General features: G+C 64.9%; 53 protein-coding genes (1 of these 53 cut by a window edge). 23 read left to right on the plus strand and 30 right to left on the minus strand.

What is annotated here, in order from left to right; all coding sequences use genetic code 11:
- The 5 genes from ACM9LZ_RS19205 to ACM9LZ_RS19225 all read right to left on the minus strand — a co-directional run.
- The coding region (locus ACM9LZ_RS19205; RefSeq protein WP_416621127.1) for a hypothetical protein at window positions 1–960 on the minus strand (960 nt) is incomplete at its 3' end.
- 66 nt (window positions 961–1,026) lie between these two features.
- On the minus strand, window positions 1,027–2,364 hold the full coding sequence (locus ACM9LZ_RS19210; RefSeq protein WP_416621128.1) for an HlyD family type I secretion periplasmic adaptor subunit: 1,338 nt from the start codon (window positions 2,362–2,364) through the stop codon (window positions 1,027–1,029).
- The gene (locus ACM9LZ_RS19215; RefSeq protein WP_416621129.1) at window positions 2,364–4,103 is read right to left on the minus strand and encodes a peptidase domain-containing ABC transporter; all 1,740 of its coding nucleotides are present in this window, start codon (window positions 4,101–4,103) and stop codon (window positions 2,364–2,366) included. Before ACM9LZ_RS19215 ends, ACM9LZ_RS19210 begins: the two co-directional genes overlap by 1 nt.
- 62 nt (window positions 4,104–4,165) lie before the next feature.
- Window positions 4,166–4,552 (minus strand): hypothetical protein, encoded by a 387-nt coding sequence (locus ACM9LZ_RS19220; RefSeq protein WP_416621130.1) that lies wholly within the window; start codon window positions 4,550–4,552, stop codon window positions 4,166–4,168.
- Window positions 4,549–6,075 (minus strand): peptidase domain-containing ABC transporter, encoded by a 1,527-nt coding sequence (locus tag ACM9LZ_RS19225; RefSeq protein ID WP_416621131.1) that lies wholly within the window; start codon window positions 6,073–6,075, stop codon window positions 4,549–4,551. The genes ACM9LZ_RS19220 and ACM9LZ_RS19225 overlap by 4 nt, the downstream gene beginning before the upstream one ends.
- Before the next feature lie 1,024 nt (window positions 6,076–7,099).
- On the opposite strand from ACM9LZ_RS19225, the gene ACM9LZ_RS19230 reads away from it, so the two are divergent.
- The 6 genes from ACM9LZ_RS19230 (at window position 7,100) to aptA (ending at window position 11,818) form a co-directional block, all read left to right on the plus strand.
- Entirely contained in the window at window positions 7,100–7,348 is a 249-nt protein-coding gene (locus tag ACM9LZ_RS19230) for a DUF3649 domain-containing protein (protein WP_416621132.1), read from the plus strand.
- On the plus strand, window positions 7,345–8,946 hold the full coding sequence (locus tag ACM9LZ_RS19235; RefSeq protein ID WP_416621133.1) for a PepSY-associated TM helix domain-containing protein: 1,602 nt from the start codon (window positions 7,345–7,347) through the stop codon (window positions 8,944–8,946). The genes ACM9LZ_RS19230 and ACM9LZ_RS19235 overlap by 4 nt, the downstream gene beginning before the upstream one ends.
- Complete coding sequence (locus ACM9LZ_RS19240; RefSeq protein WP_416621134.1) at window positions 8,943–9,218, plus strand: DUF3325 domain-containing protein; 276 nt, start codon at window positions 8,943–8,945, stop codon at window positions 9,216–9,218. Before ACM9LZ_RS19235 ends, ACM9LZ_RS19240 begins: the two co-directional genes overlap by 4 nt.
- A gap of 89 nt (window positions 9,219–9,307) precedes the next feature.
- Window positions 9,308–9,769: a MarR family winged helix-turn-helix transcriptional regulator gene (locus ACM9LZ_RS19245; protein ID WP_416621135.1), complete on the plus strand. Its 462-nt coding sequence runs from the start codon at window positions 9,308–9,310 to the stop codon at window positions 9,767–9,769.
- 51 nt (window positions 9,770–9,820) lie between these two features.
- On the plus strand, window positions 9,821–10,222 hold the full coding sequence (locus ACM9LZ_RS19250; protein WP_416621136.1) for a DUF1398 domain-containing protein: 402 nt from the start codon (window positions 9,821–9,823) through the stop codon (window positions 10,220–10,222).
- A gap of 276 nt (window positions 10,223–10,498) precedes the next feature.
- A complete protein-coding gene (gene aptA / locus ACM9LZ_RS19255) occupies window positions 10,499–11,818 on the plus strand; it encodes an omega-aminotransferase AptA (RefSeq protein ID WP_416621137.1) in 1,320 nt (439 codons plus the stop codon).
- A gap of 191 nt (window positions 11,819–12,009) precedes the next feature.
- Here aptA and ACM9LZ_RS19260 read toward each other — a convergent pair whose 3' ends face one another.
- Entirely contained in the window at window positions 12,010–12,714 is a 705-nt protein-coding gene (locus ACM9LZ_RS19260) for a Crp/Fnr family transcriptional regulator (protein ID WP_416621138.1), read from the minus strand.
- A 206-nt stretch (window positions 12,715–12,920) separates the two neighbouring features.
- On the opposite strand from ACM9LZ_RS19260, the gene msrB reads away from it, so the two are divergent.
- From msrB to ACM9LZ_RS19285, 5 genes are all read left to right on the plus strand, one after another.
- Window positions 12,921–13,322 (plus strand): peptide-methionine (R)-S-oxide reductase MsrB, encoded by a 402-nt coding sequence (msrB, locus tag ACM9LZ_RS19265; RefSeq protein ID WP_416621139.1) that lies wholly within the window; start codon window positions 12,921–12,923, stop codon window positions 13,320–13,322.
- An 89-nt stretch (window positions 13,323–13,411) separates the two neighbouring features.
- Window positions 13,412–13,906 carry a GAF domain-containing protein gene (locus tag ACM9LZ_RS19270; RefSeq protein WP_416621140.1) on the plus strand — a complete coding sequence of 165 codons (495 nt, stop codon included), beginning with the start codon at window positions 13,412–13,414 and terminating at the stop codon, window positions 13,904–13,906.
- A gap of 457 nt (window positions 13,907–14,363) precedes the next feature.
- On the plus strand, window positions 14,364–16,646 hold the full coding sequence (locus tag ACM9LZ_RS19275; RefSeq protein ID WP_416621141.1) for an FdhF/YdeP family oxidoreductase: 2,283 nt from the start codon (window positions 14,364–14,366) through the stop codon (window positions 16,644–16,646).
- A gap of 46 nt (window positions 16,647–16,692) precedes the next feature.
- Window positions 16,693–17,541 carry a TIGR02587 family membrane protein gene (locus ACM9LZ_RS19280; protein WP_416621142.1) on the plus strand — a complete coding sequence of 283 codons (849 nt, stop codon included), beginning with the start codon at window positions 16,693–16,695 and terminating at the stop codon, window positions 17,539–17,541.
- A gap of 11 nt (window positions 17,542–17,552) precedes the next feature.
- On the plus strand, window positions 17,553–17,960 hold the full coding sequence (locus ACM9LZ_RS19285) for a hypothetical protein (protein WP_416621143.1): 408 nt from the start codon (window positions 17,553–17,555) through the stop codon (window positions 17,958–17,960).
- 106 nt (window positions 17,961–18,066) lie between these two features.
- On the opposite strand, the gene ACM9LZ_RS19290 is transcribed toward ACM9LZ_RS19285, so the two are convergent.
- Together ACM9LZ_RS19290 and ACM9LZ_RS19295 are read right to left on the minus strand one after the other, a co-directional pair.
- Window positions 18,067–19,080 (minus strand): aldo/keto reductase, encoded by a 1,014-nt coding sequence (locus tag ACM9LZ_RS19290; RefSeq protein WP_416621144.1) that lies wholly within the window; start codon window positions 19,078–19,080, stop codon window positions 18,067–18,069.
- Between the two features lie 40 nt (window positions 19,081–19,120).
- Window positions 19,121–19,777: a type 1 glutamine amidotransferase domain-containing protein gene (locus tag ACM9LZ_RS19295; protein ID WP_416621145.1), complete on the minus strand. Its 657-nt coding sequence runs from the start codon at window positions 19,775–19,777 to the stop codon at window positions 19,121–19,123.
- Between the two features lie 102 nt (window positions 19,778–19,879).
- Here ACM9LZ_RS19295 and ACM9LZ_RS19300 point away from each other — a divergent pair, with 102 nt between their 5' ends.
- The gene (locus tag ACM9LZ_RS19300) at window positions 19,880–20,797 is read left to right on the plus strand and encodes a LysR family transcriptional regulator (protein WP_416621146.1); all 918 of its coding nucleotides are present in this window, start codon (window positions 19,880–19,882) and stop codon (window positions 20,795–20,797) included.
- A gap of 51 nt (window positions 20,798–20,848) precedes the next feature.
- Here ACM9LZ_RS19300 and ACM9LZ_RS19305 read toward each other — a convergent pair whose 3' ends face one another.
- The 9 genes from ACM9LZ_RS19305 to ACM9LZ_RS19345 form a co-directional block, all read right to left on the minus strand.
- Complete coding sequence (locus tag ACM9LZ_RS19305) at window positions 20,849–21,961, minus strand: CaiB/BaiF CoA transferase family protein (RefSeq protein WP_416621191.1); 1,113 nt, start codon at window positions 21,959–21,961, stop codon at window positions 20,849–20,851.
- Window positions 21,961–23,088, minus strand: coding sequence for a CaiB/BaiF CoA transferase family protein (locus ACM9LZ_RS19310; RefSeq protein ID WP_416621147.1), 1,128 nt, complete (start codon window positions 23,086–23,088; stop codon window positions 21,961–21,963). The genes ACM9LZ_RS19305 and ACM9LZ_RS19310 overlap by 1 nt, the downstream gene beginning before the upstream one ends.
- Window positions 23,089–23,357: 269 nt before the next feature.
- Window positions 23,358–24,554, minus strand: coding sequence for an acyl-CoA dehydrogenase family protein (locus tag ACM9LZ_RS19315; RefSeq protein ID WP_416621148.1), 1,197 nt, complete (start codon window positions 24,552–24,554; stop codon window positions 23,358–23,360).
- Window positions 24,555–24,575: 21 nt separating this feature from the next.
- Window positions 24,576–25,109, minus strand: coding sequence for a MaoC family dehydratase (locus tag ACM9LZ_RS19320; RefSeq protein ID WP_416621149.1), 534 nt, complete (start codon window positions 25,107–25,109; stop codon window positions 24,576–24,578).
- A gap of 7 nt (window positions 25,110–25,116) precedes the next feature.
- On the minus strand, window positions 25,117–25,932 hold the full coding sequence (locus ACM9LZ_RS19325; protein ID WP_416621150.1) for an HpcH/HpaI aldolase/citrate lyase family protein: 816 nt from the start codon (window positions 25,930–25,932) through the stop codon (window positions 25,117–25,119).
- 116 nt (window positions 25,933–26,048) lie between these two features.
- Window positions 26,049–27,023, minus strand: a complete 975-nt coding sequence (locus tag ACM9LZ_RS19330) for an alpha/beta hydrolase fold domain-containing protein (RefSeq protein WP_416621151.1) — start codon at window positions 27,021–27,023, stop codon at window positions 26,049–26,051.
- 153 nt (window positions 27,024–27,176) lie between these two features.
- The gene (locus tag ACM9LZ_RS19335; RefSeq protein WP_416621152.1) at window positions 27,177–28,064 is read right to left on the minus strand and encodes a polysaccharide deacetylase family protein; all 888 of its coding nucleotides are present in this window, start codon (window positions 28,062–28,064) and stop codon (window positions 27,177–27,179) included.
- 205 nt (window positions 28,065–28,269) lie between these two features.
- A complete protein-coding gene (locus ACM9LZ_RS19340; RefSeq protein WP_416621153.1) occupies window positions 28,270–29,115 on the minus strand; it encodes an SDR family NAD(P)-dependent oxidoreductase in 846 nt (281 codons plus the stop codon).
- 12 nt (window positions 29,116–29,127) lie between these two features.
- Complete coding sequence (locus tag ACM9LZ_RS19345; protein WP_416621154.1) at window positions 29,128–29,439, minus strand: hypothetical protein; 312 nt, start codon at window positions 29,437–29,439, stop codon at window positions 29,128–29,130.
- Between the two features lie 113 nt (window positions 29,440–29,552).
- Here ACM9LZ_RS19345 and ACM9LZ_RS19350 point away from each other — a divergent pair, with 113 nt between their 5' ends.
- Together ACM9LZ_RS19350 and ACM9LZ_RS19355 are read left to right on the plus strand one after the other, a co-directional pair.
- Complete coding sequence (locus ACM9LZ_RS19350; protein ID WP_416621155.1) at window positions 29,553–30,575, plus strand: NADP-dependent oxidoreductase; 1,023 nt, start codon at window positions 29,553–29,555, stop codon at window positions 30,573–30,575.
- Window positions 30,576–30,583: 8 nt separating this feature from the next.
- Window positions 30,584–30,985, plus strand: a complete 402-nt coding sequence (locus tag ACM9LZ_RS19355; RefSeq protein WP_416621156.1) for a YciI family protein — start codon at window positions 30,584–30,586, stop codon at window positions 30,983–30,985.
- Between the two features lie 69 nt (window positions 30,986–31,054).
- On the opposite strand, the gene ACM9LZ_RS19360 is transcribed toward ACM9LZ_RS19355, so the two are convergent.
- Together ACM9LZ_RS19360 and ACM9LZ_RS19365 are read right to left on the minus strand one after the other, a co-directional pair.
- Window positions 31,055–31,951 carry a LysR family transcriptional regulator gene (locus ACM9LZ_RS19360; protein WP_416621157.1) on the minus strand — a complete coding sequence of 299 codons (897 nt, stop codon included), beginning with the start codon at window positions 31,949–31,951 and terminating at the stop codon, window positions 31,055–31,057.
- A gap of 45 nt (window positions 31,952–31,996) precedes the next feature.
- Window positions 31,997–32,683, minus strand: coding sequence for a hypothetical protein (locus ACM9LZ_RS19365; protein WP_416621158.1), 687 nt, complete (start codon window positions 32,681–32,683; stop codon window positions 31,997–31,999).
- A gap of 263 nt (window positions 32,684–32,946) precedes the next feature.
- On the opposite strand from ACM9LZ_RS19365, the gene ACM9LZ_RS19370 reads away from it, so the two are divergent.
- The 4 genes from ACM9LZ_RS19370 to ACM9LZ_RS19385 all read left to right on the plus strand — a co-directional run bounded on the left by ACM9LZ_RS19370 (window position 32,947) and on the right by ACM9LZ_RS19385 (window position 36,423).
- Entirely contained in the window at window positions 32,947–34,176 is a 1,230-nt protein-coding gene (locus ACM9LZ_RS19370) for a class I SAM-dependent methyltransferase (RefSeq protein WP_416621159.1), read from the plus strand.
- Window positions 34,176–34,529, plus strand: coding sequence for a hypothetical protein (locus ACM9LZ_RS19375; protein WP_416621160.1), 354 nt, complete (start codon window positions 34,176–34,178; stop codon window positions 34,527–34,529). The genes ACM9LZ_RS19370 and ACM9LZ_RS19375 overlap by 1 nt, the downstream gene beginning before the upstream one ends.
- 161 nt (window positions 34,530–34,690) lie before the next feature.
- Window positions 34,691–35,566, plus strand: coding sequence for an HTD2 family dehydratase (locus ACM9LZ_RS19380; RefSeq protein WP_416621161.1), 876 nt, complete (start codon window positions 34,691–34,693; stop codon window positions 35,564–35,566).
- On the plus strand, window positions 35,563–36,423 hold the full coding sequence (locus tag ACM9LZ_RS19385) for an HpcH/HpaI aldolase/citrate lyase family protein (protein WP_416621162.1): 861 nt from the start codon (window positions 35,563–35,565) through the stop codon (window positions 36,421–36,423). Before ACM9LZ_RS19380 ends, ACM9LZ_RS19385 begins: the two co-directional genes overlap by 4 nt.
- A 25-nt stretch (window positions 36,424–36,448) precedes the next feature.
- On the opposite strand, the gene ACM9LZ_RS19390 is transcribed toward ACM9LZ_RS19385, so the two are convergent.
- From ACM9LZ_RS19390 to ACM9LZ_RS19425, 8 genes are all read right to left on the minus strand, one after another.
- Entirely contained in the window at window positions 36,449–38,557 is a 2,109-nt protein-coding gene (locus tag ACM9LZ_RS19390; protein ID WP_416621163.1) for an amidohydrolase family protein, read from the minus strand.
- Complete coding sequence (locus ACM9LZ_RS19395; protein WP_416621164.1) at window positions 38,554–39,516, minus strand: ornithine cyclodeaminase family protein; 963 nt, start codon at window positions 39,514–39,516, stop codon at window positions 38,554–38,556. The genes ACM9LZ_RS19390 and ACM9LZ_RS19395 overlap by 4 nt, the downstream gene beginning before the upstream one ends.
- 62 nt (window positions 39,517–39,578) lie before the next feature.
- Window positions 39,579–42,548: a TonB-dependent receptor domain-containing protein gene (locus ACM9LZ_RS19400; protein ID WP_416621165.1), complete on the minus strand. Its 2,970-nt coding sequence runs from the start codon at window positions 42,546–42,548 to the stop codon at window positions 39,579–39,581.
- A 199-nt stretch (window positions 42,549–42,747) separates the two neighbouring features.
- A complete protein-coding gene (locus ACM9LZ_RS19405) occupies window positions 42,748–43,893 on the minus strand; it encodes a pyridoxal phosphate-dependent aminotransferase (RefSeq protein ID WP_416621166.1) in 1,146 nt (381 codons plus the stop codon).
- A gap of 280 nt (window positions 43,894–44,173) precedes the next feature.
- On the minus strand, window positions 44,174–45,082 hold the full coding sequence (locus ACM9LZ_RS19410) for a polysaccharide deacetylase family protein (protein ID WP_416621167.1): 909 nt from the start codon (window positions 45,080–45,082) through the stop codon (window positions 44,174–44,176).
- Between the two features lie 3 nt (window positions 45,083–45,085).
- Window positions 45,086–45,844 carry a maleate cis-trans isomerase family protein gene (locus ACM9LZ_RS19415; protein WP_416621168.1) on the minus strand — a complete coding sequence of 253 codons (759 nt, stop codon included), beginning with the start codon at window positions 45,842–45,844 and terminating at the stop codon, window positions 45,086–45,088.
- Between the two features lie 33 nt (window positions 45,845–45,877).
- Window positions 45,878–47,071, minus strand: a complete 1,194-nt coding sequence (locus ACM9LZ_RS19420) for an FAD-dependent oxidoreductase (RefSeq protein WP_416621169.1) — start codon at window positions 47,069–47,071, stop codon at window positions 45,878–45,880.
- 33 nt (window positions 47,072–47,104) lie between these two features.
- Window positions 47,105–47,524 carry a c-type cytochrome gene (locus ACM9LZ_RS19425; RefSeq protein ID WP_416621170.1) on the minus strand — a complete coding sequence of 140 codons (420 nt, stop codon included), beginning with the start codon at window positions 47,522–47,524 and terminating at the stop codon, window positions 47,105–47,107.
- A 345-nt stretch (window positions 47,525–47,869) separates the two neighbouring features.
- Here ACM9LZ_RS19425 and ACM9LZ_RS19430 point away from each other — a divergent pair, with 345 nt between their 5' ends.
- A complete protein-coding gene (locus tag ACM9LZ_RS19430) occupies window positions 47,870–49,096 on the plus strand; it encodes a serine hydrolase domain-containing protein (RefSeq protein ID WP_416621171.1) in 1,227 nt (408 codons plus the stop codon).
- A gap of 38 nt (window positions 49,097–49,134) precedes the next feature.
- On the opposite strand, the gene ACM9LZ_RS19435 is transcribed toward ACM9LZ_RS19430, so the two are convergent.
- Together ACM9LZ_RS19435 and gcvA are read right to left on the minus strand one after the other, a co-directional pair.
- On the minus strand, window positions 49,135–49,917 hold the full coding sequence (locus ACM9LZ_RS19435) for a helix-turn-helix domain-containing protein (protein WP_416621172.1): 783 nt from the start codon (window positions 49,915–49,917) through the stop codon (window positions 49,135–49,137).
- Window positions 49,918–50,042: 125 nt separating this feature from the next.
- Window positions 50,043–51,074 (minus strand): transcriptional regulator GcvA, encoded by a 1,032-nt coding sequence (gene gcvA / locus ACM9LZ_RS19440; protein WP_416621173.1) that lies wholly within the window; start codon window positions 51,072–51,074, stop codon window positions 50,043–50,045.
- Between the two features lie 273 nt (window positions 51,075–51,347).
- Between gcvA and ACM9LZ_RS19445 the strand changes: the two genes are divergently transcribed.
- The 4 genes from ACM9LZ_RS19445 to ACM9LZ_RS19460 all read left to right on the plus strand — a co-directional run bounded on the left by ACM9LZ_RS19445 (window position 51,348) and on the right by ACM9LZ_RS19460 (window position 55,464).
- Window positions 51,348–52,556, plus strand: a complete 1,209-nt coding sequence (locus ACM9LZ_RS19445) for an acetyl-CoA C-acetyltransferase (RefSeq protein ID WP_416621174.1) — start codon at window positions 51,348–51,350, stop codon at window positions 52,554–52,556.
- Window positions 52,557–52,682: 126 nt separating this feature from the next.
- Window positions 52,683–53,363, plus strand: a complete 681-nt coding sequence (gene ribB, locus ACM9LZ_RS19450; protein WP_416621175.1) for a 3,4-dihydroxy-2-butanone-4-phosphate synthase — start codon at window positions 52,683–52,685, stop codon at window positions 53,361–53,363.
- A gap of 46 nt (window positions 53,364–53,409) precedes the next feature.
- Entirely contained in the window at window positions 53,410–54,213 is an 804-nt protein-coding gene (locus ACM9LZ_RS19455; RefSeq protein ID WP_416621176.1) for an alpha/beta fold hydrolase, read from the plus strand.
- Between the two features lie 75 nt (window positions 54,214–54,288).
- Window positions 54,289–55,464, plus strand: a complete 1,176-nt coding sequence (locus ACM9LZ_RS19460) for an LLM class flavin-dependent oxidoreductase (protein ID WP_416621177.1) — start codon at window positions 54,289–54,291, stop codon at window positions 55,462–55,464.
- Between the two features lie 97 nt (window positions 55,465–55,561).
- Here the strand turns inward: ACM9LZ_RS19460 and ACM9LZ_RS19465 are convergent, their stop codons facing one another.
- Window positions 55,562–57,025 carry the 3' portion of a methyl-accepting chemotaxis protein gene (locus tag ACM9LZ_RS19465; protein WP_416621178.1) on the minus strand. 18 nt of this gene lie beyond the right edge of the window, so only the last 1,464 of its 1,482 coding nucleotides appear in the window; the start codon falls outside the window, past its right edge; it ends in the stop codon at window positions 55,562–55,564.

The following is a 57,025-nucleotide window of genomic DNA, read 5'->3' on the forward strand; positions in this document are numbered from 1 at the left end:
ACCCGTGCCCGTGCTCGGGTCCGTCGGGGTCGTGCCGGTACCGCCCGTGCCGCCCGTGCCCGTGCTCGGGTCCGTCGGGGTTGTGCCGGTACCGCCCGTGTCACCTGTGCCGGTGCTCGGGTCGGTCGGAGACGTGCCGGTACCACCCGTGTCACCCGTGCCGGTGCTCGGGTCCGTCGGAGACGTGCCGGTACCGCCCGTGTCACCCGTGCCCGCGCTCGGGTCGGTCGGCGTCGTGCCGGTACCACCCGTGCCACCCGTACCCGTGCTCGGGTCCGTCGGAGACGTGCCAGTGCCGCCCGTGTCACCTGTGCCCGTGCTCGGGTCCGTCGGGGTTGTGCCGGTACCGCCCGTGCCACCCGTGCCGGTGCTCGGATCCGTCGGCGTCGTGCCGGTACCGCCCGTGTCACCTGTGCCGGTGCTCGGATCGGAGATGTCGGCGTTGGAGCGGGCGGTGGGGTTGGGGGCGCTGGCAGGAGAGATGCCGGGGGCGGCGTAGGCCGTGGCGGGGCTGGTCGCGGCGGAGGCGATCTGGGTCGGGTCGGGCGCCGCCATGATCCCTGCCGTATCGCCGGCAACCATTTCCGTACCCGAAACAGCGATGCCCGAACCAGTGGCTGTGCCCTGTATCTCCTGCGCAGGCACGATCTGGCCCGCACCGTCGATTTCCCGATCAAGGGCGCGGACCGGGCCGGCCGGTGTCTGGTGGGCGGGCAAGGGGAGCCCGTTGTCGCCTGTTCCGCCGGTGGCCGTGGTGAAGGTCTCGCCCGTACCGCCTTCCTGCTGGCTGCCGTAATGAACGGTGCCCAGATAGGCGTTGCCCGGTTCGTTGGGACGCACGGCCTCGGCCGCGGGACGTTCCAGGGCCTTCAGCGGCCGGTCGGGCGCATCGGCGACGCTGTCGCGGATGACGGGGGCCTTAGCGATGGGAGCGGTCTTGTCACCGATGGGAGCGGCCATGGCGGTTCTCCAGCCAAATGGATGGTGGGCGGAAGCTGGTTTTGGTTTTTAAAAAAGGAAGGCGGATCAGCGTTCGCGGAACGCACCATCAACCGTCGTGTAAATCGGCTTCAGCAGATATTGGATCAGTGATTTCTCGCCCGTCGTGATATCGGCTTGCACCGTCATGCCGGGGACCAGGACGTGATGCATCTCCTGGCTTCCGACATGGTTGGCGGCCAGTTTCACCCTGGCCTGGTAATAAGGTTGCTTCTGTTCATCAAGAAAGGTCGTGGGCGACACGCTTTCCAGCGTCCCGTCCACGCGGCCGAACCGGGTATAGTCGAAAGCCTGGATCTTGACCTTCACCGTCTGGCCCACCTTCACGAAGCCGATATCGCGCGGAGAGACGCGGACCTCGGCCACCAGTTCGTCATCAACGGGGACGAGCCGGGCAACCACGCCGCCGGGCGAGATGACACCGCCAATGGTCTTCACGGGCATCTCCTGCACGATGCCGCGCATCGGCGCGGTGGAGACCAGGCGTTCCACCCGATCTTCCTGCCCGTCCAACGCCTTGGCCAGTTCCGCCAGCTCGGCGTTCACCACGCCCAGCTTATCGAGCGTTTCCTGCCGCAGCCGGGTGTCCAGTTCGGCCAGGCGCGAGGCATTACCGTTCAGGTTGCTGCGCGTGGAAGCGATGACGCCTTCCAGCCGCTGGCGTTCGGACATGGCCGCCGCCCGCTCGCGCTCTGCTTCGATCAGCATCAGGCGGGAATTCAGGCCCTTCTCCACAAGGTCGGCCCGCATGGCCACCTTGCTGTCGATAAAGCCCAGATTGGTATTGATGCTGGCAAGCTGGGCCTGGCTCGATTGCAGCACGGAACGCAGTTCCTGCGCCTGATCGGCCAGGACCTGGCGCTGGCTCTCCCGCGCCTCCAACTGGCTGCCCAACAGCCGCTCATTTTCCACAACCAGTTCGGGCTGCCCGGCAAAGGCGGAAAAATCGGCCGCGCGACCATCGGCAAAGGCGGCAAGCCGTTCGGCCTGGGCTCGCAGGGCAAGCTGGCGGACCAGCATCTGGTCACGGCTGGACTGGGTGGCGGCCCCTTCGAACCGCACCAGCGGCTGGCCGGCCTCGACCAGTTCGCCGGGCTTGACCAGCATCTCGGCCACGATGCCGCCCTCCAGGTGCTGCACCGTCTGGACGGCGCCGGCCGGCACGATCTCCCCGAAGGAGACTGCCACTTCCTGCACAGGCGTGAAGGCCGCCCAGGCGATGAAGGCTGCCACACTGGCACCGGCCAGCAGGATGGCGGCGCGCGTCAGCGGGCGCACGCCGGGATCCTCCACCAGTTCGTCGGTGGCGAAGGAGGGCTGGGCGGAAAAGCCCGGGGGCGAGGAAAAGGACAGGGCGGAACGCATCAGATCATCCCCTTCGGAATACGGTCCCGGACCTTGTCCGCGGTGCCGAAATAGCGGGTGGTGCCGTTCTCCAGGATGAGCACCTTGTCGGCGATCCCGAGATGGCTGCGGCGATGGGTGGCGAAGAAGACGGTCGCCTGCTGGCGCAGCGCCTCGATCGCGGACATGAAGGCGAACTCGCCCTCGAAATCGAAGCCGCTGATCGGTTCATCCAGCAACACCAGCGGGGCATTGCGCAGATAGGCGCGCGCCAGGGCAAGGCGGGCCAGGACGGCCGTCGGCAACGGCTTCTCATGCAGGTCGAAGCGGGTTTCCAGCCCGTCCTTCAGCCGACGCACGGCATCGATGGCACCGGCACGGTCCAGCGCGTCGATCAGTTCATTGTCGCTGGCCGTGGGCGCAGTCAGACGCAGATTGTCGGCCAGCGTGCCCTGGAAGAACTGCGGCACCTGGGTGACGAAAGCGATGGAGCGGCGAAGCTGTACCGGATCGAACTGGCGGATATCCCGCCCGTCGATACGCACCGAACCACCCTGGGCCGCGTAAAGACCGCTAATCAGCTTCAGCACGGTGGACTTACCCCCGCCGCACCGGCCGACCAGGGCCACCACTTCACGCGGGGCGACCTCGAAGGAGAGATTGGCCAGCACCGGCTCGCTCTCCCGGCCATAGCGGAAGGTGACGCGGCTGAAGGTCACCCGGCCCTGGATCTCTCCGGCGCGATTGGGGCGGGCGGCCTCCGACCGCTCCGGCGGCGTGGCCATCAGGGATTCGATCTGCTTCATGGAGGAGCGGAGCTGCGTCACCCGCGCGCTGGCCGTAAAGGCCGCCTGCAAAGGACCAAGCATGCGCCAGACCAGCATCATGGACGCGATCAGGCCGCCGGTGGTCAGCACCCCCGTCAGCACCTGATGGATGCCGGTCAGCAGGGTGGCCAATGCTGTCAGGGTGCCCAGCGCCACGCTGATCGTGCCGACCGTGGCCGATGCCTGGGAATAACGAAGGTTGGCGCGCGCGGCATCGCGGACCACATTCTCGTACCGGTGGCGCCAGATATCCAGGTCGCCTAGGATACGGATGGCACGCATCCTTTCGATGATCTCCAGCGCCAGTTCCTGACGGCGGGCATTGGCATGGGCCGACCGGGTGACACGGCGCTGGATCACGGCATTCGCCACAATGCCCACCAGCGCATAGACGCCCACGCCCAGCAACGGCACCAGCCCCAGCCATCCACCCATCACGAAGATGGCACCGATGAACAGCAGCATGAAAGGCAGGTCCAGACAGGCCTGGGCCAGCGGACCGGTCAGCAGGTCGCGCACCCGGTCGATGTCACGCACCCGGGCAAGCTGGGCCGCGATGCTGACCCGTTCCGTCATGGCACTGGGCAGGTTCAGCAACCGGCCCAGGACAGCGTTGCCGACCAGATATCCCAGCCGGGCGCCGGCATGGGCCATGGTGCGGGTGCGCGCACGGCGGATGGCCAGTTCCAGCAGGCAGGCGCCGATGGCGCCAACCCCCAGCATGATCAGCAGGTCAGGCTGGTTGGCGGCGATCACCTTGTCATAGACGGCCATCACGAACAGCGGATTGGCGAGCGCCAGCATATTGGCGAGCAGGGTCAGCAGCAGCGAGACCAGCACCAGCGGCGCCCCTTCCGCCAGCCGCCCCCGCAACCAGGGCTGTTTCTCCCCACCCGATGACTGGGAGGCGGCCGGGGTGATCGAGATGGCCACGCCGGGGCCAAGCCCCTCACCCTGTTCGGAGCGATAGGCAACACCACCGGGCTGGGGCCTGATTATGTCAGACGGCTGCCCTTGGGTTCCACCAGCAGGGGCGCGCCCTGTGCCGGCAGGTAAAGCAGCGGCAGGCGACGCTCACGCCCGGCATCGTAAAGCCGGCGCAGCGCCGGGACGGAAAAGGCGTCCTGCGCCTGCACCGACGCGGCAAAACCAAGGCGGCCCAGCAGGTCGCGCAGATCGGCGACCGGATCGGGCCCGCACGCGGCAGGCATGGCTTCCAGCATCTGACGCTGCGTCATCGGCCAGCCGAGTTGCCGCAGCAGCAGGCCCAGCGGCTCCAGCTTCGCATTTATGTCGTTGCCGGCCGCATCCGTCGACCGTGCGGGGTTATTAACGGAAATGTCTTGCGACCGGGCAACCCCGGCCTCCAGGGACAGGGTCATGCCAGGAACTCCTGCGTCAGGTCGAGCTTGCCGTCGGCAAGGCTGTAGATGCGATCGGCCAGTTTCAAGGACGCGGGCCGGTGGCTGACCAGGATGATGATGCAGTCGCCGCGCACCTCGTTCAGCAGGGTGAACAGGCAGCGGTCACCCTCGTCATCCACGGCGGAACTGGCATCGTCGAACAGGACGATGCGCGGCCGGTTCATCAGGGCGCGGGCCACGGCGATACGCTGGGCCAGCCCGCGGGGCAGCGGCTCGGTGGCACCGTCACCGACAAAGGTGGAGAAGCCGTGCGGCAGGGCGTGGATCAGTTCGGATATGCCCACCCGCTCCGCGGCGGCCAGGGCTGCATCTTCCATTTCCGGCCGGAACATGGTGATGTTCTCGGTAATCGTGCCGCGAAACAGGATTTCATGCTGGGGCAGCAGGGCGATGGCCTGACGCAGACTGTCCGGCGTATAGGCCGACAATTCGCGTCCATCCAGAAGCACCCGCCCCTGCGTCGGCTGGTAGAAGCCCGCAGCGATGGACAACAAGGTGCTCTTGCCGCTGCCGTTGGCGCCCACCAGGGCAATGATCTCTCCCCGGCGGATATCCAGATCGATCCCGGCCAGAAGATCATCATCGGACTTGAAACCGAAATGCACGTTTTCCAGGACCAGGTGCGGTTCGGTCAGGGTTGCATCCTCCACACCGCCTGCCATCTCCGCCTTGGGCATGGCATAGATCTGGTTCAACTGATCGCGGGCGATGGAAGCCGATTGCAGGCGCGACCAGAACTGCATGATGCTCTGCATCGGGGCCAGCGAACGCCCGACCAGCAACATGCAGGCAGATAAAGCACCAACGGATAGGTTGCCGTTCAGCACCAGCAGACTGCCGAACCCAACCGTCAGCAGGCTGGCGAACTGCACGGTGAACTGGCCCTGTTCGGCCAGGTGCTGCGCCGACAGCTCAGCGGCACGGTGTTCTTCAAGCCGGCTCTCCTGCAGGTTCTCGTACCGGCGCAGCAGGGGTTGTTCCAGTGCCATGGCCTTGACCGACTGGATGCCCGTCAACAGGCTGATCACGAAACTCAGCCGCCTGTCCTCCACCTTCGTGATGCGCGACAGGGCATCACGGGCATGACGCAGCGCAGGCACAGCCGTGATGCACAGGAATGCCACCCCCACGATGGGGATCAGGACCAGCGGCCCCCCGATATAGAATATCAGCGCCAGATATATCGCGATGAACGGAATATCATACAGGCTGATCATGATCTGCCCGGAGGCGAAATCACGCAAAGTGGCAATGGAGCCGAGAAACTCCATATGGGCGCCCGATGAATGTGATTGGAACGTCCGGAGATCCGCATCCATCATATGAGAGACGGCGCGTATATTCTCCCCGGCTTCGAATTTTGCCCCAAGAGCGCCGAAAATACGCTGACGTAACAGCCGCAAGCAAAAGTCTAGAATCAGTGCAACAACGACACCGATTGCAAGAACAGACATCGTGTCAGCCGCATGATTGGGAATCACGCGATCATATACCTACAATATCGCAACCGGCATGGACAAGGACAGCAGATTTATGGTGATGCTAGACAAAAGTATGTATGGATTTACACGCCACGCCCGGGATGAAGGGCGCATATCCGATTTCGCCACATGAGTCATGGCCAGCCCCAGCCGAATGATTTCTGCGAAAAACTACTGACTCCATTCCACCGGACTGACCAGTGGGCAATTTGTATCTTTCGTATAATAAATATATACTTATATATTCCGATAATAACCGGAAGTTTATTGAATAAATAAAATTATTAACTTAGGTTTTTTAAAAAAATTTTCCTCCTTAATTAAATAAATCACCTCGGTCTTCGGAATATGGCTAAATTATGCAAACGGGCCGAACCAAGAACCAAATCCGACAGAAACTTGCGTCCACGCCTTTTGATACAGGGTGGCAGAGAGCTTGTGGAGAATGCATCATACGGAGAGACAAGGCGTTTTCATCCATATCAGTATATTCGACAGTACTGATATTCACCCTCCGCAGCCATCCGGAGCGCGTCTGCCATAGGGAGCAATCTGTCAGCTAATTTTTCAAATGTGGACCAAGAGGCGGCCTAGACTTTGACGGGACGATCACAGGATGCGGCGGTATGTCGCAGTCGCGTCCGGCGCGTAACTTGACAGTGGTAACTCGACTGGATAAGGCTGCTTGGTCGATCATCCGGATAGTTTCTCCAGGGGATGAAATTCGACGGGTCCAGCGCCTCTCCCGCTGTTTCCAATATCGAATGTTTCCAATATCGAAATCCATGACGGATCAGGTCATTGATCAGGCTGTTCCGGCCCAATCGAATAATCCCGCAGCCTGTGGCATCAGTCCACCACTCCATCCACGCAGGTGCTTGACAGCGTACACTCAATTGCATATGCGAGTTATTCTCATCCTCTCCCATTGATGGTCAAAGTTCCCGTGTCAAGAATAGCCACACCGCCGCCCCGTCGGGCCTTTGCACCAAGGCGGCCCGCCTGGGACGTGCCGGTCCGCATCGTGACGGCCACAGTCGGCGGCTATGGGCTGGCCAGCACGGTCACGGCACTGCTGGCGCGGCTGCTGCCAGTTCCCCCCGTGGAGGCCACCTTCATGGCGACCACCCTGTCCTTCGCCGTGATGACGGCGATCGTGGTCTGGGTGTTTGCCGCCCGCAACGCCCTGGCCGCCATGGGCTGGGTCGTGGGGCTGGCGCTGTCCACGGGCATGGCGGCATGGCTCTCCATCCGGTTCGGATGGCCCGCATGAAGGGTTTCCGCCAGACTCAATCATCGCTGCACACCTGGACCGGGCTGGTGGTCGGCTGGGTGCTGTTCCTGATCTTCATCAACGGTACCGCTGCCTTCTGGCGCGAGGAGATCAGTCACTGGATGCGCCCCGAACTGCCGGCTGCCGCCACGATCATCACCCCGGCCGACGAGACGCGAATGATGGAAAGTGCCCTGGCCGCGCTGTCGGCCAAGGCACCGGATGCCGCAAGCTGGACCATCATTCCTCCCGGTTCGCGCGGCAGCGGCACACAGCTCGTCTGGGCGGAAAGGGCCAAGCCGGGGGAGCGCATCCGCTTTCGCTGGCCCGACGCCACGAACAGCCTGTGGCTGGGCAATGATGGCAGGCCGGTTGAGGTGCGGGAAACGCGCGGCGGCGACTTCTTCTACCGCCTGCATTTCGATCTGCACTACATGCCTGTGCTGTGGGCACGCTGGTTTGTGGGCTTCTGCTCCATGTTCATGCTGGTGGCCATCGTCACGGGCATCATCACGCACAAGAAAATCTTCCGCGATTTCTTCACCTTCCGCCCCGGCAAGGGTCAGCGCAGTTGGCTGGACGGGCACAATGCGACGGCCGTGCTGGCTCTGCCCTTCCACCTGATGATCACCTATACGGGGCTGGTCACGCTGATGGCGCTGTACATGCCCTGGGGCATGCTGGCCAATTTCAACGACAGCGCTGAATTCTTCGCAGCAACGCAGCCGCAATTGCCACCGGCGAGCTATGCCGCGACACCGACCCCGCAGGCCCCCATCGCCCCCATGCTGGAACAGGCCCGCGCCCTGTGGCAGGGCGGAACCGTCGGCGGCGTCCGCATCAGCAACCCCGGCGACGCCGCGGCCCGCGTGCAGATCAGCCGGCATCTGGGTGACAGGGTCCTGGACCGTTCACAGACCATCACTTTCGACGGCGTGACGGGTCAGATGCTGGCCAGGCCGCCGCACAGCGGTGCCGGCATCGCCACCCGCGACGCCATGGTCGGGCTGCATGCCGGCCGCTTCGCCCCCACGACCGTCCGCTGGCTCTATTTCCTGTCGGGCCTGGCCGGCACCGCCATGGTTGCCACAGGCCTGGTGATGTGGACCGCCAAGCGGCGGGAAAAACTGCCCGACCCCGGCCGGCCCCACTTCGGCTTCCGGCTGGTGGAACGGCTGAATGTCGCCACGGTTGCCGGCCTGCCCGTGGGCATGGTGGCCATGTTCTGGGCCAACCGCCTGCTGCCGGTGGGCCTGGAAGGCCGCTGGCACGCAGAGGTGAACGCGATGTTCATCGCCTGGGGACTATGCATCGTCCATGCCTTCATGCGGCCGCCCAAGCGGGGCTGGGTCGAACAGTTCACCCTGTGCGCCGTCATGCTGCTGGGCCTGCCGCTTTACGACCAGATAACCGGCAACGGCCTGTGGCAGCATGTGCTGCACGGAGACACAACGCGATTCTGGACCGACGTCACGCTGTGGGGCCTGGCCCTGTCGCTGGCCGCCATCGCCTGGAAAGTGTACTGCCATAAACCACGCGCCACGGCCCGCACGCCGCGCGCATCGAAAGGGACGGCCTTGGCCGTGGCCGGAGAATGAGCCTTCTATCCTGGTTGCTGGCACTGGCCGGATTCGCCGCCCTGGCGCTGGCCATGCCGGATCATCACCATTGGCTGCGGGGCCGTGATCCCACGCCATCCGCGCGGCGCCGGCTGCAACTGGCCGGCACCCTGCTTCTGGTCGGCTCCTGGATCGCTGCCGCGGTCGCGTGGGGGGCCGCAACCGGCAGCGTCGCCTGGTGCGGGCTTTTGACCGTCTCCGCGGCGCCCCTGGTCCTGGCCCGCACCTATCTGACGCCGCGACGGCGCTGACACATTTCCAAGACGGACAAGCCCCGGATATATAATTGACTAGGAAACTAAATTCACATAGTTTCCTAGTCAACAAATGGAGCGCCCCCATGTCCCGTCCCCAACAGGTCGCAGAGCTGACGGATCATCTCGGCTTCTGGCTGCGCATGGTGTCCAACCATGTTTCCCACAGCTTCTCCCGCCGGCTGGAGGGGGAAGGCGTGACGGTGGCCGAATGGGTCGTGCTGCGTGAATTGTACGGAACCGACCCGTTGGCGCCCAGCCGGCTGGCCGAACGGTTGGGCATGACGCGGGGCGCCATCAGCAAGCTGGCAGACCGGCTGATGGCCAAGGGTCTGGTTGCACGGGCGGACGACCCGCGTGACGGCCGTGCGCACAGCCTGTCCCTGTCATCGGCCGGCCTGGGGCTCGTTCCCATGCTGGCCCGGCTGGCGGATGAAAATGAGGCCGCGATTTTCGGCTGCCTCTGCGCCGAAGACCGCAGCCGGCTGGAACAGGCGCTGAAGAAGATTGCACAGGCGCGGGGCCTGAACGACCCGCCCTTGACCTGACCCTTCCCTTCCCCCCGACCTCGACCCACCCTTCGGATAAGGAGAACCGCGATGGACGCGGAACGGATTGATATTGCCCGCCGGTGCCTTGCAGCAGCCCATGACGGCACGATGGATTTTCCCGGCATTGTCGGCATGCTGATGGATGCCGGCTTTGAAGGCTACCATGTCGATTACCGGTGCGGGACCAGCACCTATCACCTGCCGTGCGGCAACCATATCGTGCTGCCGTCCGGCCAGGGCCGGACCGATATCGCCCCACTTTTCCGGGCCGACAAGGTGGAAGCAGCCGTGCAGGAAGCGCAGGCGGGCGGGCCCGGCTACACCTACCACGGGTTCTGCGACAAGGTTGCAGCCGCGGGCTGCGCCGGTTACATGGTGTCCTTCTGTGGCCGGCGCGTCGTCTATTACGGCCGCACGGCCGAAACCCATGTCGAACATTTCCCGCAATGACGGGCATGGCGGAAACAGGGCCGGACGATCGCACGACGGCCCTTCCCCACCTTTATCCGTATCTGCATTGATCAGCACCTATGGTCCTGATCAATGCAGCCCGATCCGTCGGGCGTCGCCATCCGGCGGCTTTGCCCACGCGCGCATGGGCGCGTGAGCGGTAAACACGCCAACCGATTTGCGATGAGTTCAACTCACCGCAAATCGGTATTACATCTTGTCGGCGGGATGCCGGTCCATTCTACTGTCGTGGAACCATTGCCAAGGTACGGTCCCATGCAATCTCCGGCCAATACGCTGTCGCTCGATGAATACTGGATGCCCTTCACGGCCAACCGTCAGTTCAAGGCGGCCCCCCGCCTGCTGACCAGGGCGGAAGGCATGTACTATACCAGCGACGATGGAAGGCAGGTGCTGGACGGCACGGCCGGGCTCTGGTGCGTCAATGCCGGGCATGGACGCCGGGAGATCGCAACCGCCGTGGCCGACCAGTTGCGGGATATGGATTACGCGCCATCCTTCCAGATGGGCCATCCGCTGGCCTTTCAGTTTGCCGAACGGCTGGGAAGGATCGCCCCGCCGGGGCTGGACCGGATATTCTTCACCGGTTCGGGCTCGGAATCGGTGGACACCGCGCTGAAGATCGCCCTGGCCTATCAACGCGCCATCGGCCAGGGCACCCGCACCCGCCTTATCGGGCGTGAACGCGGCTATCACGGTGTCGGATTCGGCGGGGTGTCGGTAGGCGGCATCCTCAACAACCGCCGCACCTTCATCGGCCTGCCCGGCAGCGACCATCTGCGCCACACCCACGACCCCGCCCGCAACCGGTTCTGTCAGGGCCTGCCTGAACATGGGGCGGAACTGGCCGACGATCTGGAACGGCTGGTGCAGTTGCACGGGGCGGAAACCATCGCCGCCGTGATCGTGGAGCCCGTGGCGGGATCGACAGGCGTGCTGCTGCCGCCCCGGGGCTATCTGGAACGGCTGCGGGAGATTGCGACCCGTCACGGCATCCTGCTGATCTTCGACGAGGTGATCACCGGCTTTGGCCGGCTGGGCACCCCGTTCGCCGCCGGCTATTTCGGCGTCACGCCCGACCTGATCACGACAGCCAAGGGGCTGACCAACGGTGCCATCCCCATGGGGGCCGTTTTCTGCGCCCGGCACGTCCAGGATGCGCTGATGACAGGCCCGGAGAACCTGATCGAGCTGTTCCACGGCTACACTTATTCCGGCCATCCGGCGGCCTGTGCCGCCGGCATGGCGGTGCTGGACATCTATGAGCGTGAAGGGCTGCTGGTCCGTGGTGGCGAACTGGAAACGGAATGGCGCCAGGCCATGCTGTCGCTGCGCGATGCGGCCCATGTGACCGACATCCGAACCATCGGCCTGGTCGCCGGCATCGAACTGGCATCCCGCGACGGGGCGCCGGCGGCCCGCGCCTATGACGTGTTCGTTGATTGCTTCCAGCAAGGCCTGCTGATCCGCGTGACCGGTGACATCATCGCCCTTTCTCCGCCCCTGATCGTGGAGCGCGCACAGATCGGCACGATTGTCGCCACCATCCGCGACGCGCTGAACCGGGTGCGATAGGCAGGGCACCCGACAAGGGCAGGCGCGGGACGATCAACCTCCCATGCAGAGGATTGCAGGGCCAGCATCGATCCGGAAACGTGCCAGACGACTTCGATATCATGCATGTCTTTCATCATCACCCCGATCTTCACCGGGGTGATGGAATGAAAAGCACCAGTGAGCGAACGGAAGACTTCTCCGACGGCCCCTCAGGCCGCAGCGATGCGCGTCAGCTTTTCCCGGTCGCAGAGCATGCGGTTCGGCGCGGCCTCCCGCAGGGCACCCGCTTTCTTGAATTCGGAAATGGTGCGGCTGGCCGTTTCCAGTGTCACGGCCAGGATGGAGCCCAGATCCTCCCGCGTGAACAGGCGCACAGGCTCTTCCGGCCTTTCTTCCGACAACAGCAGCAGCAGCCGCGCCATGCGCTGACGGGCGCTGCCCGTGGACAAGCCGGTCAGGAAACCATCGGCCGTGGTCAGCGCCTCGTGCCATTTCTCCATCAGCCGCGTGTGCAGCCGGGTGCTGTTGGCCTGCAGGCGATGGATCGTCGCGACGGGAATCCGGCAGACCTCCAGCGGCTGCAAGGCAATGGCCATATGTGCATATGTCGGCTGCAACAGCGCCTCCAGACCGGCAACCCCGCCCATACGAACCAGCCGCACGATGCGCTGCGAGCCGTCCGGCTGAAACTGCACGAGCTTCAGCAGCCCGTCGCGGACGGTGAATATGGCCGCCGCCGGATCATCCAGCCCATAAAGCTGGGCACCCGCTTCCAGCCTCATCTCCTCGATCGGGGCGTGGATATGGTCGAAATCCTCCTCCCGCAGGTCGGCGAACAATACCAGATGCCGGATGCCGCACCTTTGGCAGGCCGCAATCCCTCTCCAGGCGGCGTCGATCTGCGACTGTTTCACGGTCCTGCCCCGCTCCTGTGCAGCCCTTGTTACAATTCCCACCAAAATCTGTGGAAAATGGGGTTTGTCAAGGCGGCGCCCCCAGGACAAAAGGTCCCGTGCGGGCGCAAGGACCGGACACAAGCCGAAAGCGTCGGGTGGAAAGTCCGGCGGCGAGCGCCTAAATTCCTCCGAGGGCACAGCCCGGAACCCGCAGGATCGAGGATATGATGGACAGCAGCTTTCCCTTCACCCGCAGCGACGAGGAATGGCGCCGCCTGCTGACGCCCGAGCAATACAGGATCATGCGGGCCCATGGGACGGAGGCGCCGGGAAGCTGTGCGTTGTTGCGGGAAAAGCGGCCGGGCCGCTTCTGCTGCGCCGGCTGCGGCCAACCCCTGTTCCAGTCGGGTGGCAAGTTTGAAAGCGGCACCGGCTGGCCCAGCTTCAACGATCCCCTGCCCGGATCGGTGGGGACCAGCGTTGATCGCCAATATGGCATGGTGCGAACCGAGGTGCATTGCGCCAATTGCGGCAGCCATCTGGGGCATGTGTTCGAGGATGGGCCGCCGCCAACCTATCTGCGCTATTGCATCAACGGCGTCGCGCTGGATTTCGAGTCGGACTGACCGGCCACCCTCGCCATCACGCTTGCAGCCGGGCAGCCGCCGGTATAACGAACGGGCTCCCGCCCTGCCGCCCGTCCGAAGGATTAGACATGTTCCAGGCCGCCCCGCTGACGATGACCGACAAGCCCAGCCTTTACCGGGACCTGGCGGGTATGGCGCGCGGTTTGCTGGATGGGGAACGGGACCTCGTGGCCAATGCGGCCAACCTGTCCGCCCTCCTCTTCACCTCGCTGCCCGACGTGAACTGGGCGGGTTTCTATTTCGTGCGCGAAGGGGACGAACTGGTGCTGGGTCCGTTCCAGGGCCGGCCGGCCTGCGTGCGCATCGCGCGGGGCCGCGGGGTCTGCGGCACGGCGGTGGCCACGGCCCGGACACAGCTTGTCCCCGATGTTTATGCCTTTCCGGGCCATATCGCCTGTGATGCGGCATCGCGGTCCGAACTGGTCGTGCCGCTTGTCCGTGACGGGCGCGTGCTGGGCGTCATCGACCTGGACAGCCCGTCCCCGGCCCGCTTCGATGCCGACGATCAGGCCGGGATCGAAGCGCTGGCTGCCCTGTTCATCAGCGGTTGCGACTGGCCCTGATCCAACAGGCGGGGCGGAACCGCACCGTTATCCCCGCCCCTCCCGCAGCACGGCATCGCGCACGCGGAAGCGATTTTCCACCGAGACGGGTGGCAGGTCATTGCCCCACGCCCGTGCGGACAAAGGTCAGCAGGCGAGCCATCCGCTCATCCGTCGGCCGCCCGCCGAAGGACCGTGCCCGCCAGCCCCGGCCGGGCCAGGGAAGCCGGACTGCCGACCAGCAGTCGGGATGATGACCGTGACGATGGCCCCACAGATGGCCCACCCCGTTTCGTATCGAGAAACAGAAACCGCCATAGTCGCGGACAGCAGATGAAAAGGCCCGACGGCAAGCCCACCGAACGCGGGGGCATATGCCCTCGATGCGGGCCGCCGCCCCGCGCGCCGTAATCCGTCCGCCAGGGGAACATGCGGCCGCCATCAGCATTATCAAGGCAAGCATCTTGAGGAGAGTGTCATGCCGGGACGGGCCCGCTATCAACGCTACGGCCAGCCGACGGGCGGCTGGGGTTCCGTGAAGTCCCTGGTCAAGCAGGCCGTCAAACAGCAGGCGGTTTCCACTTCTGTCAGCCTTGTGCGCGACCATAACAAGACCGGCGGCTACATGTGTACAAGCTGTGCCTGGACCAAGCCGGCCGAACCGCACCTGGCGGAGTTTTGCGAAAACGGTGCCAAGGCCACGTTCTGGGACCTGACGGCCAGACGGGTGACACCGGCCTTCTTCGATCAGCATCGTGTCTCGGAATTGCTGGAATGGTCCGACCATGACCTGGAAAATGCGGGCCGGCTGACACAGCCGATGCGCTATGACCCGGCAAGCGACAGATACCGGCCCGTCAGCTGGGAAGAAGCGTTCGCCGATATCGGCGCCAGACTGCGCGACTGCGCGCCGGAAGGCGTGATCTTCTATGCCTCGGGCCGGGCCAGCCTGGAGACTTCCTTCATGTACCAGCTTCTGGCCCGGCTCTATGGCAACAACAACCTGCCCGACAGTTCCAACATGTGCCATGAGACCACGTCAGTGGCCCTGCCGGAGAGCATAGGCACCCCGGTCGGCACGGTCTTGCTGGAGGATTTCACCCGGACCGACTGCATCCTTTCCTTCGGACAGAATGTCGGCACGAACGCTCCCCGCCTGCTGCACACGCTGCAACAGGTGCGCAGCCGCGACGTGCCCATCATCGTGTTCAACCCGCTGCGGGAGCGCGGGTGGGAGGAATTCGTCAATCCGCAGCATCCCGGACAGATGCTGACCAACAGCCCCACCCGAATTGCCACCCAATATCATCAGCCCCGGGCCGGCGGCGATATCGCGGCCATGACAGGCATGGCCAAGGCGCTGCTGGCCCTGGACGACGATGCCGTCATGACAGGCGGCCGCCGCGTGCTGGACATGGATTTCATCAATCGGCATACGCAGGGCTTCGCGTCGTTCGAAGCGATGGTCCGACGGACCGGGTGGCAGCAGATCGTCGCAGAATCAGGCCTTTCGCAGACCATGCTGGAGGAAGCAGCCCGGACCTATGCCCAGGCGCAGGCCGTCATTGCCATCTATGGCATGGGCCTGACCCAGCACAAGCTGGGGGTGGACAATGTCCAGATGCTGGTCAACCTGCTGCTGATGCGCGGCCAGATCGGCAAGCCGGGCGCCGGGATATGCCCCGTCCGGGGCCATTCCAACGTACAGGGCCAGCGCACCGTGGGTATCGCGGAGAAGACAGCGCTCGTCCCGCTGGACAGGATGGCCGACCTCTACGGTTTCGCCCCACCGCGTGAGGATGGCATGAACACGGTGGAGGCCTGCGAAGGCATCCTTGCCGGCACGGTCAGCGCCTTTGTCGGCCTGGGAGGGAACTTCCTGCGTGCGATCCCCGACCATGACCTGATGGAAAAGGCCTGGCGCACGCTGGACCTCAGCGTACAGGTAGCCACGAAGCTGAACCGGACCCATCTGGTCACAGCCGGCACCACCTACCTGCTGCCGACACTCGTCCGGTCGGAGATCGACGAGCAGGCATCGGGTCCCCAGATCGTGACGATGGAAGATTCCACGACCCGTATCCACGCCTCCCGCGGGAAGCACAAGCCCGCAAGCCCTCATCTTCTGTCGGAACCGGCGATCGTCGCCGGATTGGCCAAAGCCGTCCTGCCCGCCAACCCGAACGTACCCTGGGACCAGTGGGTGGCCGATTACGCCCTGGTCCGCGATGAGATCGAAAAATGCTTTCCGGAGGATTTCCACAGCTTCAACAGGCGGCTGGACATCCCCGGCGGGTTCGCCAGACCCGTGCCGGCCCGTGAGCGCGTCTGGGAAACCGACACGGGCAAAGCCAATTTCAAGCTTCCCCGCGCACTGTCGGCGAGTTTCGACGACGGCACGGACACCGGCATAATGCGGCTGGTGACCTTGCGCTCCAACGACCAGTTCAACACGACCATCTATGATTACGACGACCGGCTGCGGGGCATCCATGGTTCGCGGATGGTGATCCTGATCAACCGGGAGGACCGAATGCGCCTGGGCCTGCCCGACGGGGCAACCGCGCGGCTGACCACGGCGGCCGATGACGGGGTAAGGCGCAGCATGGGGGGCTTCCAGCTCATCGACTATGACATCCCGCGCGGCACGCTCGCCGGCTACTATCCGGAATGCAATCCCCTGATCCCGCTCTGGCAACATGCCGAAGAGAGCAAGACCCCGGCGGCGAAATCGGTGCCGGTCCGGCTGACGGCGGAATGAATCCCACCTCGAAACGGCAGCGGTTGGAAAGGCCGCAAGGACAGGAATGACGCCACCCGCATCATCGCGCACCAGGAAGGGCAGGACAACCACCCGGCAGGCCGCCCGGGATTTCGGACGGGCTGCCGGCGGCGCGCTCATCTTCTCGCTACCGATGCTGATGACCATGGAATTATGGTCGCTCGGCCTGTCCATGGACCGGTTGCGCCTGCTCGTGCTGTTCTGCACCTCGCTGCCATTGCTGGTCCAACTGTCGCATTATATCGGTTTTGAACATACGGAAGGCTATTGCGACGACATCGCCGATGCCCTGATGGCGATCGGCGTGTCGGCCATCATCTGCGCCGGATTGCTGGTCCTGTTCGGAACGATCACGCGCGACAGCGCCCCGGATGAGATCATCGGCAAAATCACGGTGCAGATGATCCCCGCCGCCATCGGCGCGCTGCTGGCCAAGAGCGAGTTCGCGGCGAAGGATGAGGATGAAGGACCCGATTGCCGGGAGACCTATGGCGGCGAACTGTTCCTGATGGGGGTGGGGGCGCTTTTCCTGGGTTTCAACCTGGCCCCGACGGAAGAGATGGTGCTGATCTCCTACCAGATGACGGAATGGCATGCCCTGCTGCTCGTGCTGCTGTCACTGGCCCTGATGCATGGCTTCGTCTTCGCGGTCGGCTTTGCCGGCGGCTCGACGATATCCGCCGACGAGCCGTGGTGGAGCGCGTTCGTCCGCTTCACCCTGCCCGGCTACGCCATCGCCATGCTGATCAGCCTCTACCTCTTGTGGATTTTCGGACGGGTGGACGGGCTTGACCATGAAAGCGTGGTGATGGCGATGGTGGTTCTGGCCTTTCCGTCGGCAATCGGCGCGGCGGCGGCCAGGTTGATCCTGTGAGGATGGCGGGCATGGACGGGAAGATGGATACGGATGCGCAACAGATGGGCCGGCCGGTCAGCGAATGGGTGTTCAGCGGCATTTCCGGCGTGATGGTGGCCGGCCTGATCCTTTTCCTGGGATACCAGGCCCTGTTCGGGGCGGACACACCCGCCGAACTGGAGGTCACCATAGAGCGGATGCGCACGGTGGATAATGGCACGATGGTCATGGTGGCCCTCGTCAACCGCGGGGATGAGGCGGCGGCGGCCGTCACCGTGAACGCGACCGCCGACGGGCGGACCGGCAATGCCGCTGCCAAGCAGATCGAATTCGACTATATCGCGGCCCATGCCATCCGGCGGGGCGCGTTCCTGTTTCCGCCCGGCACCACGCCGGACATGCTTACGATCGAGATCGGCGGCTACGCCGCCCCCTGACCGGAAATGGGTGGCGCAATGCCCGTCTCCCCCTTCCGGTCCCATCGCAAGATGATACGCACCGGCAATGATGCCGGTGACCGGTCCCGATCACCGGGACAGGGTGTCAGCCATCGACGGGCAGCGGCGCCGCCGGATCGACCAGTCCGCCGGCACGCAGTTCACGCCAGAAATCGGCGGGCACCACCTCCCTCAGCGCGCGACCATCCTCCGCGATGCGCCCGGGGCGGCTGGCACCGGGGATCACGGCGACAACGGCGGGATTGGCCAGGGCGAACTGCAAGCCGGCCGCCTTCATGCTGATGCCATGGCGGTCAGCCAGCGCCCTGATGCGGGCCACCTTCTCCAGGATGACCGGCGGAGCCGGCGCATATTCGAAATGCGGCCCACCGACCAGGGCACCGGAACTGTAGGGGCCGCCGACAACGATGCCCAACCCCCGCTCGGCCACCTTGGGCATCACCCGCTGCAGGGCCCTTCCATGGTCCAGCAGCGTGTAGCGCCCGGCCAGCAGGAACCCGTCGGGCTTCGGTCCTTCAAGGTCCAGCAGCAGTTCGATGGGCTCCACCTTGTTCACACCCAGGCCCCAGGCCTTGATCACCCCCTCGTCGCGCAGACGGTCCAGGGCCCTGAAGGCTCCCTTGCGGGCGCTTTCGAACATGGCCAGCCATTCATCTCCATAGAAATCCTGGGCCACGTCATGAACCCAGACGATGTCGATCCGGTCGGTCTTCAGCCGCTTCAGGCTGTCCTCGATCGACCGCAGGGTGGCATCGGCCGAATAATCGTTGATGACCCTGTTGGGCAGCCCGTCCCTGAACACGCCCCCCTTCTCACCCTGGTCGCGGGCGGCGACATCCTCCACCTCGTCCAGAACCAGGCGCCCCACCTTGGTGGAGATGACGTAATCCTCCCGCCGCCGCCCCGTCAGCGCCCGGCCCATACGGATTTCCGCCAGACCGGCGCCATAGAAGGGGGCGTTGTCGAAATAGCGGATGCCGTCATTCCAGGCGGCATCCACCGTGGCCAGCGCCTCCTCCTCCGGAATGGCGCGGAACATGTTGCCCAATGGTGCCGCACCGAAACCAAGGCGGCCGGGCAGGATATCCTTCAGTGCCATGATCATGTCCTCGACAAGTGGAAGTGCAGGGGGACGGCTCTCAGAGCAGGCCCAGGACCAGTTCCGCCGCGGCAGCGGAGGATTGCGGGTTCTGCCCCGTCACCAGGCGCCCGTCCCGGATCGCGTTGGACGCCCAGTCGGCGGCGGGATGGTGGATGGCGCCCAGTTCCGTTAGCCGGCTTTCCAGCAGGAACGGCACCTTCGACACGCCGTCCACGGCCCGTTCCTCCGCATCGGTGAACCCGGCAATGTTGCGGCCGGCGATGAAGGGAGAGCCGTCGGGGCGACGCATCCCGGCGAAGACGGCGGGGGCGTGGCACAGCGCCGCGATCACCCGGCCCGTCGCGTCGAACCGGAACAGCAGATCGTGCAGCTTCTTGTTATACGGCATGTCGAACACCGTGCCATGGCCGCCCGGCAGATAGACGACATCATATGCGCCGGCGTCCAGCGTGTCGAAGGCCGGCGTATCGGCCAGAAGTGCCGCCGGTTCCTTCCAGGCGTCGGCCTGTTCGGGCGTCGGCGCGCTTTTCGGATCGACCGGGACCCGGCCACCGGCGACGGAGGCGACGGTCACCTTGTGGCCGGCGCGGGTGAAGGCCAGATAGGGAACGGCATGTTCCTCCAGCCACAGGCCGGTCGGCTCCCCGTTCAGCATGTGGCCGTGATTGGTCAGGATGAAAAGAATGTTGGACATTGGTTCGGCTCCTTGGCTTTGCATGGTCCGATCATGTCTCCCCCTGACTTATTTTGGAAATTTATCTTTCCTATTCAAGATATTCAGATGACAATATAACTCATGCGCTACGACCTCAACCTGCTGCCGACCTTCATCGCCCTGATGGAAGAACGCAACGTGACCCGTGCCGCGGAAAGGCTGGGCATCACACAGCCCGCCCTGTCCAATGCCCTGACCCGGCTGCGCGCCATGCTGCACGACCCGTTATTCATCCGCGAACGCTATGGCATGCAGCCCACGGAAAAGGCGCTGGAACTGGCGCCCGTGATCGCGGCGGCTCTGGCCAGACTGGATGATGTCATCCTGGGACAACAGGAATTCGCCCCGGCACGGGCGGAAAGGCTGTTCACGCTGGCCCCGAACAGCTTTGTGGAATTCGTTCTGATGCCGGCCGTCGTGGCACGGCTGCGCGATCTCGCACCGGGCATCAGGCTGCGCATGGTGCCGTTCGGCACGGACCTGGCGGAAACGGGGGTGGTATCGGGCGGCACGGCCATGGTGCTGGGCCGCATCGTCGATCCCCCTGACAATCTGGTGGTGCAGCACATCATGGATGACGGGTTCGCCTGTATCGTGCGGGCTGGCCATCCGGAGATCGGCGACAGCATGACACGCGCGCAGTATGAGGCGTTGAAGCATGTCAACATGCTGCCGCCGGGCCGGTTGCGCGCGGGCCTGTTCCAGGCACTGCACAAGCAATCCCTGCGGCGCGACGTGGCCGTGTCGGTCACGCACTTCCTGGCCGTGCCGGAACTGGTCGCGGTGACCGACTATTGTTCCACCCTGCCGCGCCTGATCTGCCGACATCTGGCCCGCGACCCGCGGTTGAAGATCGTCCCCGCCCCCGTCGATCTCGGTACCTTCCCCGTGGAGATGGCGTGGCATGTCCGCTACCGGCACGACGCGGCCCACCGTTGGTTGCGGTCCCTGATCACCGATGTCGCGCGGACAATCCAGGCAGTGGGCGGGGCTGCATGACAGGGCCGCCCTCAGCAGCCCAGCAGATGCCACCCCGCGGAACCGGCCGCTTTATCGGAACCGGGCCGACTTATCCCCGAAGGCGGGCAGCTGGAACCGGGGCTGGGCCGGCTCCTCCTGAAAGCGGATCGGCACGCCGATATGGCGATAGCCGTCCTTGTCGGTCAGCACCATGCCGCGTTCGGCCACGAACGGATCGTCGAATGCATCCTTCAGGCTGCGCACCGGCGCCCAGCAGCAATCAACCCCGCGCAAAAAATCCTGCCATTCGGCCAAGGTCCGGGTGGGGAAGGTTTCCTTGAAGAAAGCGCGCAGCGGTTCCTGCTCGGGTCCCGGCTGCTGCTTGGCAAACGGCAACAGGTCCGGACGGTCCAGGGCAGTCAGCAGGTTTTCCGCAAACTTGATCTCCGACCCGCCCAGCACGATGAAACGGCCATCAGCCGTTTCATAGATATGGTACATGGCGGAGCCGCCGAAGCTGCGCATCTCCTTTACCGGCGGGTGGCGGTCTTCCGCGAAGACCGGGCCGGTGACATTGGGGGTCCAGGCCAGGGCGGCATCGAACATGGACAGGTCGATATAATCCCCCTGCCCCGTCTGTCCCCGGCGCAGCAGCGCCATCAGCACCGCCGACAACGCCATCAGGCTGGCGGCCATGTCGGCAACCGGCATATTGGGGCTGGCGGGCTTATTGTCGGTCAGGCCCCGGTTCAAGTCCACCAGACCGGCCAGCGCCTGCACCGTCATGTCATGGGCAGGCTTTTGCGCATAGGCCCCCTCCTGCCCGAAGGCGGAGATGGAGCAATAGACAACCCCCGGATTGACGGCGCGGATCGCGGCATAATCCACGCCCAGCCGCTTCACCACGCCGGGACGGAACGCCTCCACCACCACGTCGGCGGAGGCGGCCAGTTCCATGAAAAGGGCGTGATCCGCCGCATCCTTCAGGTTCAGCGTCACCGACCGCTTGCCGCGCCCGATATTGCGGAACCAGACGGTGGTGCCATCGGCCGTCTTCTGCCCGATGGCGCGGGTCGGCTCCCCCTGGCCGTTGGCGGGTTCCACCATGATGACGTCGGCGCCATGGTCGGCCATCATCATGGTCATGTGCGGACCGGGCAGGAAGGCCGACAGGTCCAGTACCTTGATCCCTTCCAGCTTCATCACGCACCCTCCCCCAGCTTGGGCGCGCGCACGCCCTTGGGCCGCTGCCCGTTGATACGGATGGGCGAAGACAGAAGCCGCAAGCCCCCCCCGTCGGCATCCGGATGATCGACAGTTTCCACCATCCCCACCTCGGCCACGAAAGGATTATCCAGCGCCTGATCCAGCGTTGTAATGGGGGCGAACGGCACATGCCCGCCCAGCAGCGCCAGCCATTCCGCCGTCGTCCGCTCCGACAGAACCGCGTCCAGCGTGTCGGACAGCAATTGCCGATTTACGCGGCGGGCGGGAATGTCCTTGAATTCCGGCCGTTCCAGCAGGTCTGGTCGTTCTGCCCGGCGGCAAAATTCTTCCCAGAATTTCGGCGTCTGGCACATCAGCATCGCCCAGCCATCCTTGGTCTTGAAAGACTGGCTGGGGGCAATGGAAGGATGGGCACCGCGCGGCAGGCGCGTGATCTGATCGCCGGCATTCAGATACCAGGTGGCGGGGTAGGAGAGCTGGTGCAAGGCCGTGTCGAACAGCGACACATCCACATCACAGCCCACCCCCGACGCCTTGGCACCCAGAATGGCCGATACGGTGCCGAATGCCATCATGGTGCCGGTCATGAAATCGACCATGGAGACGCCCAGCCGGGTCGGCGGTGCATCCGGTTCCCCGGAAAGGGCCATGAAACCGGCTTCCGCCTGCATCAGATAATCATAGCCGGGCCAGGCCTGCCGGCTGTTGCCCCGCCCATAGGCCGACAGATGGGCGCAGACCAGACGCGGGTTGATCGCCTTCACCGCCTCATAGGTCAGGCCCAGCTTGGCCGGCTGGTCACCGCGCAGATTGTTGATCAGCGCATCGGCCCCTTCCAGCAGTTGGTTGAAGGCCGCCCGCCCTTCCGGGCTTTTCAGGTCAATATTGGCCGATTGCTTGCCCTTGGAGAAGGTCTGGAAGAACTGGCTGTCCTGGTCGCCCAGGAAATGCGGCCCCGTGGAACGGGAGACATCCCCCCCCGTGGCGGCATTCTCCACCTTGATCACCGTGGCGCCCAGATCGGCCAGCAGCATGCTGCCATAGGGCCCGGCGCCATACTGCTCCACCGCAATAACGCGGATGCCGGAAAGGGGTCGGGTCATGGACAATCCTTCTCAAGGCGGGCGCGATGCTCCCATTCTCCCACCGTCACCCCGGCGAAGACCGGGATCCAGGGTCACAGGCGTCTCGCTTTACGAACTGGACCCCGGCCTTCGCCGGGGTGACGGTGTTAAAGGAGGGGGAAAAATCCCACCCCTTATACCCTGTGCCTTTGATCTCGACGCCATCGAGATCAAAGGCTTCGGCGGCACGAGCCGCCGCTGCGCCGGTCGGCGCGGATACCAAGGGGCATTGTCCATGCCCCTTGGTATTACACCGGATTGCGCGCAATCATCTGCTTGGCGATGATGATACGCTGCATCTCGTTGGTGCCTTCGCCGATGCACATCAGGGGCGCGTCGCGATACAGGCGCTCAATCGGATATTCCTTGGAATAGCCGTAACCGCCAAAGATGCGCATCGCTTCCAAGGTCACTTCCACGCCCGTCTCAGACGCGAAATACTTGGCCATGCCGGCTTCCATATCGCAGCGGTCGCCACGGTCATAGGCAGCAGCGGCATCCTGGACCAGCAGTTCGGCAGCGCGGACCTTGGTGGCCATCTCACCCAGCTTCAACTGGATGGCCTGATGCTCCCCGATCGGCTTGCCGAAAGTCTTGCGCGTCTGGGCATAGGCCACGCTTTCCTTCAACGCACGACGGGCAATGCCAACGGCGCGCGACGCGACATTGATGCGGCCCAGTTCCAGGCCGCCGACGGCCATCAGGAAGCCCTTGCCCTCAATCCCGCCCACCAGATGGCGTTCGGCATCCAGCTCGTAATCCTCGAAGATCAGCTCGGCACTGTCGATGCCCTTATAGCCCAGCTTCTCCAGCTTCTTGCCGGTGCGGAAGCCTTCATAGCGCTTGCCATTGTCCGGGTCGATCTTGGGCGCGATCATCATGGACATGCCGCGATGGCGCGGCTGGGCATCTGGGTCTGTCTTGACCAGCAGCGCCACGGCCCCACCCTCGATCCCGTTGGAAATCCAGGTCTTGGTGCCGTTGATGACATAGGTGCCGCGATCGGTGCGGGTGGCGCGGGTGCGGATGGCCTGCAGGTCGGTGCCGGCATCGGCTTCCGTCAGGCCCAGACCGCCCCGGATTTCACCGGCGCAGAATTTCGGCAGCCAATATTCCTTCTGGGCCTCGGTGCCGAACTTCTCCACCACCGTCGCCATCATGATATGGCTGTTGAAGATGCCGGTCAGCGACATCCAGGTTTCAGAGATCAGGGCCACGATGCGGGTATATGTCGATGCCGGCAGCCCCAGCCCGCCATATTCCGGGCTGATGGTGGCACCGAACAGGCCCAGTTCCTTCATCTGCTCGACCAGCTGGATCGGGTAGATGTCGTCATGTTCCAGCTTTTCCGCCACGGGGCGGACTTCGCGGGCCAGCCAGCGCTCGACGCTGTCCAGGATGGCGGCTTCATCATCGGGATGGATGCCGGGATGGGGCGTGGTCATGGTTCTAATCCCCTTGCTGGATCAGTAATTTTCAACCCGGTCTTCCACGGCGTGGCCGCGGAACGGGATCAGCATGTTGCGCTTGAACGAGCAGACGGTAACGCCGTTCTGGTTCTTGCCAATGGTGCGGATGGTGACGATGCCCTGGTTGGGCCGCTTTTCCGACGCGCGCTTGGCCAGCACTTCGCTTTCGCCATACAGCGTGTCGCCGGCAAAGACAGGGGCGGTGAACTTCACCTCATCCATGCCCAGATTGGCAATCGCCTTCTGGGACACGTCCGTCACGCTCATGCCGATCAGCAGCGCCAGCGTATAGGGGCTGACCACCAGATTCTGCTTGAACTCGGATGCCTTGGCGAACTCCGCATCGAAATGCATCGGGTGCGTGTTCAGCGTCAGCAGCGTGAACAGGTGGTTGTCATATTCGGTGACGGTCTTGGCCGGGCGATGCTCATAGATGTCGCCGACATTGAAATCTTCGAAATAGCGGCCGAACGTCTCGCGATAGCGGTTCGGGCCGACTTCCTTCCAGTTCTGCACCATTTTCTCTTCCATCCCTTCATCAACCCGCTGCAACGCCCAGCACGCGCCGGGCCGCCCGCACCACGGGAATTTCGATCAGTTTTCCATCCAGCAGGGCGACCCCCCCACCGGCTTGCTCAAAGGCTTCCAGCACGCGACGGGCGCGGGCGATCTCCGCCTCCGTCGGCGTGAAAACAGTGTTCACCGCATCGACCTGCGCCGGGTGGATGCAGGCGCGGCCCGTGAAGCCCAAGGCCTTGGCCCGGAGTGTACCAGCCCGCAAACCATCGGCGTCCGCCACATCGATATGCGGCACGTCGAAAAGCCCGACACCGCCCTCGGCAGCGGCAGCCACAAGCGTGGCACGTGCATGCAGCAGCGGTTCCCAATCCAGGGTGCAGCCCAGTTCCGCCGACAGATCGACAGCACCGAACAGCAGGGCACGAACGCGGCGGGCCGTGGCGATGGCGGCGGCATTGCGCAGGCCGGCCGCCGTTTCGATCAGCGGAACCAGCGTGATGTCACGGTCGCCGATCACCTCATCCAGCAACGCCAGATCGGCAGCGTCGGTCAGCTTGGGGAGCATCAGTGTGGCGGGCGCCACGGAACTGTCCAGCACGGCCAGCAGATCGGCCAGGCCCACCTTGCTGCGGACCGGATTGATACGCAGCCAAAGGCCGGACGGCGCGCCCTGTTCGGCGATGAAGGCGATGGCCGCCGCACGCGCCGCCGCCTTGCCTTCGGGCGCCACCGAATCCTCAAGATCGATACAGACGATGTCGGCGCCGGCCGCCAACGCCTTGCCGAACCGTTCCGGACGCGATCCCGGCACAAACAACAACGACCGCTCCGCCATGCTCATCCCCACCTCTATTTGTCCGGACATAATAGGGCAAAAAGTCCCCCGGTCAAGAGCCCTGCATCTCGGCAGAGGGATCAGGAAGGGGGCCGGGCGCCCCCACCTCTTCCCCGTCACCGGTCACCCAGCACCTCGTCGAAGAAACCCACCGTCGCCTGCAGCGCCTTCAGATGGGTGTCGCGGGTTGCCTCCGGCGTGGCCGACATCCAGCCATGATTGGCGCCGGGATATTCGATCAGCCGACCGTCAACCCCGGCATCCTTCAGCTTCTTCAGCATCACCTGCGCCTGGATCAGGGGGACGGCCTGATCCACCTCGCCATGCAGCAACAGGATGGGTGGGGTCTGGGCGTCCACATAGTTGATCGGGCTGACAGCGTGGATTTCCTCCACGCAATCCCCGGCATCCTTGCAGCCCAGGAAATCATAGATCGGCTTGAAATCCTCTGGCGGGCGGGGCCGGTCGGTCACGGTGAAATCATAGATGCCATACCAGGGCACGGCGGCCTGCACGCAGTCGCCCTTCTCCAACGGCACGCTCCGGTCGCAATCCACGGCGGCCATGGCCGCCAGATGGCCGCCGGCGCTGTCACCGAACACGCCGACGCGGGCGGGATCGATGCCATACTGTCCGGCATTGTCACGCAGCCAGCGGATAGCCGCATCCACGTCCTGCGCCTGGGCGGGATAGGGTGCCTCGGCCTTCAGCCGGTAATTGACGGCGGCGACCACATAGCCCCGCGCGGCAAGATCAGCCAGAACGGCGGGAAAGTTGGCAAAGGCGGCCAGCCCGCGCGAATTGCCCAGGGCCCAACCGCCGCCATGGACATAGACGATCAGCGGCCGGTCGCTGGTGCCAGGCTTGAAATAGACATCCAGCTTCAACGGCCGGTAACCGACGATGGTCGAATAGGTCAGGTCCGGCACGGCGACAACGCCGTCGGGATAGCCGACCCGCACCTTTGGCAGCCTGTCGGCCTGGCTCCAGCCGCTGCCAACCTCCGCCGTGATCGGCCGTTCGGCGAAAGCCTGCGGGACAACGATAGACATCGCAAGCCAGAGGGTCGTGGCCAGGAAGGATTTGCGCATGGGGCATGGCCTTTTTGATGAGGGGAAAGGGGTCGGTAAGGCCACCTCCTCGGAAGCCCCCCACCCCTGTGCCCATCATTCCGCCGGATGCCGGCCCCCGTCCCCGTGGACCGGCATCCATGCCCGCCTGACGGATAAAACCGGATATCCGCCTCAACCCGCCGTGGCGGGCACGGCGTCGGCGAAGGCCTTTGCGATATTGGCCCGGCTGGTCACCCAGACATCCGGGCGGCGCTTCACATGATCCAGGAAGGTCTGGAACGCACCGATGCGGCCAGGGCGGCCGATGATGCGCAGATGCAGACCCAGGCTCATCATCCGCGCGCCCTCGGTCTGGGCCTCACGATACAGCCAGTCGAAACTGTCGATGGCATATTGCGCCCAGTCGCGCGGGGTCAGGGATGGGGACAGCCAGAACTTCATATCGTTGCTGTCGATGGCATAGGGCATGATGACCATGGGCTTGGTCGTGCCATCGCTCATCGGGACATGATCCCAGAACGGGAAATCGTCGGAATAATCATCCATGTGATAGGAATAGCCCTCTTCCGCCAGCAGGCGGCGGGTGGCTTCCGTGTGCAGATAGCGGGACAGCCAGCCCTGGGGCCGGGTGCCGGTGGTCTTCTCGATGGACTGCCAGCCGTCACGGATGAACTGCCGCTCCCGGTCTTCCTTCATCCAGAACTGGTGCGTCCAGCGGTGGCCGTGGCAGCAGATCTCGTGCCCCTGTTCCACGATCTCCGCCGCCAGATGCGGCGCCCGCTCCAGCGCCACGGCGGCTGCGGTGAAGGTGGCTTCCACGCCATATTCCTTCAGCAGCCGCATCACACGCGGGGCACCGGCCTTGATGCCATACTGGTAATTGCTTTCATTGCCATGCATGCGAATGGGCTTGGCGACATGGACGGAAAGCTCGTCCACCGGCTCCGGCCCCTTATCGCCGTCGCGGATATTCTGCTCGGCCCCTTCTTCCACATTCACGACGATGGAAAGGGCCAGTTTCGCCCCGTTGGGCCAGGTGAAATCGGCGGGTGCGGGCATGGGTGACCTCAATGGTGCAAGGGTGCAATCAGAGTCTTGAGTTCTAATAGAATTGGACGCGACCCTGACTAGCGTCACCCCGGCGCAGGCCGGGGTGACGGTAGGGGTGATCCAACCTAAATCTGACAACTCAAACCCTATCCGGGGAAAGCAGGTTATACGTGACGCTCAAGCTGCAATCTGGCGGATACAGCCCAAGGGTGCCTCAATGCGGCTCTTCCCCGCCCGACACATTCATGCTTTCCGCCGTGATATAGCGGGCATCGTCAGAGCAGAGGAAGGCCACCGCACCGGCGGTATCTTCCGGCAAGCCGGGCCGGCCCATGGGGATGCGGCCCTTCATGCTTTCCAGATAGGTATCCAGCGACAGGCCCAGCTTCTGGCTGAAATATTCATTCTGCCAGGCGCCCAGTCCCGTCGTCACATGGTTGGGGCAGACATTGTTGACCGTGATCTGATGGCGCCCCAGCTCAATCGCCGTGGAACGCACCAGACCGACCAGCCCATGCTTGGAGGAACAATAGCCGGCCGCGAACGGAAAGCCCGACTTGGCCGCCTGGCTGGCGATATTGATGATGCGCCCGCCCTTGGCTGCCGGGACCATGATTTCCGCCGCCGCCTTGATGCCGTTGAAGCACCCGGTCAGGTTCACATCAATCACCGCCTGCCATTCGCTGGCTTCCAGTTCCAACAGCGGCTTCATGATATAGCCGATGCCGGCATTATTGACCCAGATATCCAGGCCGCCCAGCGTCTCCACCGCGAAGGCCGCCATGGCCCGCATGGAGGCAAGGTCGCGCACGTCACAGGTGAAGGTCTCCACCCGCGATCCGGTATCAGCGGCGATCTCTGCCGCCAGGGCCTGCATCTCCGACAGGCCGCCGATCATGCTGTCCGGCGTGGCCGCATCTGCGGACCGGCCGATATCCGACAGCACGACGGATGCCCCCTCAGCCGCCAGCCGGCGGGCAATGGCCTCGCCCAGCCCCTTGCGGCGGCCGGACCCGGTGACGACCGCGACCTTGCCGGCGAAACGCTTGGTGTTGCCCATGTCGCGCGCTCCTCAGCCCAGCTTGTCGGTCAGGATGAAGGTGACATCGGCCATGCCCTGAAACTGGGCAGAGATTTGCTGCATGGCTTCCGCCGCGATATCCTTGCCGAACTGGTCCATGTCGGCCACATCGATGATCTCGACATACTGGTAGGGCGGGGCCGCATCACTGCCCAGCAGGGCCAGCGACTTGAAGACCGTGAATTCCTGGATGGAAGCCAGGCCATTGACGGTGGGAAGATCGACGCTGCGCGCCCATTCCTCGTAAGCGGCCTGATCGATGCCGGGCTTCAGGTTGAACAGGGCGATGATGCGCGTTGCCATAAGTTTCCTCCGCCTGTCGAAGAATGATGGATAATGTGCTTGCGTAGAATGGATGATATATCATTATACCAATTACAAGCGGTTTGTCGCGCTCAATCGAAGGACCCCAACGCATGAACAAGCGCATCGTCCTGGCCCGTCCCGTGGGGACGTCGCCTGTGATCGAGGATTTCCGGCTGGAAGAGGTTGCCCGCCCCAGCCCCGGCCCCGACCAGGTCCTGATCAAGGTCGATCACGTCTCGCTTGATCCCTATATCGCCAGCGCCCTGCGGGGCCGTCACATGTCCGGTGCGGTTGCGGTGGAAGCGGTGGTGCCGGGTGAATCGGTGGGCACCGTGGTGGAAAGCAGGCATGCCAGCCTCGTCCCCGGTGACCGGGTGCTGTGCCGTGCCGGCTGGCAGGAATATGTGGTGGCCGATGTGCCGGCCGCCGGCGTGCCGCAGGGCCCGCTCAGCCTGGCGGCCCAGAAGATCGACCTGCTGGACGGCGTTCCTGCCACCGCGCTGCTGGGTGTGCTGGGCATGCCCGGCCTGACGGCCTGGGCCGGCACGGTGCGCGTGCTGAAGCCCATCCCCGGTGACACGTTCGTCGTTTCCGCCGCCACCGGCCCGGTCGGTGCCACAGCGGGGCAGTTGGCCAAGCGCATGGGTGCCCGCGTCGTCGGCATTGCCGGCGGCCCGCAGAAATGCGCCTTCGCCAAGGAGACGCTGGGCTTTGATGAGTGCATCGATCACCGCGATCCGGACTGGGCCGCCAATCTGGCCAAGGCCTGCCCGAACGGGATCGACTGCTATTATGACGGTGTGGGCGGCCGCATCCTGGAAGGCGTGATGGCCCATCTGGCCATGGGCGCGCGCATCGTGCTGGTTGGCATGATGGAACAGTACAAGGCCGCCACCCCCCTGCCCGGCCCCAACCTGGTGCCGATCATCAAGTTCCGCGCCCATATGGAAGGGCTGGTGGTTTACGATTACTGGCATGAGATCGACACGTTCCGGCGCCGCGTCGCCCCGCTGGTCCGTGACGGCCAGATCATCGTGCGGGAGGAGCCGGTGAACGGTCTTGCCGCCGCACCGGAAGCCCTGGTGCGCCTGATGGCCGGCGGCAATTTCGGCAAGATGGTCCTCAATCCGTGAGCGAGAAGATGAGCAACATCCCCCCCGTCGTGCCCCGCCTGGAAAGCCCCACCTTCCTGGTTCTGGCCTATGATATCGCCGACACCGCCCAGGCATTGAAGCTGCGGGACGATTTCATGGAAGGCCATCTGTCCCACACGGAAGCCAACTGGACCCGCTATGTCAGCGCCGGGCCGATGCGCACCGACGACGGCCAGGGCTTTGTCGGGTCCATGTTCCTGGTCCGGGCCAAGGACAAGGCCGATGCGGAAGCCCTGATGAATGGCGATCCCTATTTCCGTTCCGGCCTTTATGGCCGGGTGGAGATCGTGCCCGCCGTCGTCGCCATCGGCACGGCCATCGGCGGCCGCATCTGGACCGATGCCGCCCGGTTGAAATCGGTACAGCCCGCCGGGACCGCATCCCGCTGAGGTCGACCCGTCACATCGGGCGAAACAGGGGCCGGGGTCCGCCTTTTGCGCGGGCCCCGGCCCCTTGCGTTACAGCCCCAGGCCGGGACGGCGTGCTTCTTCCGTCAAGATCTCGATCAGGCTGGTCTCGAAGGTGGAAGGCGCGGCACGGCGGCGGCGCATGACGATCAGCGGTGTGGTCCAGGCCCCTTCCGCCAGGTCCCGGCCCATCAACCCCGTTGCACCCACCACCATGGATCGGGGCAGGAAGGCCAGCAGGTCCGTCCCCGCCAGGATGGACAGGCCGAACAGGATGGATGATGAGGTGATACGCGGCTTGATGGGTGCCACGCCCTTTTCCTCGAAATAACGGTCGATGCGGGCGTCCAGCCCGTCCGGCATCGGACCATAGATCCAGTCACCACCCGTCAGGTCCGCCAGCCCTTCTGCCCTGGACAGCAACGGGTGGTCCTGCCGGCCGGCCACGACCCAGCGTTCATGGCCCAGCACCGTGGTTGCAATCTGCGGATCACTGGCCGAAGCGCTGGTCGTCAGGGCAAGGTCGATGTCTCCGGCCAGCAGCATGCGCATGAAGGTCGGCTCCACCCCCGCTTCCACCCGCAGGTGCAGGCGCGGAAACAGCCGCTGCAGGCGCGGAATGGCATGCCGCCCGATGCCAGCCGCCGCCGCGGGGCTGACACCCAGCGCCAGTTGGGTGCTGCTGCGCCCCAGCGCCACATCCAGGTCCCGGCGGAACTGCCCCATCTCTCCCAGGATCGAGCGTGCGCGGATCAGCAGCGCATCCCCCATGCGCGTCAGCCGCACGCCCTTGGGCGTGCGTTCCAGCAGCATGACGCCCAGTTCGTCCTCCAGCCGGGCCAGGCTTTTGGAAAGGGCCTGCTGGCTCAACCCCTTCTGGCGGGCGGCCAGTGTCAGGCTGCCGGTATCGACGACCGCCAGGAAATATTCCAGATCACGCAGTTCCATGGGTCCGTTTCCATTGGCCGGCCCCGGCGGGGCCGGCCCCGGGGGTCAGAACGGCTTCACCGTGCCCAGGAAGGCCATGGTGATGATGCCACCCCAATAGACGTAAGCCAGCTTGCGGCCAAAGGCGAGCGCGCTATCCAGCTTGGCTTCCAGGTCGGGGGAACCGCCCTGGGCTTCCAACCGGTTGAAGATGACGATCCAGTCCCGCATGATATAGCGCAGCAGCAGCCCGATGATCAGCAGGCCGGAAAAAATGGTCGCCTTGGCCGCGTACCAGCCCGCCACGAACGGCCCGCCCGTGACTAGGCTGTAGACACCCACGCAGAACAGCGCGGGGATCACGACATAGCGGATGGCCTCGTCCGTCTTGGTCAGCAGCATATAGACGGGCGACTTGCGCTTGAAGAATGCCGTCAGCACAAGCGCGACCCAGGCCGCAGTGAAAATCCACATGCCAACCAGCCAGCCGCCGCCCAACGGCTGTACGCCCATGTTGTGGCCCAGATGCAGACCCAGCGGCAACAGCAGCACGATCCCCGTGCGCGGCAGCACGTCGATGCGGTAGGCGGTTTCCATATGCCGCTTGCGTTCGGCCAGCGACAGCGCCGGATTGGTCAACGCACGCGAAGCGTTGAACACGCCCCATTCCCCGCCCAGCCAATAGGCCATGGCGATGATGTGCGCCCAGCGCAGCATCAGATGCTCATCCAGATACATGCCCAGAAATTCCATAACCCCTTCCCCTTGTCTGTCCTGGTGCCGGCCGGAACCATCCGGCCCAGCCCGCCGCACAATGACGGGAAGCGGAAAGACAATCATTGACACAGGTCAATATGTCCGGACAAATAACAGGGTTATGGCTGGAACAGGGACCACACACACAAATATGATTTGTGCTGAATGACAACTGGGTGTGGGACACGCTGGCGAGACCGGCCCTAAGCTTCCTGTCGAAACGGCAATGTCGCCTGTTCCAAGAATGGTGGAGGTTGATCATGGATGGCTCTGGCAAGCCCGTGGATGATCGCGAGGGGGCGTTGGTGGCGGCCTATGATGGCCCTCCCGACTACCGCGTCGTCGGCCGGCACGGCATCTTCCCGGAAATGACGCATGACGAGATCGAGCGGTTCAATTTCCTGGCCCATATGAACCGCCATCTGGCCGGCCGCGTGATGCCGGCCGTGAAGGCGGCGTTCGAGGCGCGGATCGCGCCCGGCCGGGATTTCAAGAACCGCCACGACGTGCGCCGCGCCCTGGTCCAGGACCCGTACTGGCAGGTCTGGTCGGCGCTTCGCCGCAACACCATGGAAATGCGCCAGCAGGCCGGCCGATGGGTGGCACTGCGTCAGCGCGAGGAACTGGCCGCACGCGCCGCCGCCCTGACCGATGGTGATCCGCGCCTGCAACTGGACCCGTCGCTGGAACTGCCGCGCTATGTGGCTGCCATCGACCATCATTGCATGCCGGGCAGCTACCACACCGAATATGGGCCCGGCGACGTGGCCAATGCCGCCAATTACGACAGCGGCCTGTTCGCCACCACCGGCGGCATGCTGGGGCAATGGTCTGATGGCGGCGGTCAGGCCGTAGCCCGCTGGGTGGCACGCAACCTGCCGGACTTCAAGCCCAAGCGCATCCTGGATATGGGCTGCGGGCTTGGCCACAACGTGCTGCCCCTGGCCCAGGCCTTCCCCGAAGCCGAGGTGATCGGCGTCGATGTCGGCGCGCCCATGCTCCGCTATGGTCTGGCCCGTGCCAAAAGCCTGGGCGTGGAGAATGTGCGTTTCGTGCAGGCCAATGTCGAGAACCTGCCGCAGTTCGCCGATGGCAGCTTCGACTGGGTGCAGACGACCATGTTCCTGCACGAAACCAGCTATGGTTCCATGCAGCGCATCTTCAACGAGACGCATCGGCTGCTGGCGCCGGGCGGCATCGTGCTGCATGTCGAACAGCCGCAATATTCCCCGGAAATGCCGCTGTTCGAACAGGCGATGCGTGACTGGGACGCCTTCTATAATGCCGAGCCGTTCTGGACCAAGATGCACGAGGCGGACCTGAATGCCTGGATAGTGCAGGCCGGCTTTGCCAAGGAAAACCTGATCCATGGCGGCGTGACGGCCGTGGTGGACAAGTCCGTCTTCCCCGATGCCGCCGATGACAATGGCGAGGATTATGGCCGCAAGGCCGCATGGCACGTCGTGGGTGCCCGCAAGGAGGTTGCGTGATGTCGATCCAACAGGCCCTGGCCGGCGCATCGGCCAAACCCACGGGCAAGCGCCCGCAATTCCTGGACAATTGGGAGGCCGAACGCGCCATGGCCATCGCCATGACGCTGGCCGGCGAACTGGCGGTCACCCGCCAGCGGCTGGACACGCTGGAACGGCTTCTGGCGGCGAAGGGCATCGTGACCGGGGAGGAGATCGACACCTTCGTTCCCTCCAAGGCGCAGGCGGCGGAGCGCGGCCTTTGGAACCAGGAATTCATCGCCCGCGTGCTGCGTGTCGTGCAGCAGGAGGCCGAAGCCCTGTCCGTCAGGGATGAGACCAGCGAAGCCATCGGCGAGGAACTGGCGCAGTAAAGGCCGGATATGGATGCTATCGGCCATCACCCATGGCCGGTGGCTTCCATATTTCGGCCCATACCTTTCCGGCATGGTGATTGCCCCCACTCTATCTTGGACGCATGGCATCCGGCGCGCCTACTATTCCGGCCCCAATCTTCTGGCTGTCCGGGCACCTCATGACAAACAGCGACGCGCCAGGCCATCCGGCCAACGGCATCACCGATTACGCCGACTGGATCGGACGCACTGAACGGCAGACCGACATCGCCACGGAAGCCCCCTTGCGGGGGCTGGAGGCGTTGCTGGACCATGAAGGGGCACCGGCAGACACATTGCCGCCTCTGGGCCATTGGCTCTATTTCCTACCCTCTGTGGCCCAGGCCGGCATCGGGGAGGACGGGCACCCGCGAAAGGGCGGCTTCCTGCCGCCTGTGCCATTGCCGCGCCGCATGTGGGCCGGCGGCCGCCTGCGCTTCCAGGCGCCCATCCCGCTGGGCGCGATGCTGGAACGGGTATCCACGATCCTGTCGGTGACGACCAAGCAGGGCAAGGAAGGCCCCCTGGTCTTCGTGACGGTGCAGCATGAGGTAAGCGCCGATGGCCGGTCGGCCGTCTCCGAAGAACATGACATCGTCTATCGCGTGGCCGCCGACCCCTCCGCCGGTCCGGCGCCGGTGCGCCGCCTGCCGGCGGCACAGACACCGGATGCCAAACGGCGCCTGACGGCCGATCCGGTACGGCTGTTCCGTTTTTCCGCCCTGACCTTCAACGGCCATCGCATCCATTACGACCGCGACTATGCCCGCGATGTCGAAGCCTATCCGGGTCTCGTGGTCCATGGACCCTATCAGGCCGTGCTGCTGATCGACCATTTCCGGCGCAGCGTGCCCGGTGCCACGGTGGCGCGGTTCGATTTCCGGGGCCGGGCCCCATTGTTCGATACCGATCCGTTCGAGCTTTGCCTGACCCGGCCGGCGGCGGGCCCCTGCCTGCTATGGACGGCGGACATGCAAGGCGGCGTCGCCATGCAGGCCGAGCTGGAGGTGGCATGATGCGGGCCGCGAACTGGCGTTCCCTGCTGTTCGTGCCCGGCGACGCACCGGCCAAGCTGGCCAGGGCGGCGACACGCGGCGCCGACGCCGTGATCATCGATCTGGAGGACGGGGTGCCGCCGGGGGGCAAGGAAATGGCGCGGGCCGGGCTTGCCCGCCACGTCCCGGCCCTGGCCGCCCAGGACGTGGCCGTGCTGGTCCGCATCAACGCCGCTTGGCGGGCAGCGGTGCCGGACCTCGCCGCCGCCATCCTGCCCGGTGTGGCCGCCGTGATGGTGCCCAAGGCGGAAGATGTGGCCCGGCTTTCGGTCCTGGCCGACATGCTGGCGGAAGGGGAGGCCGATGCCGGCCTGCCGGTCGGCGGCATCAGTCTGGTGCCGCTTATCGAAACGCCGCTGGGGCTGGCCCGGCTGGCGGAAATCGCCGACGCACCCCGGCTGGCCGGGCTGGCCTTCGGGGGGGAGGATTTCGCCGCCGCCCTGGCCGTGGAACCGACGCCGGAAGTGTTGGAATTGCCATGCCGCCAGGTGGCCCTGGCTGCCGCAGCCCATGACCTGCCGGCCTGGGGCCTGCCCATCTCCCTGGCCGGGTTCCAGGATCTGGAAGCCTATTGCGCGGGCGCGCGGCGGGCACGGGCCATGGGGCTGGCCGGTGCCCTGTGCATCCATCCGGCGCAAATCGCCGTGCTGAACGAGAGTTTCAGGCCCAGTTCAGCCCAGATCGATGCCGCGCGGGCCATCCTGATCCGATGGGAACAGGCCGCCGCCACGGGGCAGGGTGTCACGGCCCTGGACGGCGCCATGATCGACCTGCCCGTTGTGGAACGCGCCCGCCGCATCCTGCTGCGCGCAGGATAGGCACCGGTCTTGCGGCAACCGCCGGTCAATAAGCGGTCTGCACCCCGTATTCATGTGCATGGTCGTGCGGCGGCGCCTGAAGCGCATCGGCCCGCCGCCCCGGCCCGTCGGGCACGGTGACACGGGGCGGCGGCGCGAAGGGCCGGATGCCCACGGCATCATAAATCTCCGCCGGGTAATAGACGACGCCGTCCTTCACCACCATGCGGATGCGACGGATGGCGCCCAGTTCCTCCAGCGGGTTGCCGTCCACCAGGAAGAAATCGGCCAGCTTGTCCCTGGCGATGCTGCCAAGCTGCTGGTCGCGCCCCAGATATTCGGCCGGTCCCAGGGTTCCCAGCCGCAACACCTCGGCAACCGGGATGCCAGCCTTGGCATAGAGTTCCAGCTCCCGGTGCAGTGACAGGCCCGTATGGTCGTCAGTGCCCGGCAACAGCCGGATGCCACTGTCATGGAACAGCTTCAGCACCTCCAGCACCTTGCGGAATCCGGCCTGATAGGCGGCATCGTCCGCCGCATCCCGGATGGGGGCGATGGCATTCATGCGGCGGCGCTGCAGGCCGATGGGCAGATGGTCGATATAGTCGGCCACGCAGGGACAGGCCACCCGGTTGCGGCTCAGCATCAGCAATTCCAGCGTCACGGCCGTGGGGTCATGGGCGACGCCCCTCTCCACCATGGATGCCAGCGTGCGTCGCACGGCCGGCCCGTCCAGGTCCAGCCCGCCCGTACGCGCCATGGCCGTCAGGCGCAGCGGGGTGCGCGTATCCTCGTCCGGTTTCAGCACCCAGCCCAGCATAACCTGGTTGACATGCGTCACCTCGTCATAGCCGGCCCTGATCATGGCATCGGCATTGGTGAAGGCCGGAATGTGCCCGGTCACGCCCATCCCCAGCCTGTGCGCCTCCTCAGCCATGACCGGGACCCATTCGGGGTTCACGGAATTGTAGATCTTGATCTGTCGGTAGCCTCGGGCGGCGTACCAGCGTACCGCGTCCAGCGCCGCCATCTGGCTGTCGGCCACGATACCGTTGCGCGCGGAATAGGGGCTGCGACCTTCGATGAAGCCGTTGCGCACAATGCGCGGACCCGCCACGCGGCCGGCCTCGATCTGGTCGGTCAGGTTCAGCAGCACGTCGTTGCCATTGCCCATGTCACGCACACTGGTGACGCCGGCGGCGACGTAAAGCAGGGCCGATTGCAGGCTGACATGGGCATGCATGTCGTGCAGCCCCGGCATCAGGGTGCCGCCTTCCCCTTCCACCAGCACCTCGCCCGGCGTCGCGGGAGTGTCCAGCGGCTGTACCGCGGCGATGCGGTTGCGGAAGGTCACGACGGAAACCGGGTCCGACAGCGTTCCCGTCTCCGGCTGGAAAATGCGCACGTCGCGGATGCGTACCGGCTGGTCGAAACGATGGGCCAGCCGTTGTTGAAGGGAGACATGACGATCGGCCTCGATGCGCTCGGCGGCATGGCGCAGTGTGTCGGCCGTATCCTCGTGCCCTTCGCGCACCACCACCCCGCCGGCCGATATCTCGGCGAACAGCCCGCCATCACCGTCCAGAAGCACGATGGACGGCTCCAGGTCGATACCCTTGATGAGATAGGCGTCGTAGCTGACCTTGCCGGCATCGACCTTGCCCAGTTCCTCCAGGCTCAACTCACCGGCCGGCAGGGTGGGAATGCGCCGGTCGCCATCGCGCAGCAGCGCGCGGGCATAGAGACCCAGGGCCCAGGGGCTGGCATACTGGCCCACATAAAGCGGCCGGTCATGGCCGGCCGCCCTTCCCTGCCCCATGGAATCCGCCCAGGCGGCCCCCGTCCCGTCGCGGGTGAACCGTTCGGTCACAGGGCTGCCGAAGGTGGAGGTGCCGGACAATACCCACTGCTGCGGCAGCCCCGTGGCCGGGTCCAGGACCAGCGTTTCGGCCATGGTCGGGCCGCGCCCGTTATTCTTCACGTCATGACGGATGGTGACGCTGTCACCGTCGATCACCGCCTCGACGAACCCGACCTTCTCCCCGCCGGCAATAACGCTCAGGCGCTCGATGCCGGCAGCGGCCGGAAGGGTCAGGGCCAGACCGGCAAGGATGGTGCCGGCCAGCAGGCCCGCGCGCAGCAGGGGAAACGTCATCTTTCCAGGGATCTCCGGTATAGGTGGGCGGCCGCGGCCAGATCCTGCACGGCATGGCCCAGCGACTTGTAGGCGGTGATGTCGGTATCGTCGCGCCGGCCCGTGACACGACCCAGCAGCACCTCGCCGATCTCGGCCACGATATGTTGGTCATCGACCAGCCCGGCCTGCCGGGCGGCCAGGAATTCCGCGGCGGCCACCAGCGCGTTGGCACGGCTGTCGACAATGTAGCGGCAGCGGCGGACCAGTTCGCCATCCACCTCCACGGGGCCGGGCACGCTGGACCCGACCAGATTGACATGAACGCCCGGCCGCAACCATTCCCCCAGCAGCACGGGCTGGCTGGCCCCGGTCAGGGTGCAGATGACCTCCGCATCGGCCACCGCGGATGGAAGATCGGTGACGGCGGAGACCGGCAGGCCCTGCCGGGCGGCATCGGCCGCCAAGCCGGCCGCCTTTTCCGTGTCGCGTCCCCAGATCAGGATATGCTGGAAATCGCGGACCAGCGGCAACGCCTTCAGGTGGGTCCTGGTCTGGCTGCCCGTGCCGATCAGCAACAGGTTGCGCACATCGCGCCGGGCCAGCGCATCGGTGGCCACCGCCGTGGCGGCTGCCGTGCGGATATGGGTGATTTCCTCGGCATCCGCGACGCAGACGGGCCGGCCATCGACGGGGTCGAACAGCACGACCAGACCGCGATGCCGGCGGATGGACGGTCTTTCGGGCTCGGGAAACACGCTGACCAGCTTGGCACCGAACAGGTCGTCACCGGCCAGCGCCCCCGGCATCTGCCCGAACAGCCGCCCGCCGCCCAGGTCGATGATGCTGCGCGGTAATTGCAGCGTCACACCGGCCGACAGGGTTTTCATGGCCTCTCGCACCATGCCGATGCAGCCGGGATAATCCAGCCCCGCCCTGACGGCCGCCGCATCCAGCGTGATCAGTCCGCTGCCTTCCATGGTCGATCCCTCCTGCATCAAGACATGTGGCCGGGCGCGCGGCGCGTGCCCGGCCACCGCCTTTACCAGAGACTGACCTTGGCGCCGACAAAGAAGCTGCGACCCAGAATGTCGTATAGGCCCTGTGCCCCGACCGGATAGGGCGGGTCACGGTCGAAGACATTGGTCATCCCGGCCCGCAGCGTCAGCGTATCGTTCACGATATAGCTGCCGGTCAGGTCGTGGCGGAAATAGGCGCCAACCCCCAGGATGTCGCGATCTTCCGACGTGTAGGTCACGTTGTGGACGGCGGCACTCAGATAATTGGTCGTCCAGGCCAGGCTGAGGCTGCCGTCGCTGTACCCGACCGTGAAGCGTCCCTTCCATTTCGGGTTGGCATATTCGCCGTTCGTGCTGTCCAGATCGTAACCCAGGCCCGACACGGAGGTTTCCAGCTTGTTGGTATACTGGACCATGGCGTTCAGACTGATGTCGCCGGCAATGGCCGTGACGCCCACATCCTCCAGCGCGAAATGGTAGTCCCCCGTCAGGGTCAGCGCCTCGAAGTCGGTGTAGCCGGCATTGACATAGCCCAGGCGGGCATCGATCACCTGCCCCGCCGCATCGCGGGTGACACGGCCGCAGATGGCCGGGTCGGGTGTGGGCGCGTCGTAACAGGTGGAGAAGATGGCCGTCAGGTCGAAGGTCGTGATGGCATCCTTGATCTTGATATCCACCCAGTCGGCCGTCAGCGTCAGGTTGGGGACGAAGGACGGGGTGATAACGGTGCCGACCGTCCAGCTATCGGCCACTTCGGGCTTGAGGTCGGGATTGCCACCATTGGTCACGGCGCGCGGCACATTGCTGATCAGCGAGGTGAAGGTGTCGCCCGGCCCGATGCCGATCTGGCTGTACAGCGCGCCGCAATTGGCAAGGCGCGCCGACGGGTTGGGACCCACATTCACGAAACGGCTGTCGCACGGGTCCTGGCCGTCGGCATCGATGCTGGATTGCGGCAGGAACAGTTCCAGCGCGGAGGGGGAGCGGAAGGTGCGGCTGTTGGACGCGCGGACCATCAGGTCGGACGTGACCTGCCAGCGCTCACCGATGTTCCAGGCCGTGTCCTTGCCCGTCAGCGAATGGTCGATATAGCGGATGGAACCTTCGATCTCGAAGCTGCGGACCAGCGGGATTTCCATGTCGCGATCGATCACGGGGATCAGCATTTCCCCGTAGAATTCGTTCGTGTCATAGGAACCGCGGGCCGGCACCACCGGCACGTCGCGGCCGATGCCATTGCGTGAGGCGTCGTTAGGCGAGAAGACCGACTTCTCGTACCGATGCTCGAAACCGATCGCCATGCGCACGTCGCCCGCCGGCAGGGAGAAGACCTCACCCCCGAGGTTCAGCGTGCCCACAGCCTGGTCCAGGTCGTAATCCTGCCGGAACAGGGCGTTGACATAGTCACGCGCCGCATCGCTCGGCGCGCCATAGCCAAACAGATTCAAGGGCTGGCAATTGGCGATGTCGGGGTTGGCAGAGCCGGGATTGTCGCGCGTGACACGGCAGACGACGGCGCCCGAGGCATCCTTCACGGCATCCACGGCATAGGTGAAGCGGGTCTGGTTGACCTTCACCGTGCTGTAATGGCCGCCCGTGTGGCCATAGACGCCGCTGGCGTTCCAGAAGAACTCCCGGTCGCCGACATCGAAAGTGCCTTCCAGGCCCAGCACGGCGCGCTGCGTGGCGGACTTGGCGGATACCTTCGCATTGTCCGGCAGCACGTCATCCAGCGCACGCGACAGGAAGAAGGCCGTACGCCCCTGGCTGGCCAGAACCTGCCGCGCCTGATCGCTGAGGAAGCCATTTTCCGTCGTGATGCGCAGGGCCGCGGACGAGCCGGTCTGCAAGGTGGTGTTGAACTCGCCCTGGTTGGCCGGCTCCGTGGCGTCCACCCAGGCGGCCGACCCCTCAAAGGTCAGCTTCACCCGGTCTGTCACGTCGTAATGGCCGTTGAGATAGGCGACGTTGCGTTCCACCGGCGACAGCAGGGATGTAACCTCCGCCAGGCTGTAGCCCTCCCCGCCGGAAGCATAGGCGAAGGTGTAATAGGTGCCGACATTGTAGGGCACGATGTTCCCGTTGGCATCGAACCGGGCGCGCACGCGCTTTGTCGGGTCGTTGGGGTCGGGGATGGTCAGTGCCAGGGCCGGGACAGGTGCCGGTGCGGTGAACAGCACGCCGTCGCGGTTGAATTCCGACAGGCGGTGGTCGTTGATGGTGATGGATGCCGGAATACCGTCATTGGGACCGGTATTGGCCGCATTGCCCGGTGTGGCCGTCGCCCGTGCCGTGGACGGGCGGTCGGTGTTCAGCAGCCCGCGCTCCCTGGACCGTTCGAAGGCGAAGGTCAGGTTGCCGCGGCCCTGATCGAAATTGCCGCCGACCAGCGCCGACACGCGATAGCTCTCGCGGTCGCCACGGTCGCTGATGCCACCCTGGACATCGACCTCGGCCCCTTCGAAATTATCCTTCAGGATCAGGTTCACCACACCCGCAATGGCGTCGGAACCATAGACGGAGGCACCGGTCGCCTGCACCGTCTCGATCCGCTTGATCATGGCCGACGGGATATTGTTCAGGTCGACCTGGTTGCCGGGGCTGGCCCCGTCGGTGGATAGCGGGTTGGACGACACGAAGCGCCGGCCATTCACCAGGGTCAGCGTGCGCTGGGAGCCCAGGTTGAACATGTTGATGTAGTTGCGCCCGACGCTGTTGCCCGTCTGGTCACCACGCGGGGTGTCGGAAATGCCGATGGACGGCAGTTCATTGATGGCGTCCGCCACCGTCTGGAAGCCACGTGCATTGATGACGGACCCGTCCAGCGCCTGCACGGGCTGGCTGGTCGTCAGTTCCGGGCGGGCGATACGCGATCCGGTAACGACGATTTCCTCAAGCTGGAGATCGTCGCCACCCGTCTGCGCCGGGGCCACGGAACCCAGCGCGGTGAAGGAAATGCCCGTCATCAGGGCCAGTGCCAACCTGTTCCTCATCTTCCTCTTGCTCCCCCTTCGAAGCTCTCGACCTGTTCCGCCGGTTTGCTGCCGGCGGTGTTTGCATTGCTTTCAGGCTGCCATGCACGCCTGGAAATGATCCGGTCCGTTTGCCACCCAGCAGGCGGCCGCCCGGGTATGGATTACCGGATCAGGGCCGTCAGACGACAAAATCGATGCGCGATACTTTCATCTTCTGTCACGGCCGTTCCCCCCGCAGCAGGGCGTGCAGCAGTCCCAGCCCCCGGTCCAGCCGCCCGGCATCCGCGCCGAAGCCGATGCGCAGATGCCGGCCGTCGCCGAACAATTCCCCGGGCACGGGCAGGACCCCCGCCGCCTGCCACAGGTGGCCGGCAACCTGCCGCCCGGTCAGCGGCACAGACAGGCGCGGGAACCAGATGCAGCCATGGGGCGGCACCTCCCCCTCGATCAGGCCATCGGCGCGCATGGCGGCGGCATGGGCCAGCAGCACCGGACGGGTTCGCTCCAGCACGGCCCGCCAATGCGCATCGAAAGCCGCGCTGTCGGCCATGACCTCCGCCGCCACGGCGTGGGCCAGTTTGGAAACACCCAGGTCGCGATGGGCATGGTGGGCGCGAAGACGCGCGATCAGGCCGGCATCGCCGGCCACCCAGCCGCATTTCAGGCTGAACAGGCCATAAAGCTTGGTCAGGCTGTTGACGGTCACGATATTGGGCGCCAGCGTGGCCGCACAGCCGGCCGGGTCCGCGAAGCCGCGATAGACCTCGTCGACGATGATCAGGGCGCCGAACCGGTCGGCCAGGGCTGCAATCTCCCGCAGCCGGTCATCGCCCAGATGGCGTCCCGTCGGGTTGTGCAGGTTGGTCAGCAGCAACAGTCCGGCCCCGGCCGCGAACCCCTGCTCCACCTGCTCCATGTCGATATCGTAGCCGGGATGGGCACGATCCACGAACCGCACCGCCGCGCCGGCCCTGGTGGCCAGGATGGGCAGGATATCGAAGCAGGGCCGCTCCACCAGCACGGGCGCCCCCGGCACCACCAGCATGTCCAGCAACAGATCCAGCCCGCTGATCGCCCCCGTCGTGGTCAGCACGCTCTGTTCTGCCAGTCCATAGCGCGCGGCGATGGCGGCGATCAGATGCGGGTTACCGGACCCGAAGACGCTGGCGAACCGGCTGCGCAAGCCACCCGTCAGCCCCCCCGCCAGCAGCCCGGACAGAAGACCGACGGGCTCAGCGATGGTGCTGTCGAACAACGCGATCGAGTCCGGCCGCCCCCGTACCTTGGCGGCCGCATCGATGGACCAGCCGGTGTAAGTCTGCGCATCGGACGGATCCGCCGTGCTCGCCTCGGTAAAAGCCAACCTCTCATCCTCCATCCGGTGCCAGGTTCCGCCCCCGGCACCGCCTGTTTGTCGTTCTGGGACAAGGTTAGGCGGATCGGATGGAAGAATTTCACCTGTCTTTGCCGTCGGGCGGATTTGCGCGCATTGAAATCACCCCTGAACGGGCAAACGGAGGAATGAACTGGTCCACGGGGCAGGCCGGAAGCGAAAATGGGCGGCAACCCCGTCATCACCGGGATTGCCGCCCATCCGTCAGACCACTGACTTCACCGCCCCCCTTGCCAGGGGCACCGGTAGGTCAGCCCGGCATATGGCCTTCACTGTTGGCCAGATACCAGCGGGCCAGTTCCTCCCGCGTCGGCCACCAGACATCGTCCAGGCCCTTGGCATACTCCAGAAACTCCCGCAGGCCCCGGATACGATAGGCGCGGCCCGTGACATGCGGGTGCAGACCGACATTCATCAACCGCGCCGTCTTCGCCCCTTCCTTACGCAGGACCGACAATTCCTCGATCAGCGTATCGCGGAAGGCATCCGTGGTCAGGTTGCGGCGGGTCAGCAGGGTGAAATCATTGATCTCGTTGGAATAGGGCACGGACACCAGCGGCCCGTTCTCCGTGCGCAACGGATAGGGCTGGTCGTCATTCATGATGTCACAATAGAACAGGAAACCCTGTTCGGCCAGGATGCCCGCCGTGTTCAAGGTGCCGCGCAGCGAGGACGACAGCCAGCCGATGGGCCGGCGGCCCACATGCCGCTCATACATCTCGATCGACCGCAGGATGATGTCGCGTTCCCTGGCGGGGTCCTTGGCGAAATTGGTCAGCAGCTCGCCCTGTTCGTAATTATGGGCCAGCAGTTCCCAGCCGCGTTCCAGGCAGGCATCGACCATTTCCTTGCGCCGCTCGAACGTGACGGCGTTGGTCGTGCAACTGGCCTTCACACCCATTTCATCGAACAGGTCGTAAAGCCGCCAGATGCCAACGCGCTGGCCATATTCACGCCAGGTGAAATTGGGAAAGTCGGGCGTGTCGCCGGGCAGCACGTCCGGCAGGATGGCCGGACCGCCGGCATAGTAAGGCTTGTCCGTGTCCTTCGTCAGATCCCAGGTTTCCAGGTTGAAGGTCAGGATCAGCGCGACCTTCTTGCCATCAGGCCAGCGCAGGGGGCCGCGCTTGGGCAGCGGCACGTAATCATAGCTCAGCATGGATCAGAACTCCTCCAGCAGCCGGCCGAAGCCGTAAACCTTGTCCTGGATGCCGTTGGCGCGCAGGGCGTGCCAGTATGTCGCCGTGTTGATGGCAATGACCGGCTTGCCCAGCCACATCTCCGCCGCGGCCGCCAGCTTCACCATGGACAGGTTGGTGCCGACCTGCAGGATGGCGTCCACGTCGTCGCCATCCAGTTTCTTCAGCACGTCACGCAGCCGGGGGGTGCCGACCTGGGCGATGGAGGTCCAGGACGGGCATTGCAGCGGCACGTCACGCACCGTCTCATACCCGTAGTCGGACAGGAAGTTGCGCACCTGCTCGTTGGCAACGGGATAATAGGGCGACACGAAAGCCACCTTCTTGACCCCGCCATAGGCGGCGATGGCGGCTGCCAGCGATTCCGACCCCGTGGACAGGTACAGACCGCTGATCTCGCGGATCTGGCGGCGGAACTTGGCCGCCCCTTCCGCCCCGCCATAGAAGGTGATGGCCGACATGCCCATCACCAGATAGTCGGGATTGCAGCTCATCACCGATTTCACGGCTTCCACCGTGTTGTTGGCGATTTCCTGCGTGCCGGCCAGGAACGTCTCGTTGCTGATGGCCTGGGCGTTGGAAACGATGATCCGGCTGTAATGGTTCGTCACCCCGGCCGGACGCATGTCATCGTAATCGGGCTGCACCGTGGTGTTGGTGCTGGGCCCCAGCACGCCGAACAATTTACGCCAGCCGCGGCTGTCCTTGCCTTCACCCTGCATCGGTCGGGGTCCCCCTTGCTTGTCGAAGATGGCTCACGCGATGGCCGCGGCATCGGCCAAACTCTGGAACATCGCCTGCCGGAGCAGGAATTGACGGCGCTGGGCAGGATCGTTGCGGATGGCCAGCATTTCGTCGCGGCGCTTCTCCTGCGCGGAGGCATGACCTTCCTTCATCATCTCCATGGTCTGGATGGTCTGCGCCTGCACGAAGCTTCGCGCGGCACCCCGGCGCTGGCGGCTGAACTGGTCCAGGCTGGCTTCGTCCTCGCCCTGCTTGATGATGGCGGTCAGGCGCCGGCACAGGTTGAAGGCATCATGGATGCCGCTGTTCATGCCGAACCCGCCCAGCGGATTGTTCAGGTGCGCGCTGTCGCCCACCAGAAAGGCGCGGCCCTGGCGGAAGCTTTCCGCCACGCGCTGATGCATGCGATAGATGGTACGGTGATAGGTGGGCACGCCGGTCTTTCCGATCAGGCGCTGGAACACACGGTCGCGGTTCTCGTCCGACACCAGTTGCGCATCGGAGGAGTCGGGACCGGCCGGCAGCAGGATGCGCCACACCGACGGCACACGCAGCAGCACCAGCCATTCCTCCGGATCGGCGACATAGTTCACATGCGCCAGATTGGGGAAGTAATCCTCCAGCGGTTCAGCCGTGGAAAGGCACAGGAACTTCTCCGGATAGGTGAAGCCCTCGAACCCGATGCCCAGCCACTTGCGCACGGCGGAATTGGCACCGTCGGCACCAATCACCCAGTCCGCACGCACCTTCTCGATGGCATAGGGCGTCTCGAAGGCCAGATCGACCCCCCCGTCGCCCTGGGACAGATACACCAGCCGGCTGTTGAAGCGAAGGTCGGCCTTGGGATGGGCTTCCAGCCGTTCCGCAAGGGCACGGGCCAGATGATACTGCTCGCATTGCAGGCGGTACGGATAACGGGTGATGTCCGCCAGTTCGCCCAGGTCGAAATCCACCACCTGACCCGTGCGCCGGTCACGGTAATGGTAGACCGGCGCCTTCAGGCCGCGTTCCAGCAGAAAATCCGTGATCCCCAGTTCGTCCAGCATCTCCAGCGTGGGCGGATGGAAGGTGGAGGCACGCAGGTCATGGGCACAGTCCGGCCCGGCTTCCAGCACCAGGACATCAATGCCCTGCTGGGCCAGGTAATAGGCCGCGACCGTCCCGACCGGGCCGGCGCCGGCGATCACCACCTGCGTTCGGATCATGGGAGAACCTTTCTAATCTTATCCTGGGTGATGTCAGTTGGTGGCCTTGCGCAGATAGGCAATCAGCGCGTCGCGGTCGGCCTTGTCCGGCAGGCCGATGAAGGCCATGGTCGTGCCCGGAACCAGATCGGTCGGGTGGGTCAACCAGACATGCATCGCCTCGTCGTCCCAGACGACGCCGCTGTCGCGCAAGGCCTGGGAATATTTGAAGCCGGACACCTGGGCAGCCGGCTTGTCGAAGAAGCCATGCAGATTGGGACCGACCTTGTTGGGCCGGCCCTCGGCCACCTCGTGGCAGGTGCGGCAGCGCAGGAACAGGCGCTCCCCCTTGTCGGGACCGGTCTGGGCTGCCGCCACCGGCACGAGCCCGGCCGTGACCAGCGCCAGCGCCAGGTGGATGGCGGCGCGCACCGCGACCCTGAACGTCTCTTTCCTGACAATCGCGTCGACCAATGAAACCTCCCGCCCCGGATCCTGTAATCATCCCCGCCGCCTATGGACGGACGAGGCGCTTTGCACGGGGTCCATTTGACGGGCCGTCGTACATTCGGTCGACCGGCGCCTCCCGATTTGGCCACAGGGTGGATAAAGGGGGCGGGACGGTTGGCGCCCCCGTCGGGGACGCCTATCGTTCACCTGCGGCCTGCTGCGCGCAGTGCCGCACACTACAGTTCCCGAAAACTGACTGCGGGACGCCTCAGGCGGTCCCGCAGTCTTTTTCCCTGATCGGGAAGCTGCATACGGGATTGATGCCGGGCCCTTGCCAAGGGGACCCGCGTAAAACGGGAGGATGTGAGCTTGAAGCGTCTTGTGACCGGCACCTTCACCGCTTTGTCCCTGCTGGCCGCGGCCAGCGCCTGCGTCGCGCAGGACAGCCCCGCGGAAATCTATGCCAAGCGGCTGTCCATCCTGATGGGCGGCGGGTCGCTGGAAAAGCTGTACGAGCCGCGGGAAAAGGTGGCCGGGGCCGAACAGATGGCGACCCTGCCCGCCGCCAGGCCACAGGACCGTTCCATCCGTCAGGAAGCACTGGACGCCGCCCGCGCCTATGCCGGCGAAAGCGGGGCACAGGCCTTCATCGTCTGGCATGATGACCGAATCCAGGATGAGACCTATTTCAATGGTGCGGCGGCCGACACGCCGCTTGTGTCCAAGTCGCTGTCCAAGCCCATGACGGCCATGATCATCGGCCGCGCCCTGCTGATGGGCCATATCCGTTCGCTGGACCAGAGCGTGTCGGATTTCATCACCGAATGGAAGGGAACACCCAAGCAGGCGATCCTCATCCGCCACCTGCTGGACATGCGCACGGGCCTGCTGGACCAGGGCTTCAGCGCCGATCCGCAAAGCCCCTGGAACCTTTCCTACCTGGCCGTCGATCACGAGAACTATATCGTCAACGATTATCCGCTGACCCAGACGCCGGGCTCCCGCTACGGTTATTCCAACGTCACCTCCGAACTGGTGGCTCTGGTGATCGAACGCGCCACGGGCCGGCGTTATGCCGAATTTGTCGGCACCGAGCTGCTGGCCCCCATCGGCGCGCCGGGGGGCGAGGTCTGGGTGAACCGGCCGGGCGGGCTGGCGCATTCGGGCTGCTGCATGATGCTGCCGGCGCGAAGCTGGCTGCTGATGGCCCGGCTGCTGCTGGATGACGGGGTGGCCGACGGAAAGCGGCTGCTGCCCGAGGGTTATGTGCGCCAGATGGCGACGGCCACGGCGGAGAACCCGCATTACGGCCTGGGCGTCTGGGTTGCGGGGCCTTATCAGGAACGGCGTGGCTTCGGGGCGCCCGGCGCGCCCGGGCCGCAGGTGCTGCACAGTGCGCCCTATCTGGACCGGGACCTGTTCATGTTCGACGGCAACAGCAACCAGACAGTCCAGATTTCCCGCGCCGCCGGCCTGATCGTGCTGCGCATGGGACCCAATCCACCCAAGGAGGTGGATTGGGACAATAGCCGTCTGCCCAACCTGCTGCTGGGCGGCCTGAATAAGCCGGTCACGCTGGCGCCCCAGGCGCAGTGAAGTGGTGATGACGGCGGCAGGGTACGGCCCTGCCGCCGTCATTTCTGGTTCTGCGCGGCCACCAGGCTCAACTCTGTACCGATGGTGGCCGCCGTACCCTTCAGATCGTCCAGATAGCGATCCAGCGCCGCCTCCACCTTCATGGCGGTGGCGAAGAACACCATGGTCATCGCCGCCTTGAAATGCTCACCCACGAAGATGGGCACGGCGATGGAAGCCGTCTTTCCCGGTGTCAGATTGTGCTGGTTGCGGCCCTGCACGGCATAGCCGGCGGCGCGGATACGCTCCACATTCAGGGCGGCACGGGCGACGGACAGATATTCCGGATCGACCTCCTGCGACACCTTCATCCAGCGCAGCAGGGTTTCCCGCTCATCATCTGGCGTATAGGCCATGGACAGCTTGCCCGATGCGCTGTCCAGCACCGGCAGGGTGAAACCCGGATAATAGCGCTCGAAGGTCAGTGCGGTGTTGGCATGGGTGCTGTCACGCAGCATCATGTTGCGCCCCACGCGCGACGCGATGGCGACGGGCCAGCCGATGCGCCGGGTCAGCGATACGATATGCGGCCGCGCCACCTCCACCAGCCGGTCATCATCCTGGAAGCCATAGGCCAGTGACTGCACCAGGGCTGTGGGGCGATAGCGCTTGCGGTCGGGCTCCTGCTCCACCAGCCCTTCATAGACCAGGGTCTGGACCAGCCGGCAGGCGGTGGGATAAGGCACGTCGGCCGCCCGCGCGATCTCCATCATGGTCAGCGAGCCCTGACGGTTGATGGCCTTCAAGGCCGCGATGGCCCGGCTGATGGCCCGGATCGGCACCCCTTTTTCCATACCCGCCCCCTGCCCCTTGCTTGTGATGCGTCGGGATGATGGTGCCAAGGGGCGGGGGTCATGGTCGCAGAATGGATATCCGCCTATCCGCCTGTTGGACAGGAGGGACAGTTCTAGCCCAGCCGCCGCTCGCCCGCACCGGCCAGGGGGCTGTTGGCGGGCCATGGCGGTGGTGGACGCCGCACCCCGTCGGCCGGGCCGGCAGCGGCGGCCGGCGGCGCACGATCCCCGATGCCAGCGGCAGCCAGCGTGTCCAGCAGCCATTTCTTGAAGACGCGGACATGGTGCGCCTCCCGCCGGCTGTGCGGCACGGTCAGGTAATAGCCCAGTTCGCGCGTCAGCACACCGTCGAACGGCTCGAACAGGTGGCCATCGGCAATCTCCCGCTGGAAATAGGCTTTCTGGGCCATGACGATGCCGACGCCGGAGATGGCGGACTGGTAGACCACGCTCAACTCGTCGAAGACAAGCTGATCGCGCGGGGTCAGCCCCTCCGCCCCCATCAGGGCCAGCCAGTTGGGCCAGTCCGCGCGCCGCAATTCCTGATGCAGCAGCACATGGTTCTTCAGGATGTCGATGGGATAGGGACGGCGCGCCGGGTCCAGCAGCTTGGCGCTGCAGACGGGCCGCAACTCGTCACGGAACAGCAGGGTGCTGTCCACATTCTTCCAGTGTCCCCGGCCATAGCGGATGCGCACATCCACCTGGTCGCGGCCGAACTCCGTACTGTCGGTGGCGGAGATCAGCTTCACCTTGATATCCGGATGCCGCACCTGGAAGTGTGGCAGGTTGGGGATCAGGAAGCCGATCAGGAAACTGGTGTAGGCCCGGACCGTCAGCACGGGCGGCGGCTGCACGCCCAGAAACTCATCCGTGGCCTCCGACAGGCGCACGAACCCGTCAGACAGGCGCATGGCGAAGGCCTCGCTGCGCTCCGTCAGCGCCAGGCCATATCCCGTGCGCTCGAACAATGGCTCGCCCAGGTAATCCTCCAGCGCCTTGACCGACCGGCTGACGGCACCCTGCGTCACGCACAATTCGTCGGCCGCTTGCGTGAAGCTGAGATGGCGGGCCGCCACCTCGAAGGCGCGCAGCGGGTTCAACGGGGGGATACGGCGGGTAACACGACCTTTTCCAATCGTCATGATCACACCTCTTTGGCCCAAGGCTTTCACTCCCGGAGGTGAGGTTAGCTCATGCCCTGCCGACAGGCAAGAAATATGGAATATATGCCATATTGCATCACAACATCTCTTCATCGCGGTGCGGCGGCATCCATATTCTCGCGCCGAAATGAGAAAATGTCGGCCCCATATTTCCAGCGCTTTCAATAGTTTATCCCGATACGACCCGCCCACACCCGAAGAGGAGGCGTGGAAGCGGCGCTGCAATCCCAACAGGACCGGAGGCCCTTTCCCGTGCGAGAAACCGTCATCTGCGTGCCGCTGCGCACGCCCGTCGGACGTTTCGGCGGACAATTCAAGGGGCTGTCGGCCCAGGCCATGGGCGCGGCCCTGCTGCGCGGCCTGCTGGACCGCACGGGCCTGCCACCGGCGGCGGTGGAGGATGTGCTGTTCGCCCAATGCTATCCATCCATGGACGCCCCCGCCCTGGGCCGGGTCGTGGCGCTGGACGCCGGATTGCCGGTGGAGGTCGGGGGCCTGCAGGTCGACCGGCGCTGCGGGTCGGGATTGCAGGCCGTGATCTATGCCGCGATGCAGGTGGCCACGGGCGCCAGCGATCTGGTTCTGGCCGGCGGGGCTGAGAGCATGAGCAATGCGCCCTTCTACAGCACGGGCCATCGCTGGGGCGTGCGCGGGGACGGCATGATGTTCCATGACGCGCTGGCGCGGGGCCGCGTGACGGCCGGCGGGCTGAACTTCCCCGTACCGGGTGGCATGCTGGAAACGGCGGAAAACCTGCGCCGCGACCATGCCATCAGCCGGCTGGAACAGGATGAGTTCGCCTGCCGCTCGCATGAAAAGGCCGTCGCAGCCCAACAGGCCGGGCTGTTCGATGCCGAGATCGTGCCCGTGACGGTCCCGGGACGCCGGGGCGACGTGATCATCGAACGGGACGAGCATCCCCGTCCGGAGACCACATTGGACAGCCTGGCCAACCTGAGCCCCATTCTGATCCGCCAAGACCGGGACGCCACCGTCACGGCGGGCAACGCGAGCGGCCAGAATGACGGGGCATCGGCCTGCATCGTCACCACGCGGGCAAAGGCCGACGCCCTTGGCCTGCACCCCATGGCGCGGCTGGTTTCCTGGGGCGTTGCGGGGGTGGCACCGGACCGGATGGGCATCGGCCCCGTGCCGGCAACCACCAGGGCGCTGGACCGCGCCGGTCTGCGGCTGGCCGATATCGACCTGATCGAACTGAATGAGGCGTTCGCGGCACAGGTCCTGGCCTGTACCCGCGGCTGGCATTTCACACCGGGCGATTTCGACCGGTTGAATGTGCAAGGCTCCGGCATCTCGCTCGGCCACCCGGTCGGGGCAACGGGCGGACGCATCCTGGCCACCCTGCTCCATGCCATGCAGCGTCGGAACGCTCGCTATGGGCTGGAAACCATGTGCATCGGCGGTGGCCAGGGACTGGCTGCGATCTTTGAACGGGCCTGAACCGGCGGGAGACCGACCGGACCGCATGGCGACATGCGAAATCCTCACCCGGACAGCTATTGACCCATCGAAGTCGTTCTATTAAATGGAATGTATTACGTATTTCATTCCATGACGAGGATGATCGTGACGGATAATGTTGTGGAAATCGGTTTCGACACGATCGATGAGGCGCTGGCCGCCATCGCCGGCGGCCAGATGGTCGTGGTACTGGACGACAAGCATCGGGAGAACGAGGGCGATCTGATCATGGCGGCGGCGCATGCGACGCCGGCTGCCATGGCCTTCATGGTCCGCCACACGACGGGGATCGTCTGCGTGGCGCTGACGGGGGAACGGGTGGACGCGCTGGACCTGCCCCCGATGGTGGCCAGCAACAGCGACCGCCATCAGACCGCCTTCACCGTTTCCGTCGATGCACGCCGGGGCACCAGCACGGGTGTATCGGCCGCCGACCGGGCCGCCACCATCCACGCCCTGACCGACCCCGCCACACGGCCGGACGACCTGATGCGCCCGGGACATATGTTCCCGTTGCGCGCGCGGCCGGGCGGCGTCCTGGAACGGCCCGGCCATACGGAGGCAGCGGTGGATCTGGCGCGCCTGGCCGGCTGTGGTCCCGCCGGGGTGCTGTGCGAGATCGTGGCCGAGGATGGGTCCATGGCCCGCACGCCCGAATTGCTGCGCTTCGCCCGACGGCATGGGCTGAAGATCGTCACCATTGCCGATCTGGCCCAGCACCTGCGCCAGCGGCCGCATGAAACCATCGACCGGGCGGGTGCCGCCTTGCGCCAGGCATTGGCCTGAACCGTCCCGGTGGCAACACAAGAACAGGAAGGAAGCAGGAAACGCCATGTTCAGATCCGCATTTCCCGACAGGCTTGATATTGCCGGAACATCGATCGAACTTCTGACCCGGGGTGCGGGGCGGCCGCTCCTGTTCCTGCATGGCGGGCACGGGGTCGATGCCGGCGATGCGCTGGTCGAACGGCTGGCCGCAGCCGGTCACAAGGTGATTGTCCCTTCCCATCCCGGCTTCGGCGCCAGCCCACGCCCGCCCGGGGTGACAGGTGTGGACGATCTCTGCCACATCTATCTGGACCTGATGGAGGCGCTGGACCTGCGGGATGTGGTTCTGGTCGGCGTATCGTTCGGAGCCTGGATCGCGGCGGAACTGGCGACCATGGGCACGGGCCGCATCCGCCGCCTGATCCTGATCGACGCGGTGGGGGTGAAGGTCTCCGACCGGGAAACGCGCGACATCGCCGACATCTTCGCCACCACGGTGGAGGATATCCCGTCGCTGTTCTTCCACGACCCGGAAAAGGGCAAGGCCCTGTTTCACGGCTTTGATTTCAAGAACATGACCGATGCGGAAGTGACGCGCTTCGTGCGCAACCGCGAGGCGCTGCTGCTCTACGGCTGGTCTCCCACCCTTTACAATCCCAAGCTTCTGGGGCGCCTGCGCCGGGTGAATGTCCCGGTCCTGCTGCTCTGGGGCGCTGATGACAAGGTGGTGGGCGTGGAATATGGCCGCCGCTATGCCGCCGCCTTCAAGGATGCGCAGTTCGCAGTGATCGGGGGGGCCGGTCATTACGGCTATCTGGAACAACCCGACGCCTTCGCCAGCCATATCGACACGTTCCTGGCAGCCTGAACCGGCATGGCGCTGCCCGCGGACCCCGCGGGCCCGCCCCGTCCCCCAAAACCACGCCCCGAGGGGAGAGCACCCATGGAATTCTGGCATTTCAGCGAACAATCCATGCATCCGGCCTGGAACGACATTTCCGGCCCCACCAAGGTGCTGGTCGACAATGCCCATTGCGACCCGGAAATCGCGCACCAGCTCTATAACCGCTATCTCGACGAATGGGTCGTCGCGGACAGGCTGGGCTACAACATCATGGTGAATGAGCACCATGCCTCGGCCAATTGCATGTCAGCATCCTGCCTTCTGACGCTGGCCATACTGGCCCGGCAGACGAAGAACGCCCGCCTGCTGTGCCTGGGCGTGCCCGTCACCAACCGGACCGACCCCTATCGCGTCGCCGAGGAACTGGCGATGATCGACACCATTTCCGGCGGGCGGCTGGAAATCGGGCTGGTCAAGGCCTCGCCCTTCGAACTGGCCCTGTCAAACCAGAGCCCGGCCCGCATCATGGACCGGTACTGGGAGGCGCACGACTTCGTCGTCAAGGCGCTGACCCACAAGGGCGGCCCCTTCTCCTGGGAGGGGGAATTCTATAATTATCGCAATGTCAATGTCTGGCCCCGCCCCTTGCAGCAGCCCATGCCCCCCATGTGGATCACGGCATCGGGCGCAGCCACGGGCCGGCGCATCGCCCAGTTGGGCTATGTCTGTGCCACCTTTTTCAACGGCGCCGGAACCAGGCCGCTGTTTGACGCCTACAAGGAGGAATATCGCAACACCCACGGCCGCGCCGCCCCGCTGGACCGTTTCGCCTATCTGGCCATCATGGTCTGCGGACGCACCGAGAAGGAGGTGCAGGAGCGCGTGGCCAAGGTGAAACCCTACCTGGAGGTGCAGCCGCGCACGCCCAAGGGATGGATCAACCCGCCGGGCTATGAAAGCGTGGAAATGAACGCCATGGCCTTGCGCATGGGCAAGACGGGGCGCATCAATTTCGGCCTGCCGGCCAACCCGTCCCTGGCGGAAATGGCCGATGGCGGCATCATGTTCGCCGGCACGCCGGATCAGCTTTATGACCAGATGTCACGCTTCTCCGACAAGGTGGGCGGCATCGGCCGGATGCTGATGCTGGGGCAGGCCGGCTATCTCGACCATGCCGAAACCGTGGACAGCCTGACCCTGTTCGCCGAGCAGGTGGCACCGCGCCTGCGGGATTATGCCAAGGCCAAAAGCGCCGCGGTCAGCGACGCGGCGTGATCGGAAAACCGCGGCAAGGGGCGCAAAGCCAGGGCCGGGACCGATAAACATTCCGGCCCCGGCCCTGGCTCGCCTGCATGATGATCCGCAAAAAGGGTCATGCGATCAGCCGCAGCGCATCGCGGACATTGCCGATGCGCTGATTGGCCGTGCGCGTTGAAACCGTGATCTCGTCCATGTTCTGATGGATTTGTGCGACCGCGCCGGACGCGCCATGCATGTTGCTGTTCATCAGGCGCGCAACCGCGCTCTGTTCCTCCACGGCCGAGCAAGTACCGATGACATAGCCGCGCACGGCATCAATGGCCCCGCGTATGGCATCCAGCTTCTCCGCCACATCGCCGGCCACCGTTTGCAGCCCGACAATCTCCCGCGAGATGCGCTGGGTTGCATCGGCAGCCTGACGGGCCAGCGACTTGACCTCTCCCGCCACGACCGCAAAGCCGCGCCCGGCCTCACCCGCCCGCGCGCTTTCGATCGTGGCGTTCAGGGCCAGCATGTTGATCTGTCCGGCGATCTCCCCGATCAGCTTGACGATGCCATCCATCGACTGGGTGCCGTCCAGCAGACGCCGGGTGGCCTCGTCGACAACACTCGCCTCCTGGAAGGCCTTCTCCGTCGCCTGCTTGGACCGGGTCATGCTCTGCGCGATTTCCTGGATGGAGGCGTCGAGCTGTTCGGAACCGCTGGCGATGGCTGCGACATTGACGGAGGTCTGCTGCGATGCGGCAGAAGCGTTCTCGGCCTTGTCGTTGGATTGCTCCACGGCGGAGACGATCTCGCCCAAATAGGCCTGGACGGCCTCCAGTGTCTCTTCCTTGCGGTGACGGGCCTCCACAGCCGCCGTCACGTCGGAAGCGAACTTCACAACCTTGAAGGGCTTGCCGTCACCGTCCAGAATGGGGTTGTAGGTCGCCTGGATGTAAACCGTGCGTCCGCCAGCCGCCAGCCGCTTGAACTCGGCCTGACTGAAGCGCCCCGCCCGCAACCCGTCCCAAAAGGCACGGTAGGCAGGGCTCTCCGCCTCGGCCGGGTCCATGAACATGCTGTGGTGGCGGCCCTGCCCCTGATCCAGCCTGTAGCCCATCACCTTAAGGAAATTCTCGTTGGCATCCAGAATGGTGCCGTCCATGCTGAAGGAAATGACGGCCTGGGAACGGTCCAGTGCCTCCAGCTGCCCATGGACCTCACGCGAACGCTTCCATTCCGCCGTGACATCGGCCGCCACCTTCACAACCTTGGTGACACGGCCACGCCGGTCGAAGATCGGATTGTAGCAGCCATGGATCCAGATCTCTCGTCCGCCCTTGGCCAGGCGGCGGATCATCTGCACCTCGCTGTTGCGGCCTTCGCCCAGGGCCCGCCAGAAATCGGCATAATCGCGGCTCTTCCGCGTGGCCTCGTCCACGAACATGCTGTGGTGCCGGCCTTTGATCTCTTCAAGGCTGTAGCCCACCAGCTTCAGGAAGTTGGGATTGGCACCCAGGATCACGCCATCGGGCGTGAACTCGACAATGCCTTGCGCCTTGCTCAGGGCGGCAAGCACCGCCTCCGCATCATG

This window comes from Niveispirillum fermenti, assembly GCF_048066175.1.
Taxonomy (GTDB): Bacteria; Pseudomonadota; Alphaproteobacteria; order Azospirillales; family Azospirillaceae; genus Niveispirillum; species Niveispirillum fermenti.

Coding starts and splice junctions, on each gene's coding strand:
- ACM9LZ_RS19210 (WP_416621128.1), bottom strand. CDS start 2,364: ATGCGTTCCGCCCTGTCCTTTTCCTCGCCCCCGGGCTTTTCCGCCCAG.
- ACM9LZ_RS19220 (WP_416621130.1), bottom strand. CDS start 4,552: ATGACCCTGTCCCTGGAGGCCGGGGTTGCCCGGTCGCAAGACATTTCC.
- ACM9LZ_RS19235 (WP_416621133.1), top strand. CDS start 7,345: ATGAAGGGTTTCCGCCAGACTCAATCATCGCTGCACACCTGGACCGGG.
- ACM9LZ_RS19240 (WP_416621134.1), top strand. CDS start 8,943: ATGAGCCTTCTATCCTGGTTGCTGGCACTGGCCGGATTCGCCGCCCTG.
- ACM9LZ_RS19245 (WP_416621135.1), top strand. CDS start 9,308: ATGTCCCGTCCCCAACAGGTCGCAGAGCTGACGGATCATCTCGGCTTC.
- ACM9LZ_RS19250 (WP_416621136.1), top strand. CDS start 9,821: ATGGACGCGGAACGGATTGATATTGCCCGCCGGTGCCTTGCAGCAGCC.
- aptA (WP_416621137.1), top strand. CDS start 10,499: ATGCAATCTCCGGCCAATACGCTGTCGCTCGATGAATACTGGATGCCC.
- msrB (WP_416621139.1), top strand. CDS start 12,921: ATGATGGACAGCAGCTTTCCCTTCACCCGCAGCGACGAGGAATGGCGC.
- ACM9LZ_RS19270 (WP_416621140.1), top strand. CDS start 13,412: ATGTTCCAGGCCGCCCCGCTGACGATGACCGACAAGCCCAGCCTTTAC.
- ACM9LZ_RS19275 (WP_416621141.1), top strand. CDS start 14,364: ATGCCGGGACGGGCCCGCTATCAACGCTACGGCCAGCCGACGGGCGGC.
- ACM9LZ_RS19280 (WP_416621142.1), top strand. CDS start 16,693: ATGACGCCACCCGCATCATCGCGCACCAGGAAGGGCAGGACAACCACC.
- ACM9LZ_RS19285 (WP_416621143.1), top strand. CDS start 17,553: ATGGACGGGAAGATGGATACGGATGCGCAACAGATGGGCCGGCCGGTC.
- ACM9LZ_RS19290 (WP_416621144.1), bottom strand. CDS start 19,080: ATGGCACTGAAGGATATCCTGCCCGGCCGCCTTGGTTTCGGTGCGGCA.
- ACM9LZ_RS19295 (WP_416621145.1), bottom strand. CDS start 19,777: ATGTCCAACATTCTTTTCATCCTGACCAATCACGGCCACATGCTGAAC.
- ACM9LZ_RS19300 (WP_416621146.1), top strand. CDS start 19,880: ATGCGCTACGACCTCAACCTGCTGCCGACCTTCATCGCCCTGATGGAA.
- ACM9LZ_RS19305 (WP_416621191.1), bottom strand. CDS start 21,961: ATGAAGCTGGAAGGGATCAAGGTACTGGACCTGTCGGCCTTCCTGCCC.
- ACM9LZ_RS19310 (WP_416621147.1), bottom strand. CDS start 23,088: ATGACCCGACCCCTTTCCGGCATCCGCGTTATTGCGGTGGAGCAGTAT.
- ACM9LZ_RS19315 (WP_416621148.1), bottom strand. CDS start 24,554: ATGACCACGCCCCATCCCGGCATCCATCCCGATGATGAAGCCGCCATC.
- ACM9LZ_RS19320 (WP_416621149.1), bottom strand. CDS start 25,109: ATGGAAGAGAAAATGGTGCAGAACTGGAAGGAAGTCGGCCCGAACCGC.
- ACM9LZ_RS19325 (WP_416621150.1), bottom strand. CDS start 25,932: ATGGCGGAGCGGTCGTTGTTGTTTGTGCCGGGATCGCGTCCGGAACGG.
- ACM9LZ_RS19330 (WP_416621151.1), bottom strand. CDS start 27,023: ATGCGCAAATCCTTCCTGGCCACGACCCTCTGGCTTGCGATGTCTATC.
- ACM9LZ_RS19335 (WP_416621152.1), bottom strand. CDS start 28,064: ATGCCCGCACCCGCCGATTTCACCTGGCCCAACGGGGCGAAACTGGCC.
- ACM9LZ_RS19340 (WP_416621153.1), bottom strand. CDS start 29,115: ATGGGCAACACCAAGCGTTTCGCCGGCAAGGTCGCGGTCGTCACCGGG.
- ACM9LZ_RS19345 (WP_416621154.1), bottom strand. CDS start 29,439: ATGGCAACGCGCATCATCGCCCTGTTCAACCTGAAGCCCGGCATCGAT.
- ACM9LZ_RS19350 (WP_416621155.1), top strand. CDS start 29,553: ATGAACAAGCGCATCGTCCTGGCCCGTCCCGTGGGGACGTCGCCTGTG.
- ACM9LZ_RS19355 (WP_416621156.1), top strand. CDS start 30,584: ATGAGCAACATCCCCCCCGTCGTGCCCCGCCTGGAAAGCCCCACCTTC.
- ACM9LZ_RS19360 (WP_416621157.1), bottom strand. CDS start 31,951: ATGGAACTGCGTGATCTGGAATATTTCCTGGCGGTCGTCGATACCGGC.
- ACM9LZ_RS19365 (WP_416621158.1), bottom strand. CDS start 32,683: ATGGAATTTCTGGGCATGTATCTGGATGAGCATCTGATGCTGCGCTGG.
- ACM9LZ_RS19370 (WP_416621159.1), top strand. CDS start 32,947: ATGGATGGCTCTGGCAAGCCCGTGGATGATCGCGAGGGGGCGTTGGTG.
- ACM9LZ_RS19375 (WP_416621160.1), top strand. CDS start 34,176: ATGTCGATCCAACAGGCCCTGGCCGGCGCATCGGCCAAACCCACGGGC.
- ACM9LZ_RS19380 (WP_416621161.1), top strand. CDS start 34,691: ATGACAAACAGCGACGCGCCAGGCCATCCGGCCAACGGCATCACCGAT.
- ACM9LZ_RS19385 (WP_416621162.1), top strand. CDS start 35,563: ATGATGCGGGCCGCGAACTGGCGTTCCCTGCTGTTCGTGCCCGGCGAC.
- ACM9LZ_RS19390 (WP_416621163.1), bottom strand. CDS start 38,557: ATGACGTTTCCCCTGCTGCGCGCGGGCCTGCTGGCCGGCACCATCCTT.
- ACM9LZ_RS19395 (WP_416621164.1), bottom strand. CDS start 39,516: ATGGAAGGCAGCGGACTGATCACGCTGGATGCGGCGGCCGTCAGGGCG.
- ACM9LZ_RS19400 (WP_416621165.1), bottom strand. CDS start 42,548: ATGAGGAACAGGTTGGCACTGGCCCTGATGACGGGCATTTCCTTCACC.
- ACM9LZ_RS19410 (WP_416621167.1), bottom strand. CDS start 45,082: ATGCTGAGCTATGATTACGTGCCGCTGCCCAAGCGCGGCCCCCTGCGC.
- ACM9LZ_RS19415 (WP_416621168.1), bottom strand. CDS start 45,844: ATGCAGGGTGAAGGCAAGGACAGCCGCGGCTGGCGTAAATTGTTCGGC.
- ACM9LZ_RS19420 (WP_416621169.1), bottom strand. CDS start 47,071: ATGATCCGAACGCAGGTGGTGATCGCCGGCGCCGGCCCGGTCGGGACG.
- gcvA (WP_416621173.1), bottom strand. CDS start 51,074: ATGACGATTGGAAAAGGTCGTGTTACCCGCCGTATCCCCCCGTTGAAC.
- ACM9LZ_RS19455 (WP_416621176.1), top strand. CDS start 53,410: ATGTTCAGATCCGCATTTCCCGACAGGCTTGATATTGCCGGAACATCG.
- ACM9LZ_RS19460 (WP_416621177.1), top strand. CDS start 54,289: ATGGAATTCTGGCATTTCAGCGAACAATCCATGCATCCGGCCTGGAAC.